At 37.1% G+C, this 57,671-nt stretch carries 49 protein-coding genes (2 of these 49 running past the window's edge); 37 read left to right on the forward strand and 12 right to left on the reverse strand.

All coding sequences use genetic code 11. The features are described 5' to 3' along the window. Both MP478_RS08690 and MP478_RS08695 read left to right on the forward strand, forming a co-directional pair. Window positions 1–699 carry the 3' portion of a ferredoxin--NADP reductase gene (locus MP478_RS08690; protein ID WP_230036718.1) on the forward strand. 426 nt of this gene lie to the left of the window's left edge, so only the last 699 of its 1,125 coding nucleotides appear in the window; the start codon falls outside the window, past its left edge; it ends in the stop codon at window positions 697–699. After that, entirely contained in the window at window positions 696–1,313 is a 618-nt protein-coding gene (locus tag MP478_RS08695) for a vancomycin high temperature exclusion protein (RefSeq protein WP_230036716.1), read from the forward strand. Before MP478_RS08690 ends, MP478_RS08695 begins: the two co-directional genes overlap by 4 nt. Here the strand turns inward: MP478_RS08695 and MP478_RS08700 are convergent. Continuing rightward, a complete protein-coding gene (locus MP478_RS08700; protein ID WP_257200216.1) occupies window positions 1,310–3,910 on the reverse strand; it encodes an outer membrane protein assembly factor in 2,601 nt (866 codons plus the stop codon). The two genes, MP478_RS08695 and MP478_RS08700, sit on opposite strands and share 4 nt — an antisense overlap. Here MP478_RS08700 and MP478_RS08705 point away from each other — a divergent pair. Then, window positions 3,896–4,621: an RNA methyltransferase gene (locus tag MP478_RS08705; RefSeq protein ID WP_257200217.1), complete on the forward strand. Its 726-nt coding sequence runs from the start codon at window positions 3,896–3,898 to the stop codon at window positions 4,619–4,621. The two genes, MP478_RS08700 and MP478_RS08705, sit on opposite strands and share 15 nt — an antisense overlap. Before the next feature lie 137 nt (window positions 4,622–4,758). Here MP478_RS08705 and MP478_RS08710 read toward each other — a convergent pair whose 3' ends face one another. The 5 genes from MP478_RS08710 to porQ all read right to left on the reverse strand — a co-directional run bounded on the left by MP478_RS08710 (window position 4,759) and on the right by porQ (window position 7,836). Continuing rightward, window positions 4,759–5,256, reverse strand: a complete 498-nt coding sequence (locus MP478_RS08710; protein ID WP_257200218.1) for a phosphoribosyl-ATP pyrophosphatase — start codon at window positions 5,254–5,256, stop codon at window positions 4,759–4,761. Between the two features lie 3 nt (window positions 5,257–5,259). After that, window positions 5,260–5,568 (reverse strand): phage holin family protein, encoded by a 309-nt coding sequence (locus MP478_RS08715; RefSeq protein WP_047496002.1) that lies wholly within the window; start codon window positions 5,566–5,568, stop codon window positions 5,260–5,262. An 80-nt stretch (window positions 5,569–5,648) separates the two neighbouring features. Continuing rightward, window positions 5,649–5,999 carry a YtxH domain-containing protein gene (locus MP478_RS08720; protein ID WP_047496001.1) on the reverse strand — a complete coding sequence of 117 codons (351 nt, stop codon included), beginning with the start codon at window positions 5,997–5,999 and terminating at the stop codon, window positions 5,649–5,651. Between the two features lie 96 nt (window positions 6,000–6,095). Next, entirely contained in the window at window positions 6,096–6,770 is a 675-nt protein-coding gene (gene cmk, locus MP478_RS08725) for a (d)CMP kinase (RefSeq protein WP_230036709.1), read from the reverse strand. Window positions 6,771–6,843: 73 nt separating this feature from the next. Next, entirely contained in the window at window positions 6,844–7,836 is a 993-nt protein-coding gene (gene porQ / locus MP478_RS08730) for a type IX secretion system protein PorQ (RefSeq protein ID WP_257200219.1), read from the reverse strand. A gap of 167 nt (window positions 7,837–8,003) precedes the next feature. On the opposite strand from porQ, the gene pyrH reads away from it, so the two are divergent. From pyrH to MP478_RS08745, 3 genes are all read left to right on the forward strand, one after another. Next, window positions 8,004–8,711, forward strand: a complete 708-nt coding sequence (pyrH, locus tag MP478_RS08735) for a UMP kinase (RefSeq protein WP_257191826.1) — start codon at window positions 8,004–8,006, stop codon at window positions 8,709–8,711. A 121-nt stretch (window positions 8,712–8,832) separates the two neighbouring features. Beyond that, complete coding sequence (gene frr / locus MP478_RS08740; protein ID WP_257200220.1) at window positions 8,833–9,387, forward strand: ribosome recycling factor; 555 nt, start codon at window positions 8,833–8,835, stop codon at window positions 9,385–9,387. Between the two features lie 232 nt (window positions 9,388–9,619). After that, window positions 9,620–10,678: a ketoacyl-ACP synthase III gene (locus MP478_RS08745; protein ID WP_257191827.1), complete on the forward strand. Its 1,059-nt coding sequence runs from the start codon at window positions 9,620–9,622 to the stop codon at window positions 10,676–10,678. Window positions 10,679–11,004: 326 nt separating this feature from the next. On the opposite strand, the gene MP478_RS08750 is transcribed toward MP478_RS08745, so the two are convergent. From MP478_RS08750 to MP478_RS08765, 4 genes are all read right to left on the reverse strand, one after another. Next, on the reverse strand, window positions 11,005–12,462 hold the full coding sequence (locus MP478_RS08750; RefSeq protein ID WP_230036702.1) for an LptF/LptG family permease: 1,458 nt from the start codon (window positions 12,460–12,462) through the stop codon (window positions 11,005–11,007). Window positions 12,463–12,571: 109 nt separating this feature from the next. After that, window positions 12,572–13,219, reverse strand: coding sequence for an outer membrane lipoprotein carrier protein LolA (locus MP478_RS08755; RefSeq protein WP_257200221.1), 648 nt, complete (start codon window positions 13,217–13,219; stop codon window positions 12,572–12,574). A gap of 220 nt (window positions 13,220–13,439) precedes the next feature. After that, window positions 13,440–13,901, reverse strand: a complete 462-nt coding sequence (locus MP478_RS08760; RefSeq protein WP_257191831.1) for a hypothetical protein — start codon at window positions 13,899–13,901, stop codon at window positions 13,440–13,442. Window positions 13,902–13,982: 81 nt separating this feature from the next. After that, on the reverse strand, window positions 13,983–16,550 hold the full coding sequence (locus MP478_RS08765; RefSeq protein WP_257200222.1) for a DNA translocase FtsK: 2,568 nt from the start codon (window positions 16,548–16,550) through the stop codon (window positions 13,983–13,985). Window positions 16,551–17,123: 573 nt separating this feature from the next. Between MP478_RS08765 and MP478_RS08770 the strand changes: the two genes are divergently transcribed. The 5 genes from MP478_RS08770 (at window position 17,124) to MP478_RS08790 (ending at window position 23,297) form a co-directional block, all read left to right on the forward strand. Next, window positions 17,124–17,684 carry a cysteine hydrolase family protein gene (locus tag MP478_RS08770; RefSeq protein WP_257200223.1) on the forward strand — a complete coding sequence of 187 codons (561 nt, stop codon included), beginning with the start codon at window positions 17,124–17,126 and terminating at the stop codon, window positions 17,682–17,684. Between the two features lie 70 nt (window positions 17,685–17,754). Next, window positions 17,755–18,336, forward strand: coding sequence for a Crp/Fnr family transcriptional regulator (locus MP478_RS08775; protein WP_257200224.1), 582 nt, complete (start codon window positions 17,755–17,757; stop codon window positions 18,334–18,336). A gap of 289 nt (window positions 18,337–18,625) precedes the next feature. Beyond that, window positions 18,626–21,901, forward strand: coding sequence for a cytochrome c biogenesis protein CcsA (gene ccsA, locus MP478_RS08780; protein WP_257200225.1), 3,276 nt, complete (start codon window positions 18,626–18,628; stop codon window positions 21,899–21,901). A 241-nt stretch (window positions 21,902–22,142) separates the two neighbouring features. Beyond that, complete coding sequence (locus MP478_RS08785; protein ID WP_230036687.1) at window positions 22,143–23,009, forward strand: SPFH domain-containing protein; 867 nt, start codon at window positions 22,143–22,145, stop codon at window positions 23,007–23,009. Window positions 23,010–23,108: 99 nt separating this feature from the next. Beyond that, window positions 23,109–23,297, forward strand: a complete 189-nt coding sequence (locus MP478_RS08790) for an Arc family DNA binding domain-containing protein (protein ID WP_230036685.1) — start codon at window positions 23,109–23,111, stop codon at window positions 23,295–23,297. Between the two features lie 93 nt (window positions 23,298–23,390). Here the strand turns inward: MP478_RS08790 and MP478_RS08795 are convergent, their stop codons facing one another. Then, window positions 23,391–23,588 carry a hypothetical protein gene (locus tag MP478_RS08795; protein WP_230036683.1) on the reverse strand — a complete coding sequence of 66 codons (198 nt, stop codon included), beginning with the start codon at window positions 23,586–23,588 and terminating at the stop codon, window positions 23,391–23,393. A 134-nt stretch (window positions 23,589–23,722) separates the two neighbouring features. Here MP478_RS08795 and MP478_RS08800 point away from each other — a divergent pair, with 134 nt between their 5' ends. From MP478_RS08800 to MP478_RS08880, 17 genes are all read left to right on the forward strand, one after another. Then, a complete protein-coding gene (locus tag MP478_RS08800; RefSeq protein WP_230036681.1) occupies window positions 23,723–25,273 on the forward strand; it encodes an aldehyde dehydrogenase family protein in 1,551 nt (516 codons plus the stop codon). A gap of 114 nt (window positions 25,274–25,387) precedes the next feature. After that, on the forward strand, window positions 25,388–26,713 hold the full coding sequence (lat, locus tag MP478_RS08805; RefSeq protein ID WP_257200226.1) for an L-lysine 6-transaminase: 1,326 nt from the start codon (window positions 25,388–25,390) through the stop codon (window positions 26,711–26,713). Window positions 26,714–26,774: 61 nt separating this feature from the next. After that, window positions 26,775–27,005, forward strand: coding sequence for a DUF2007 domain-containing protein (locus MP478_RS08810; protein ID WP_230036677.1), 231 nt, complete (start codon window positions 26,775–26,777; stop codon window positions 27,003–27,005). Window positions 27,006–27,261: 256 nt separating this feature from the next. Further along, on the forward strand, window positions 27,262–27,774 hold the full coding sequence (locus MP478_RS08815; protein ID WP_257191837.1) for a GNAT family N-acetyltransferase: 513 nt from the start codon (window positions 27,262–27,264) through the stop codon (window positions 27,772–27,774). A 116-nt stretch (window positions 27,775–27,890) separates the two neighbouring features. Then, the gene (locus MP478_RS08820; RefSeq protein WP_230036673.1) at window positions 27,891–28,346 is read left to right on the forward strand and encodes a transcriptional regulator; all 456 of its coding nucleotides are present in this window, start codon (window positions 27,891–27,893) and stop codon (window positions 28,344–28,346) included. 1 nt (window position 28,347) lies between these two features. Then, window positions 28,348–29,532, forward strand: coding sequence for an efflux RND transporter periplasmic adaptor subunit (locus MP478_RS08825; RefSeq protein ID WP_257191839.1), 1,185 nt, complete (start codon window positions 28,348–28,350; stop codon window positions 29,530–29,532). Further along, window positions 29,532–32,678: an efflux RND transporter permease subunit gene (locus MP478_RS08830; RefSeq protein ID WP_230036670.1), complete on the forward strand. Its 3,147-nt coding sequence runs from the start codon at window positions 29,532–29,534 to the stop codon at window positions 32,676–32,678. Before MP478_RS08825 ends, MP478_RS08830 begins: the two co-directional genes overlap by 1 nt. Before the next feature lie 92 nt (window positions 32,679–32,770). After that, window positions 32,771–34,186, forward strand: coding sequence for a TolC family protein (locus tag MP478_RS08835; protein WP_257191840.1), 1,416 nt, complete (start codon window positions 32,771–32,773; stop codon window positions 34,184–34,186). A 189-nt stretch (window positions 34,187–34,375) separates the two neighbouring features. Next, window positions 34,376–34,867 (forward strand): GNAT family N-acetyltransferase, encoded by a 492-nt coding sequence (locus MP478_RS08840; protein ID WP_257191841.1) that lies wholly within the window; start codon window positions 34,376–34,378, stop codon window positions 34,865–34,867. After that, a complete protein-coding gene (locus tag MP478_RS08845) occupies window positions 34,864–35,343 on the forward strand; it encodes a MarR family winged helix-turn-helix transcriptional regulator (RefSeq protein WP_257200227.1) in 480 nt (159 codons plus the stop codon). Before MP478_RS08840 ends, MP478_RS08845 begins: the two co-directional genes overlap by 4 nt. Window positions 35,344–35,509: 166 nt before the next feature. After that, window positions 35,510–35,680, forward strand: coding sequence for a hypothetical protein (locus MP478_RS08850; RefSeq protein WP_257200228.1), 171 nt, complete (start codon window positions 35,510–35,512; stop codon window positions 35,678–35,680). Window positions 35,681–36,121: 441 nt separating this feature from the next. Then, entirely contained in the window at window positions 36,122–38,254 is a 2,133-nt protein-coding gene (locus MP478_RS08855) for a type VI secretion system Vgr family protein (RefSeq protein ID WP_257200229.1), read from the forward strand. Between the two features lie 16 nt (window positions 38,255–38,270). Then, window positions 38,271–40,277, forward strand: coding sequence for a polymorphic toxin-type HINT domain-containing protein (locus tag MP478_RS08860; RefSeq protein ID WP_257200230.1), 2,007 nt, complete (start codon window positions 38,271–38,273; stop codon window positions 40,275–40,277). A 2-nt stretch (window positions 40,278–40,279) separates the two neighbouring features. Next, complete coding sequence (locus MP478_RS08865; RefSeq protein ID WP_257200231.1) at window positions 40,280–40,924, forward strand: Imm26 family immunity protein; 645 nt, start codon at window positions 40,280–40,282, stop codon at window positions 40,922–40,924. A gap of 3 nt (window positions 40,925–40,927) precedes the next feature. Then, window positions 40,928–41,149 carry a hypothetical protein gene (locus tag MP478_RS08870; protein ID WP_257200232.1) on the forward strand — a complete coding sequence of 74 codons (222 nt, stop codon included), beginning with the start codon at window positions 40,928–40,930 and terminating at the stop codon, window positions 41,147–41,149. Between the two features lie 35 nt (window positions 41,150–41,184). Further along, a complete protein-coding gene (locus MP478_RS08875; RefSeq protein WP_257191848.1) occupies window positions 41,185–41,664 on the forward strand; it encodes a DUF4259 domain-containing protein in 480 nt (159 codons plus the stop codon). A 57-nt stretch (window positions 41,665–41,721) separates the two neighbouring features. Further along, window positions 41,722–42,606: a hypothetical protein gene (locus tag MP478_RS08880; protein ID WP_257200233.1), complete on the forward strand. Its 885-nt coding sequence runs from the start codon at window positions 41,722–41,724 to the stop codon at window positions 42,604–42,606. 101 nt (window positions 42,607–42,707) lie between these two features. Here MP478_RS08880 and MP478_RS08885 read toward each other — a convergent pair whose 3' ends face one another. Continuing rightward, complete coding sequence (locus tag MP478_RS08885) at window positions 42,708–45,317, reverse strand: TonB-dependent receptor (RefSeq protein ID WP_230036648.1); 2,610 nt, start codon at window positions 45,315–45,317, stop codon at window positions 42,708–42,710. A 471-nt stretch (window positions 45,318–45,788) separates the two neighbouring features. Between MP478_RS08885 and MP478_RS08890 the strand changes: the two genes are divergently transcribed. From MP478_RS08890 to MP478_RS08930, 9 genes are all read left to right on the forward strand, one after another. Next, window positions 45,789–46,784 (forward strand): alpha/beta hydrolase, encoded by a 996-nt coding sequence (locus tag MP478_RS08890; protein ID WP_257200234.1) that lies wholly within the window; start codon window positions 45,789–45,791, stop codon window positions 46,782–46,784. A 167-nt stretch (window positions 46,785–46,951) separates the two neighbouring features. Continuing rightward, window positions 46,952–48,082 carry an alpha/beta hydrolase-fold protein gene (locus MP478_RS08895; RefSeq protein WP_257200235.1) on the forward strand — a complete coding sequence of 377 codons (1,131 nt, stop codon included), beginning with the start codon at window positions 46,952–46,954 and terminating at the stop codon, window positions 48,080–48,082. Window positions 48,083–48,144: 62 nt separating this feature from the next. Further along, window positions 48,145–49,020 carry a helix-turn-helix transcriptional regulator gene (locus MP478_RS08900; protein WP_257191852.1) on the forward strand — a complete coding sequence of 292 codons (876 nt, stop codon included), beginning with the start codon at window positions 48,145–48,147 and terminating at the stop codon, window positions 49,018–49,020. Window positions 49,021–49,249: 229 nt separating this feature from the next. Then, window positions 49,250–50,782: a long-chain fatty acid--CoA ligase gene (locus tag MP478_RS08905; RefSeq protein WP_257200236.1), complete on the forward strand. Its 1,533-nt coding sequence runs from the start codon at window positions 49,250–49,252 to the stop codon at window positions 50,780–50,782. Next, window positions 50,779–51,657, forward strand: a complete 879-nt coding sequence (locus MP478_RS08910; RefSeq protein ID WP_257200237.1) for a prolyl oligopeptidase family serine peptidase — start codon at window positions 50,779–50,781, stop codon at window positions 51,655–51,657. Before MP478_RS08905 ends, MP478_RS08910 begins: the two co-directional genes overlap by 4 nt. Window positions 51,658–51,669: 12 nt before the next feature. Continuing rightward, window positions 51,670–54,330 carry a TonB-dependent receptor domain-containing protein gene (locus MP478_RS08915; RefSeq protein WP_257200238.1) on the forward strand — a complete coding sequence of 887 codons (2,661 nt, stop codon included), beginning with the start codon at window positions 51,670–51,672 and terminating at the stop codon, window positions 54,328–54,330. Between the two features lie 4 nt (window positions 54,331–54,334). Then, window positions 54,335–55,516: an alpha/beta hydrolase gene (locus MP478_RS08920; protein ID WP_257200239.1), complete on the forward strand. Its 1,182-nt coding sequence runs from the start codon at window positions 54,335–54,337 to the stop codon at window positions 55,514–55,516. Window positions 55,517–55,769: 253 nt separating this feature from the next. Then, entirely contained in the window at window positions 55,770–56,333 is a 564-nt protein-coding gene (locus MP478_RS08925; RefSeq protein WP_230036632.1) for an AraC family transcriptional regulator, read from the forward strand. Between the two features lie 89 nt (window positions 56,334–56,422). After that, window positions 56,423–57,671 carry the 5' portion of a heavy metal translocating P-type ATPase gene (locus MP478_RS08930; RefSeq protein WP_257200240.1) on the forward strand. The gene runs 1,169 nt beyond the window's last position, so 1,249 of the gene's 2,418 nt are visible here — the first part of the coding sequence; the start codon lies at window positions 56,423–56,425; the stop codon falls past the right edge of the window.

The following is a 57,671-nucleotide window of genomic DNA, read 5'->3' on the forward strand; positions in this document are numbered from 1 at the left end:
ATCCTTCATAATGAACCGAGGACGAGACTTTTTTTGTTTTTTGGAAATAAGAGTTCTGAGGACCTGATTTTCAGAGATCAGCTGGATCATCTTGCAAGAACCTGTGGAGACAGACTTCAGATTTTCTATTTTTTCTCACAGGAAAAAACAGCTGACCGCTTTTTCTATGGCAGGCTGGATGAGAAAAAACTGAATTTGATCATCAACCAGATCCTGCATCTGGATGATACTGATGAAGAATCTACCATATGGGATGCTGTAGATGAAGTGCTGATCTGTGGGAAAGGAGAAATGATAAAAACGTTGGCTAATGCCTGTTATCGTCATGGAATTCCAAAAAAGAATATTCATTTTGAGCTTTTTGAGGAATATAATGATGATATTTACCCTGTAGAAAAGGAATTTCCGCTTATTGAAAATATTGAAGTGGAGTTTACGATGATGGGTAAAAAATATACAACAATACTTCCCGATAACAGAGATAAAATTTTGCAACAGCTTCTGATTCAGAAATTTCCTGTTCCTTACTCGTGTAAATCGGGAATCTGTGGAAGCTGTGAATGTTCTTTGGAAGAAGGAGAGGTGGAACTTCTTGAAAATGAGTACCTAACTGAAAAAGAGGAAGGGCAGGGGCATATATTGGCTTGCATGTCTATTGTGAAAAGTAAAAAAATAAAGCTTAACTTTGATCTTAGTTGAGAATTTTTAAAAACATATTTGGTCTCGGTGTCATATCAGTGGAATTAGGAATTTTACTGATATGTTTCTGTAATGTCTGGGTTTTCGGGCTTACGAATGGCCGTACCTATACCAAAATATCCAAGATCCCTCCAAGGGAAATTGCTCTGGTTTTGGGGACATCCCCCAAAATGAGATCCGGGTTGTCTAACCCCTATTTTACCAAAAGAATGGATGCCGCAGCACTTCTTTATCACCATGGGAAAATCAAAAAGATTATTGTAAGTGGGGAAAAAAGCAAAGGGTATAATGAACCTGCTGCTATGAAAAACTATCTGGTGAATCAGGAAGGTGTTCCGGGAGATATTATTGTAGAAGATCCGAAAGGCTTCAATACATATAAAAGTATATTACGGTGTAAAGATATTTACAAGAAGAAAAATGTAATTATCGTTTCGCAGGGATTTCATAATCTTCGTGCCTTATTTTTCGCAAGAAATAATGATATGAATGCGCTGGGTTTTGATGCACAAGATGTAACCAAACCTGAAAGTTTTTACAGAAATCAGGCGAGGGAAATCCTCGCCCGTGTGATTGCTGTAATTTACTTTATTTTAGGCGTTTCTCCGGATTAGAAAGGATATCCAAACGCAATATTAAGAGTCGGTTTAAAAGGTTGGATGTTTTTGATTCTCCATCGGTCTCCTTCCGCTTTATTAGGGTCGTAAATCTTATAAGCAAGGTCAATTCTTGCTGTGATGTAGGCAATATTTATTCTCAGTCCAAATCCACTACCAATACCCATTTGTCCCAGGAATTTATTCAGTTTAAATTCATCATTATATCCGTCATTATGATCACGCAGACTCCAGGTATTTCCAATATCTGTAAATAAGGCTCCTTCATACATACTGTTGAAAGGTATTCTGTATTCAATGTTTGTGGTAAGTTTTACATTATTGGTCATATAGGTACGTACCCTTTCATCAACCTGAGAATCTGCCGGACCTAATCCTCCAAATGCCACCCAGGCCCTGATATCGTTGGACCCTCCATTAAAATAAGACTTAATAATAGGCATATCCTGAGAGTTCCCGTAAGGAACACCCACTCCAATAAACTGACGGAGGACTAGTGTCTGATTTCCATTGAATTTGAAATATTTCCTTGCGTCGATATCAAATTTTATAAATTGAGCATAAGGAATTCCAAATATGGTTTTTTGAGGTGAGGTAACAACTCCGCCATCATTATCTTTTTTGTTGAATAAACTTAGAATATTACCTGCAAGCTCTACTTTACCGTTGAAATAAAAGGCATTAGGATAATCTTTCTTACCAATTTCACTATACACAAAATTATAGATCATAGAAGAAATCAGCACATCCTGGGTCTGTCTGTCTTTATTGACCAATGTTCCTCTAAAGGCTGTTAAAAGATCTGTTCCTTTTTGATCCAGATCATCACGGTATTCCTGATCCTGCAGAAGAAGTTTTGAAACGTCATCAATACTAAGCTTGTTATTCTTATAATCGATTCCAATCTGGGGTCTGTACGCAAAATAGCTGCCGAAAATATCGTCTTTTACCCTTTCATCATTAACAAAATAGCTGTAATAAGCATCTTTGTTTTTTGTTAAACTGATTTGGGTATTAAATAAAGTCAGCTTATGATAAATCTGATCATTCACATTAGCCTGATAGTTGAGCCCCGTATTGAAATTCAGTCTTCCCAGTCCGATATTGTTCTGTATAGATGCTCCCAACAAAATAGAGGAGGTAGGAGTATAACGTTTGGGGATAAACTTATAATAATTGAAAGGAAGTAAGAGCCTTGGGAAATTAAGGGAAGCCTGGGCAGAGATTTCGTATGCTGTGCTTCTTTTATCAATATCCTGTGTACTTCTGATAGATCCGAAAGTTCCGGAAATACTGGTGGATATATTTTCTGCACCCCTGAAAACATTACGGGTCGTAAGGTCTATTGAGGGCGAGATCCCCAAATTTAATAGCTGGGAATAGTTCACATCAGTTCCTACTTTAAGATCATATTTTGGAAGTGGTTTCAATACATACAAAACATCTACAATGCTGTCATTAGGTGAAGTTATCCCACCTCTTCTTAGGGAATCCCGGGCTTTTACAATACTAAAATTGTTCATGGCCATGAAGTTCCTTTTGGTGACATCCAGTTTCTTTTGGTCATAAGGCTGTTTGCTGTCTACAATAACAGCTCTCCATAATGAGGATGTTTTATATTTCTCATTCATTTTATGGAATCGTACCCTTCTTAAGCTGTCTTTAACTGTATTTTTTGGAAAATCTCCGGGTTCATCAACAATAGCGACATCTATATTTCCGAAAGTAGCTACTTTATAGGGACGGTCCAGAGAATCTTTATGGATTTCCAGGGTCAGAGGAACCTGTTTCTTACTCTTAATAGAATCTGCTATAAAATAAACTTCATCATTGGAACTATTGAATTTATAATATCCAAAATCTTTCATCAGATCTGTAATTCTCGTTACTTCTTTTTCAAGAACAGTCTGATCAAGAACTTGCCCTGCTCTTATAAGCGTTTTGTCTTTAAGATGAGAATAGATATTTTTTATACCCTGATCCGGAATATTATAATAATAATCTTTAATATAAGTGGGGTCATTATGTCTGATGAAATAATTGACAGCTGCTTTTTTAGCAGAAGAGTCCAGATCTTGTTTAAATTTTACATCTGCGTCCCAAAAACCTCTGTAGATAAGTCTTTTTTTGATAGATTCAGCACTTTTCTCACTTTTTGTCTGGTCTAAGATTACCGGTGGTGTTCCCCAGTTGTGCAATACACGGTCAAAAAAAAGACTTTTTCCTACACTGCTTTGCATATTGTACTTGATGAATAAAGAATCCCTTAGTTTTTGATTTCTCATCTCCCGGGGATAGGTCATGTATTCATTAAGTATCGTATCATATTTGGGGCTGGCCATATTGTAGAAAGCCAGCGTTAAAGGCATGAAAAGCAGCTGTTTTTTGTTAGGTTTCTGCTGAACGTAATCTTTCAGTTCTTCATCAAAGAATTCTTTCTTATCCTCAAATTTAAAGCTGTTTCTGGTAAGGAGATATTCACCATTCGGAACCTTTTTTGTCGTACTACAAGCATAAAGGAGACCAACAAATGTTGCAAATGATATAATTTTATAATACTTTTGAGGAGAATTCTTATAATGCTTACAGCTCATACAATAAAAATTTTACAGTCTTTAGATAAAAAGAAGTTCAGACAAAAATACAATTTGTTTTTGGTTGAAGGTAATAAAATCATTTGTGAACTTTCTAATTCTAATATTAAAGTTAAAGAAATATTTTCAACCGATCCGCAAAAATTGGACCGTACCGATATTCCTGTTTTCCATATCTCTGAAAATGAGCTAAAAAAAATTAGTTTCCTTAAAACTCCGAAAGATTCTGTGGCAGTATGTTATCTTGCCGAAGAAGAAAGAATGGAAGATAAAAACATTCAGCTTGTTTTGGATGGTATTCAGGATCCCGGAAATCTGGGTACTATTATCCGTCTTGCAGACTGGTTTGGAATAGAACAGATCATCTGCAGCGAAGATACTGTTGATTTCTATAATCCAAAAGTAATCCAGGCCAGTATGGGATCTTTTACCAGGGTAAATATAGTATATACAGATCTTGTGGACTATCTTTCAAAAACGGATAATGTAAATATCGGAACGGATATGGATGGTGAAAGTATTTATAGTTTTGAAAAACCGGAAAAGATAAATCTGATTTTAGGAAATGAAGGAAACGGCATGAGGCCGGAAACGGAAAAACTTCTTCAGAAGTGTGTTACTATCCCAAGATTTGGAAGTTCCCAGTCTACAGAAAGCCTGAATGTATCAATGGCGGCGGGAATTATTTTAGGACAGCTTTTTTCAAAATAGTTATCATATAAAAATATCAGATATCAGACAGGGAACTTAGACAGTAAGTTCTTAAATTATAAATAGCTACTATTTTAATTTAACAAACTGATCTAATGTATAAAGTTCGATATCTGATATCTGGCATCTATATCTTACTATATCAGCTGTTCCAAGCTTGAAACACTTTTATTTTTCTGGTAAACTTCCAGTTTTTTTCTGACGAATTTTAAGGCAATAGGGGCAAGGTATATTAAAGTAACACCTACAAGTTTATTCTTCCAGTTGGTACTTTTCATATTCTTTTTGGCATAGTTTCCTACTATGGCAGTAATGCCCAGTTTTATAAGGCCATCTGCAATATTTCCATTAAATGCAGAACTGGCAATACCTACAGCTGTATTTTTACTGATGAGAAGATCTTTCACTTCTGAGGTGAGCTGTCTTGCGATTACATCTTTTCTCAGGACTACTTTTTCATCTCCGTCTTCATCTACCTTTTCCTGAAGATACTGATCTGTTAACCCATTGGTAAAGGCACTTAAGCTTTCTTTTGTGTTCTTAAAGGTAAGAAGGTTCTCAAGATCATCGATTTCACTCTTAAGCAGTTTTTTCTTTCTTCTTAATTCTTCTATGCTTTCGTATTTTCTGCCCATAGTTTAATGATTTAAAAATTTAATAACCTGATCTGCAACAGTATTGACAATCTTATTTTTAAAAGCAATGACAAAAGCCATTACTAAGGCATAAAATGCAGCAACAATTAAGAATCCATAGGAATAATTATCCAGTGCTTTGCCAATGAGAAATGCAATTCCAAAATTGAAAAGAATAATAAAAAAAGCAAAAGCAACAAGCAGTACTACAAAGTAGGTAATGAGCCCGGCAGAGAGAGAAGACTTTTCAGTAGCTTCTATTTTCAGAAGATCAATTCTCTTCGAGGCGTATTCTTTAATAGTCTCTATCATTGTTTTTTTTTAAAGTTACAAAAAAAGGAACTTTTGTACAAAAGTTCCTTTCTGTAATTTACTTAAAAAAGATAAATTACTTATTTTTTTAGGTCATTCAATTCTGCTTCTACATCTTTCACTACGTCTGCAGTTTTAGAAACAATCTGATCCTTATACTTATCATATCCATCTTTCATGGTGTGCGCTACATTATTCGCTGTTTCTTTGAAAGTGGAAGAGATATTACCATACTGGTCTTTTACTTTTTCAGAAACTTCTCCATATTTATTTTTAGCCTGATCTTTTAAATCATTAGCCTTATTTTTGATTTTCTTTCTGGTTTCTTTTCCTTCTTCCGGTGCGTAAAGCATCCCTAAGATTACACCTGCAGCAGCACCTGCAAGAAGTCCCGCTAATATACCTGCTGTATTTTTTTCTTTTCTAGACATTTATAAGTTTTTTAATAGTTAATAATAGATTAGTTTTTACAGTAATAAAACTTACAATTTGTGTACCAAAGGAGGTTGTAAGCCTATTAAAAATTGTTAAATCTTTTGAATATAAGAAAGCATAAGCTGTATTGTTTCCTCTTTGCTCAGTGTGGAATTATCAATAACAATTGCATCGTCAGCCTGCTTCAGAGGAGCTATTTCGCGCTCACTGTCTATTTTGTCTCTTTCAATAAGATTTTGTTTTACCTGCTTTTTATCGGCTTCAATTCCGAGCCCTTTTAATTCAAGAAATCTTCTGTTTGTTCTTTCATCAATACTGGCAGTAAGAAAGAATTTATAGTCCGCTTTTGGCAGAACTACTGTCCCAATGTCACGTCCATCCATAATAACGCCTCCTTTTTCTGCCAAAGAACGCTGAGCCTGAAGTAAAAAGTCTCTTACTTCTTTTTGCTTGGCTACCACACTTACATGGTCTGAAACTTCATTCATACGGATTTCTTTAGAGATATCTGTATGATTAAGGAAAAGAACCAATGTTCCTTCGTTGTTTTTAAATTCGAGCTCTATTTGATCTAAAGAAGAGAATAATACATTCAGGTCAATGTTGCCGTCTTCATCCAAACAGTGCTGCAATGCATACCAGGTAACGCCTCTGTAAAGTGCACCGGTATCCATATGAATAAGTCCCAATTGATCAGCAATGACTTTAGAGATAGAGCTTTTTCCGGTAGACGAGTACCCATCGATCGCTATTACAGGTTTTTTCATACTGCAAATTTCAAGATTTTTTTTAGAAAATCAAGAAATAATAAGAAATTTTAAGAAGGATTACTATTTTTTTTTATTCTCCTCTATGGCTGGAAAGGTCCATTGATATTCCTATCTGATTGACGTTGGAAGAGTTGTGGTATCTTACATGAGCATAATCTATACGGAATCTTGATACTTTAACTCCAAATCCTGCAGAAAGCCCTGAAAAGTTTCTCTGATCTGCTACAGCGAGTTCATTTCCTCTTTTCACGTTATATCCCAGTCTTATGTTAAAGTTCTTTTCCGGGAATAATTCTGCTCCCAGGGAGAAGTGATCTGCAATCTTTCTGCCGGCATTCACTTTTTGTCCGTCAGTATTAAATTCTGAAGAAATATCAAACTGCTGAAGATCATGAGCCGTAATGGTAACCGCAAGAGGGAAGTTTTTTAATATTCTGGTATATCCCAAATCTACTCTGAAAGGAAGGTTTTCCTTTACTCCATTGAATGATTTTAGCTGGAACCCAAAATTTCTGAGTACAAGGGAAAGAACTTCTTTGTTCTTTTTGTTGTGATAGGTGACTCCTGCCGTTCCTGAAATGGCAGAAGAAGTATAATTATCAATTTTTGAAGTAACAAAATTAATTCCTCCCCCTATTGTCCAGTCTTCTTCAAACTGGTACGCATAGCCTGCTCCAATGGCAACATCTGAAGCTTTGAACTCTCCGTTTTCAAAACCACTTTCATCAGTCCTTGGAATACTTCCATAGCTCATATATCTGGCATTGATAGTGGCCATATGACCATTATCAAAATCTTTGGCATACGCTATGGTTCCGTATTTCGAGTCAGCCAGATAAGCGGTGGCATTAACGGAAAGCTGTTTGTCAGAGTCTTTATTTAACAGGGCTGGGTTTGCAATAGCAAAGGAAACATCATAATCTCTTATCGAAATTGCATCACCACCTAAGGCGGCTTGTCTTGCAGATACAGGTATATTTAAGAACGGATAAACATTTGTTCCTGTTTGTGCATAAGAAACAATTCCTGATAGAAATAATGAAAAAATGATAATTTTCTTCAATTCAATTTATAATTAATGCAAAAATAATCCTTTTTCGTACTTTTCAAAATATTTCTGACATTATTTCTAATTAAATATTTTTCTTTTATCAATATCTATAATGATTATATTTGCAAAATCAAATTTTGGAGAAATCAGCTCCGGTAAATCGTTATTAAAAATAAAAAATGAAATATAAAAGAATCCTTCTGAAACTAAGTGGAGAGGCTTTAATGGGTAACAGACAATACGGTATTGACACTGAAAGACTGCAGGAATATGCTGCAGAAATAAAAAAAGTAGTGGAAAAAGGTTGTGAAGTGGCGATTGTCATTGGAGGAGGAAACATTTTCCGAGGGGTTGCAGGAGCAGCAAAAGGAATGGATAGAGTACAGGGTGACTATATGGGAATGCTGGCAACAGTAATCAACGGTATGGCATTGCAGGGAGCATTGGAAGATGCAGGAATTAAAACAAGACTTCAGTCTGCTATCGAAATGGATAAAGTAGCTGAGCCTTTTATCAAAAGAAGAGCCGTAAGACACCTTGAGAAAGGAAGAGTGGTCATCTTTGGAGCTGGAACAGGAAATCCTTATTTTACAACAGATACAGCAGCTACTTTGAGAGCTATCGAAATTGGTGCTGATGTTATTTTAAAGGGAACAAGAGTAGACGGAATCTATGATAGTGATCCTGAAAAGAATGTGGACGCCGTAAAATACAACTCGCTATCTTTTGATGAAGTATTTGAAAAAAATCTTAAAGTAATGGACATGACAGCTTTTACTTTGAGTCATGAAAATAAATTACCTATTATTGTATTCGATATGAACAAAGATGGTAATTTAGAAAAAATTGTTGAAGGAGAAAATGTTGGTACTTTAGTTAATTTGTAATCTGGTAACCATAATAAGTAGGAGATAAGGAAATTTAAAATTCTTCATTACTTATTACCCATCAATTATTAATTATCAATTAGAACAATTAATGTGCAATTTATCAAACTATAATATAATAATGGAAGAATTAGATCTTATATTAGAATCTGTAAAGCAGGATATGGAGGCAGCTGTAAAGCACCTGGATCATGCATTTCAAAGAATCAGAGCAGGACGTGCTTCTACGGCAATGGTTCAGGATGTAATGGTTGAATATTATGGTGCTCCCACTCCGATTAACCAGGTAGCTAATGTTTCTGTGCCGGATGCGATGACCATCTCTATCCAGCCTTGGGACAGAACGGCAATCAATGCCATTGAAAAAGCTATTATTAATTCTAATTTAGGTTTTGCGCCTTCTAACAATGGTGAGAATATTATCCTTAATGTTCCGCCTTTAACGGAAGAGAGAAGAAAAGAACTGGCAAAACAGGCTAAAGTAGAAGCTGAAAACACTAAAGTAACGATAAGAAATGCAAGACAGGATGGCTTGAAGGAACTTAAAAAGTTAGAGGGTGTTTCTGAAGATGTTGTAAAAGGAGTAGAAGAAGAAATTCAGGGATTCACAGACAAATATGTAAAGCTTTGCGATGATCATCTTAAGACAAAAGAAGCAGAAATTATGAAAGTATAATTTTTAGTTTTTTAAATATTAATAAGAGGTTTCCGGTAGGAAACCTCTTTTATTTTCTGTATATCAGAACTTTAATTTTAATTTTGATGAACTTTATGTATTTAATTATATAAAATTTTGAAGTAATACGCTTCCTTACTATAATATTTTGATAGATATTAGCGTTAAATCATTATATTTATAAAATTATTCCTGAAACACCTTAAATAAAGACAGGAAACAAAACATTATAGTGATGACGAGAATTATTGGTGTAGGGAACTACATTCCATCTGAAACGATAACCAATCTATTTTTTGATAAGCATATTTTTCTCAATAAAGAAGGAGTGTTATTAAAAGAAAACAATGCATCGATTACGGATAAATTAAAAAAAATTACGGGCATTGAAGAGAGGAGGTATGCAAGCAGCACACAGGTTACTTCAGATTTGGGACTTATTGCAGCTCAGGCTGCCATTGAAAATGCAGGAATAGATCCTGAAACTTTAGACTACATTATCTTTGCCCATAATTTTGGGGATGTACGCTTCGGGACAGTTCAGTCTGATACGGTTCCCAGTCTTGCAGCAAGGGTGAAGCATTTATTAGGAATCAAAAACAACTTTTGCGTTGCTTATGATGTTCTCTTCGGATGCCCCGGCTGGATTGAAGGTATGATACAGGCTAATGCTTTTATCAAAGCAGGAATTGCAAAGCGCTGCCTGGTAATTGGGGCTGAAACCCTTTCCCGTGTAGTGGATATCCATGACAGGGACAGTATGATTTATGCTGACGGAGCCGGAGCCGCTATTTTAGAAAAGAGTAATGATGACTCCGGAATAAAATCTCACCTTTCTGCTTCCTATACATTGACAGAAAAAGACTATCTGTATTTTGGAAAATCTTACAATAATGAAAAATGTCCGGATACAAAATACATCAAAATGGATGGGCGGAAAATCTATGAATTTGCGCTTGTAAATGTTCCTGATGCTATGAAGAAATGCCTTGATAATAGCGGATATACCATTGATCAGCTCGATAAGATTATTATTCATCAGGCTAACGAAAAAATGGATGAAGCTATTGTTAACAGGTTTTACCAGCTGTATAATACTCCGCTTCCCGAGAATATCATGCCTATGGTAATTCATAAGTTAGGAAACAGCAGTGTGGCAACTATTCCAACTTTGCTTACGATGATTCTTAACGGTGAATTGGAGCAACATGAGATCAAGAAAAATGATATCGTCCTGTTTGCTTCTGTAGGAGCAGGAATGAATATTAACGCATTTGTGTACAAGTTTTAACTGGCATCAATGTTTGACATACAAAAAGAGGTTTCCGCGGTCGGAAGCCTCTTTTGTTTATATCTGTTGTTTGATTTCTCCTTCCGGCCCTGTATTTTTTTAGAGATTGATCATTGATGAGGAAGGATTTGATTTCTTTTCAGGAGAAAAGGTTCCGGTAGCAAAATAGTGTGTACCGTAGAAGATCACATCACTTAAACAGGCTGTTATTGAGCCATATCATTTTATACTTTAAAAAGTAGAAAACTTTAACATTCTATTTTCAGAAATAAAAAAGACCCGGAATTTCCGGGTCTGTACTGTGTTGAATATTCAATTTCAGGTATCTATTGATATCTTTGATGCTCTTTGTTTTTTGAGAACCTCTTAGTAATAGGCTTAAATAATGCCTTATATTTCTCTGCATCGAATAGCTGTGAGTCTGTAAGTGCTTTATACGTCATCCAGATTCCAAAAGGAAGAAGAATGAAATTAGGGAGCCATGCTGCCAGATACGGATTCATTTTTCCGCTCCAGGATAAATTTTCCACTCCTACATTCATTACATAAAAAATGATGAAAATAACAATAGCTATGATAACGGGAAGCCCCATACCTCCTTTCCGGATGATAGATCCCAAACTGGCTCCAATCAGGAAAAAGATAATACAGGTTACAGAATAGGAGACTATTCTTTGCTGGTAAATAACCACCTTACTGAAATATTTTACATTCGTACTGAACTCACTTTTTTTGCTTTCCAGAGAAGTTTTCAGATTATCCAGTCTGTTGTAAGAGTTATAGAGGATTTCCAGCTTTTTGTCACTTTTTACAGTGTCCAGTTTTACCTGTGGTTTGGGAGTTGCTTTATGAGTGTTGCCTCTATCCATGTAGGCAACTACAGAATTGGTCTGCCCCAGGACATCAGCTCCGATATTATCGAAAAACAGTTTATTTTCTTTTTTACTTTTAGCAATGGTTGCATTCAGCTGTCCGTAGGTTTGGAAACGGTAGTCATCTGTAATCTGTTCTTTTTCGATAGCCTGGTTGATAATTTCACTGATATCAAAGTGAGAGGTCAGTGTATCAAATTTAATAGCCTGATCGGGTTGCTTCATTCTTACATTTTCTCCCTTTCCGGCAAAATTGTCCTCAAATACATATCCGTTATGCAGCACCAGTTTTAAGAAGTTCCTGTTGGCTGCCGGAACAAATTTTCCTTTTTCAGCAACAATAGACTGTTGGTTTTCGTAGGTGTTTGCTTTTCTGTGAACAAAAACGCCTTCAATATTTTCACCGTTTTCTCCATAAATTTTATCAAATTTCACCATATAGCCGGGAATCTGATCGATAAACTGTCCGGGAGTGAAGTTAAGCGCCGGTTTAGTCTGTGCAATGTTGAAAAGCATGTTTTTCGCCTTCTTCTGGAAATCGGGAATGATATTATTTGAAAAGAAGAAAAGCATAACCGCCAATATGGTGGCCACCCCCAGGAGAGGCATCATAACTCTCGTCAGAGAAATTCCTGCGGCCTTCATTGCTGCCAGCTCATATCTTTCACCAAATTCTCCAAAGGACATAATACTGGCCAGAAGGATAGTAAGAGGAAGCACCATACTGATAACGCTTACTCCAAGATAAAAAAGAAGTTTAAGGATCTGCCAGTAGCTTAATCCTTTTCCCATAAATTGCCCTAATTGAACCCAGATAATGTTTACAATAAAGATGAAAAACAATACGCTGAATATAAAGAAAAACGGTCCAAAGAAGGTTTTTATGATATATCGGTCTAGTATTTTTAACATGCGCCAAAATTAATCAAAAAGCCGCAAATTTTACTTGCGGCTTTTATATTTTGTTATTTTTTTAACTTAAAAACAGAATTGCGTATTTACAGCCCTGTTTTCTTGCTTTTTAAAGTTCAGTGATTACGTAGTTTTTAAATTTATTCTTATCAAAAACAAACATATTCGGATCCAGATCCTGATTTTCTTTATATTCTTTGATCGCAATTACAGCAACATCCTTATTGTTTCCGTGCTGTTCAAGCTTTACCATTTGTTTTTTTACAGAATCTACAAAAAGATACACATACTTTATTCCGTTTGATTTTACGGGAGTTAGTTTGATAAAATCAGCATTCACACCGTTGACTATTTTCTTTCCGTTATAGGTTACATTATAGTCATTTCTATACGTATTAAGATAATTGATAGGGGAGAAGAGGGTGCTGTTTCCATTAGGTTTTGCAATGGTTACTTCCATATCGTCAATACTGATATTGTAAATTTTGCTTCCATCAAAGATCTGTTCAGTATCCATGATTTTCAACTTGTATTTATCTCCTGCCGAATAATAAATTCCAGGTTCTGTTTTAGTTACCTGATCATTAAGACCGCTTCCAAAAGAAAATTTGAAGTAAGAATTCTTTTTAGATTTGTAATTGGCTGTAATATCATCCAATATCTTTTTGGCTTTAGCATCTATTTTCTGAGCACTGGTCATACCAACTGCACCTACAACAAAACTTCCTAATATAACTTTTGAAATAATATTTTTCATTTTTTTATTTAATAATCTTTAGACATTTTCTAACTCTTAAGGGTAAAGCCATTCGCTTTTTTCCCCTTAATTACGCAAATCTTCCAAAAACTGTTCCAAAAAAAGTTCACTATTTTTAATACTCAAGTAAAAAAATATAAATTGTTTTTTTTACCCTTTTTAATTTTTAAGGACCTGTTCCCTTGAATAAAGCGTGTCGATAATGATAATGTTTTGTAAATTATCTTGTCTCGGGTCTTTCAATATATGTATCAAAGTTTTCAGGAAGAATATTGGTTACTGTTAATTTATTAGAAGTGATGGTAGGCTCAATTTTAATAACTTTAGTGCCTGCATTAATTTCAACCGGATGTTTACTTCTCATATTCACCATATCTATATGAAGAGCAGTGAATTCATGTTTTCCATTTTCTAGATTAACAATAACATATTCTTTAGGTCTGATCTGTCCCAGAGATTTACCATCAAGTCCAATATTTAATCTTGCTGTATTATCCATTTTGTGGAGAACTCCAGCACCGTTATAAATGAGTACTTTGCCATTTCCCAGAGTATTATTGTCTATGACATCCAGTTTTACAGAAGAATAGTCACTGGGAACAGATCTTAATGCACAAGAAGATAATGTAAGTACAGATGCAAAAATCCCCAGTTTAAAGGTTTGTTTTATTGTAATTTTCATGATATTAGCTGAATTGAATATTGTTTATATTTCCTGGGTTATGTTGTTGCATACCCAGGATTAATTACTTTGTGTGATGAATTAGCTTCTTAAATCTTCCAGAAACTGTTCTAAAGAATGAAGATCACTGATGATCACCTCTCTTGCTTTAGCTCCGTTAAAGCCTCCTACAATACCACTTGCTTCCAGTTGGTCCATAATTCTTCCCGCTCTGTTATAGCCCAGTTTCAACTGACGCTGAAGCATAGAAGTGGAGCCTTGCTGGGTAGATACGATGATTCTTGCGGCATCTTCAAATAATGCATCTTTTTCATTAGGATCAAAAGCCCCTACAGAACTTGTAGAATCTTCAGAAACATATTCCGGAAGTAAGAATGCCGAGGCATATCCTTTTTGTTCCCCAATATATTCTGCAAGCCTTTCAACCTCCGGAGTATCCACGAAAGCACACTGAAGTCTTAAAATTTCATTACCGTTGAAATAAAGCATATCACCTTTACCAATCAGCTGATCTGCACCCGGAGAATCAAGAATAGTTCTTGAATCCACACTGGAGATCACTCTGAATGCTGCTCTTGCAGGGAAGTTGGCTTTAATCATACCGGTAATTACATTTACAGAAGGTCTTTGTGTTGCCACAATAAGGTGGATACCTACGGCTCTTGCAAGCTGTGCCAGTCTGGCAATAGGTAATTCTACCTCTTTTCCTGCGGTCATGATCAAATCGGCAAACTCATCTACTACCAGAACGATATAGGGTAAAAAACGGTGTCCGTTTTCAGGATTTAATTTTCTTTCTGCAAACTTTTTGTTGTATTCTTTTAGGTTTTTACAGAACGCATTTTTAAGAAGGTCATACCTAGTATCCATCTCCACACAAAGAGAGTTGAGGGTATTGATTACTTTATTGGTGTCTGTGATAATAGCTTCATCCACATCCGGAAGTTTAGCCAGATAATGTCTTTCTATTTTTGAGTATAATGAAAGCTCCACTTTTTTAGGATCCACCATTACAAATTTCAGTTCACTCGGGTGCTTTTTATAAAGAAGAGATGTAAGAATAGCATTAATTCCTACAGATTTACCCTGTCCCGTTGCTCCGGCCATCAATAAGTGAGGCATCTTTGCAAGGTCAGCCATGAAAACTTCGTTGGAAATTGTTTTTCCGAAAACTACAGGAAGATCCATATCTGTATTTTGGAATTTTTGAGAAGCAATAACAGAGCGCATAGAAACCATGGTAGGATTCTTTCTTGGCACTTCAATACCGATAGTTCCTTTTCCCGGCATTGGCGCAATAATCCTGATCCCTAAAGCTGAAAGATTCAAAGCAATATCATCCTGCAGTTTTTTAATGGCTGCCACCCTGATGCCGGCTTCCGGAACAATTTCGTATAAAGTAACCGTTGGCCCGATGGTCGCCTTGATCTCGGCAATACCTACATTAAAGTTCTTTAAAAGACCAACAATTTTATTTTTATTTTCTTCAAGCTCTTCTTTATTGATAGAAATTTCTTCATTCCCGTAATCTTTTAATAAATCTACCGGAGGCATCTGGAAATTGGCAAGATCTAATTTATGATCATACAAGCCATGCCTTTCTACCAGTTCCTGAGACTTTTTATCCGAATCATCCAGTATATCAATTACAGGGGCGATTTCTACTTTAAATTTAATGTCTTCCTGAACAGGTGCGGAAGTAGAGACAGAAGATGGAGTAGAGGGTCTGATATCAAAAGCTTCCTCAGGCGTAGACATCGGAACAGCCGGTTTTGGATTAAGGTTTAAGTTCACCGGTTGTGTGATGTCTTTTTGACCATTTTCAAAAGAAGTATGATTCGGAGTAACAATAGTTTCTATATCAGTAGTAAGAGGAACTTCCTGAACCGGTTTTGAAATAGGTACAGCTTCCTGTTCTTTTATTTTATTGATAGGATTGGCAGGGGGCTGCTGGCTAAGGTCACTTACTGTAACACGAGATGCCGCTTCTTCAGCCTCTTCCTTCATTTCCTCATCTGCTTCAAAATCTTCATTGGAATCCGGCATCATAGCTTTTACCTTTCCAATGGTATTTTCATTGATCTTATTCAGCTTGGCTTTGATAGAGCTTGGACGAAGATTGAATTCCAGGATAAAATATAAAAGGATGCTTGCAGCCAATACCGTCCACAACCCTACAGCTCCGATGATGGAATTAAGATAATCCATGATCTGGTAACCATAGACTCCTCCTAAAACTCCTTGTCCTTTGGTAAGTGCTCCCATAAAAATAGGAAGCCAGCAAATAAAAAACAGGGAATGGCCAATGGTTTTCCATGGCTTGAACATTTTCTTTTTAAGAATCATTGTTCCTACCACCAGGAATAAAAATGCAATAATAAATGAGGCAATACCAATACTTTCAAATATGAAAAAATTTCCAAACCAGTCTCCTAATTTTCCAAAAATGTTTGAAGATTTTATACCCTTATCAAGCATGGTTCCTGCCTGGCTTTGGTCTGCTTTCCAGTTCATTAAATAGGAAATGAATGAGAATGCTAGAACAATAGAGAAAAGGATAAAAGTAAGCCCAAAGAATATACGCGGCTTAGATAAAATTCGGCCTGCTTCCGGCGATTCAGTCTGTTTTTTTTGTGTCTTTTTGTCCATAATATCAATATCGCAAATTTAATGTTTTTCCAACATTAAAACCTTTTTTGTAAAAAAAATCATTTTAATTTCAACAATAACAATTCCAAAAATAAAAGATATAATTATTTTTCATTTCAAATGGTTGGTATTGTTATTATTTTAATTCTAAAATTTTAAATAATTTGATTTAAAATATTCTTTATCTGATGAAGAGTATATAAAATAATAATATTTTTTTTGTTTTATTTAGTTTAAAATAAAAAAACATAATAATGGAAATTAATCTAATTATGGATTGTTTTGATTTATTGTAGCCATATAAGATGACGATGTTCTTATTTTTTTTGAAAGGCCGCTTTGTGTGTTTGTCTGATCATCTGTTACCATTTTCCCGGAACTCACCTATTTAAAACCTGTTTTTTATGAACATCATTTTTTGAACTAGTTCAAATGTCAGGAACTCTTTCCGTCATAATTTTGTCCTATTAATTTTATAACAGAAAAATAATGAAAGACACTTTTAAAAGTATTCTGACTTTATGTTTGGTTTTAATTTCATTCGTATGTATAAACGCGCAACAAAAAAGAAAAATGGAAAACACTGCACTATTAATTATTGACGTACAAAACGACTATTTTCCTGGAGGGAAGATGACACTGGAAGGCGCTGAAAAAGCTGGGAGAAACGCTAAAGATATTTTGAATTATTTTAGGAAAAACAATCTTCCTGTGGTCCATATTATGCATATCTCCGCCAATGAAGGAGCCACTTTTTTTCTTCCGGATACTCCCGGAATGGAGATCAGTTCATGGGTGAGCCCGAAATCTGATGAGAAAGTTATTGTAAAACATTTTCCGAACAGCTTCAGGGAAACTGATCTGCGGCAGTATCTTCAGTTGAAAAAAATCAAAAATCTGGTGATTACAGGTATGATGACTGATGTATGTGTAGAATCAACTACAAGAGCTGCATTTGACTTTGGCTTTACCAATACCATTATTGGAGATGCTACTGCAACACGAGACCGGGAATTGAACGGGCAGGTCATAAAAGCGGCAGAAGTACAAAGGTCATTTTTAGCGGGGATCTCCGCATTAGGAAATCTTTATGCCAGAATTGTCAGTACAAATGATTTCTTACATGGAAAATAAGTAATGAACAATGGGTAATGAATAAAGGTATCAACAATAATTGGTATCTTTATTTTGCTTAAACAGAATAATGCTTGACTTACTTTATCAAAACATCAGCCGGTATATAGACTTATCCGAAGAGGAATTCACTCGGTTTGCTTCTCCATTTGAATATAAAGTCTTTAAAAAGAAGGAAGTGATTCTTAAAGAAGGGGATTACTGTTCTTTTGAAGGGTTTGTTGTCAGTGGATGCTGTAAAGTATATTATCTCAATGAAAACGGTTTTGAACAGACACTCTATTTTGCTGTCAAAGGTTGGTGGATAACGGACATCGACAGTCTGATTAATCATGTTCCCAGTATTCTGAATATAGAAGCTCTTGAGGATAGCGAGGTTCTTATGATCTCCAAAAAGAATAAAGAACTTCTGTATGAAACAATGCCCCAGGTAGAAAAGCTTTTTAGAATGATGAACCAGCAGTCATCAGTGGGATTACAGAGAAGAATTCTTTCTTTGACAGGTAAAACAGCTGATAAAAGATATGTGGAATTTTTGCAAAAATACCCGGAACTTGAACAAAAGCTTACCCAGCAACAAATTGCTTCCTATTTGGGGATTACCCATGAATTCTTGAGCAAAATCAGGAAAAAGATATTTCTTGGAAAATAAATTCTCTGTCCATCTAATTTCTTATAAAACCGATTTTAATTTAAATAACTTTAAATCAGTTGTTTCTGTTTTGTTGAGTTGTTTTTGAATAGAAGATTTCAATCACGGCTATAGGTATAATGAATCCTGATTTGCCTGGTTTTAAAAATTGTTTTTTCCTTAGTGTTTTTTAAGTTATTAAGAATGATTCAAAATAAGCGAAACGGGCTTTAAAATGACAAAAAACAGCTTTTTTTAATCTCTTTGTAGTTTATCATGCTTATTTTTGCATGTCAAGTATAATTAAATCATGAAGAAGCTCCAAGATATTCTTATCTCAACCAGGACAATGGCTGTTTTGTTACTGGTGTATGCATTTGCAATGGCTTATGCAACGTTCCTGGAAAACGACTATGGAACGCCTACAGCAAAAGCATTAATTTATGAGGCCAAATGGTTTGAACTGATCATGGTCCTGCTTATTCTCAACTTCATAGGAAATATCGGCAGATATAGACTTTGGAAAAAAGAGAAATGGCCGGTTCTTGTTTTTCACCTGGCTTTTATATTCATTTTTATCGGTGGTGCCATCACAAGATACATCAGTTTCGAGGGAACCATGCACATTAGAGAAGGAGAAACATCCAACGAAATCGTAACGGATAAAAACTTCCTTAAGATTCAGATTGAGGAAAAAGGTGATGTCCTTAATTATAAAGATATTCCTTACCTGATGTCTCCACTCCACAAAGATCTGAATGCCACCTATGATTTCCACGGAAAAGAAGTAAAGATTTTTGCCAAGGAATATATTCAGAGAAAAAAAGACAGCCTGGTTGCTGAACCCAACGGTGCAGAATACCTTCACCTGGTGTCTACAGGAAGTACCGGAAGACAGAATGTTTACATCAAACCGGGAGAAACCAAATCAATTAACGGAACTTTGGTAACATTCAACAGAGCTATTGAAGGGGCAGTGGAATTTAAAAATGAAGGAGGAAAATTATTCATCAAAACTCCTGTTGATGCAAGCTATATGACGATGGCCACTCAGGCTACCGGAAGTACAGTAAAGGATGAATTCCAACCGTTGGCATTGAGAAGTTTATATACGATCAATGAATTAAAACTTGTAGTTCCTGAAGGACTGAAAAAAGGAAGATTGATCGCTATTGAAGGAGATAGAAAGAAGGATGCTAACGTTCCAGACATGCTTCAGATAGAACTGCAGGGTCCAAAAACAAAACGTCTGGTTGATCTTTCTGTGGAAAGAGGAAATCCAAATGCCTATAAGCAGGTGACTATGGATGGGCTAAATATCATGGTTGGATTCGGGCCTAAGGTTTACAATACCCCTTTTGCCCTGAAGTTAGAAGATTTCGTAATGGAAACTTATCCTGGAAGTTCTTCTCCAAGTGCTTACGAAAGCCATGTGAAAATTGTTGATGAAGGTAAAGAAACTCCTTATAAAATCTATATGAACCACGTTCTTAACCATAAAGGATACCGTCTCTTCCAGTCGAGCTTTGACCCGGACAGAATGGGGACCGTACTTTCTGTAAACCATGATTTCTGGGGAACACTGATTTCATACATAGGATACGGATTATTATTCTTAGGAATGTTTGTGATCTTCTTCTGGAAAGGAACTCACTTTTGGAAATTAAATAAAATGTTGGCTGACGCCAGCAAGAAAAAAGCAAAAACAGCAGCTGTTCTTTTATTGTTTTTAAGTATAGGGGGTAATGCCCAGAAAATTGAAACACATGGAACTACCGACGGAAGCAGAGAGCATGTACATGTAGAAGGTGACGGGCATACTCATGCTCCGGCTCCATCTGCCCAACCGCTTGATGGTGCTGCTCCAAAGCAGAATTCTCTGGCAACGCCAATGAGTAAGATGAGATCTATCTCTCCGGATGAAATCATTGCAAGAAACAGAATCAGTGAGGAGCATGCTGATAAATTCGGATATCTTCTGGTGCAAAGTTTTGAAGGAAGAATTGTTCCTATCAATACAGAAGCATTGGATGTTTTAAGAAAACTATACAAGAAAGATAAATTCAAAGGAACTGACGGGAAATACCTTACTGCTAACCAGTGGTTCTTATCCGTAAATACAGATACCCCAAGCTGGACAATGGTTCCAATGATTAAAGTGGGGCCGAAAGGAGGAGACGAATTAAAGAATAAGACAAAGGCTGATGATGAAGGTTATACTTCTTTAATGAACCTTTTCCCTGCAGATGCTAACGGTAATTTAACATACATCCTTGAGCATGATTATAACACTGCTTTCCGTAAAAAGCCGGCAGATCAGACCAATTATGATAAAGAAGTAATTGCTGTAAACGAAAGAGTTCAGATTTTTAACGAGTTTTTCAGTGGTCAGTTTATGAGAATTGTACCGGTAAAAAATGATGCTAACCATACATGGCATTCATGGCTTGACCAGAAATTTGAACCGGATATGGAATCTCAGCAGGTAATGGGGCCTTATTTTGCAGAAGTTCTTACCGCTCAGAAATCAGGAAACTGGAGTAAAGCAGATTCGGAACTTGCTAAACTTTCAGAATATCAGCAGAAATGGGGTAAAAGCGTTGTTCCTGCCCAATCTAAAGTAGATCTTGAAGTTTTCATGAATAAAGCAGATATTAATTTCAAATTATTAATATTCTACACCATCATAGGAGGACTTCTTTTGATCTTAGGTTTTGTTGAATTATTCAAGTCAAGCAAACTACTAAATAAAATAATCAAGGTCATTATTGCGATAGGTTTAATAGGGTATTTATGCCACTTCTTAGGCCTTGTTGCAAGATGGTATATTTCAGGGCACGCCCCTTGGAGTAACGGATATGAAGCTATTATCTTTATTTCGTGGGTAGGAATTACAGCAGGGCTTGTTCTTTACAGAAATTCCAATGCATTGATTCCTGCAGCCGGATTTATGGTAGCGGTAATTATGATGGGATTTGCGCATGGAGGTTCAGCGCTTGATCCGCAGATTACACCATTGGTTCCTGTACTGAAATCTTACTGGTTAATTGTTCACGTAGCGATTATTACCTCCAGCTATGGTTTCTTTGCCCTATCGATGATCATTGCCGTGATCTCTCTGGTATTTTATATTATTTCAAACAAAGAGACCTATAAAATTCATCATGATACCACATTGAAAGAATTGGTAGTGGTTTCTGAAATGTCTCTTACCATTGGTCTTTTCGCTTTAACGGTTGGAAACTTCTTAGGAGGAATCTGGGCCAACGAATCGTGGGGTAGATACTGGAGCTGGGACCCGAAAGAAACATGGGCTTTCATCTCGATTATGGTGTACGCTTTTGTACTGCACATGAGATTAGTGCCCGGATTGAGAAGCAGATGGGCGTTCCACGTAGCAACAATGTTTGCGTTCTGCTCAATGGTAATGACTTATTTTGGGGTAAATTACTACTTAAGCGGACTTCACTCTTATGCAGCAGGAGATCCGGTACCGGTACCGGCCTGGGTATACATCGGAATTGCAACAATGATTACTTTATCAGCAGTTTCTTATTTCAAGTTTAAAAAATTAACGAAGAAGTAAAAGCAGCAGACCTATACAATCAAAATCCTGGAATTTATTTTCCGGGATTTTTTTGTGCGGTACAGATACCGGATGATGTGTGATACGGTACGTAGAGAACCTTCTGAGATAGCCAGACCTACATAGCAATCCTGCTATTGCTTATTCCACACCCCACAAAAAACTTATTATTTAGATCTGGCATTCAAAAATTGATGCTATCTTTATGATATCAAAATAATATCAAATTAAAAATTCAGTTATGGAAAAAACATTAAAACCCATGTCGGGTTATATTACTTTAGTAATCTGTCTGGCTTTATTTGCTGCTTCGGTTTATTTCTTTATTTCCGGAGTTGATCAGAGTATTGCCTATGTGATTATTGCGATGCTTTGCTTTTTACTTTCATGCTTCTTCCTGAAAGGATTAATGATTATTCAGCCTAATCACTCACGAGTGTTAAACTTTTTTGGAAAATATGTAGGCTCGGTAAAAGAGAACGGATTATTCTTTATCAATCCTTTGTATTCGTCACAGAAAATGTCTTTGCGTTCCGAGAATTTACAAGGACAGACCTTGAAAGTGAATGATAAAATGGGAAACCCAATTGAAATTGCAGTAGTAATCGTATGGAAAGTGGGAGATACTTATAAAGCAGCTTTTGATGTTGAACGGTATTCAGATTTTGTAAAAATGCAGAGTGAAGCAGCAGTGCGGCATTTGGCCATGAGTTTTCCTTATGATAATCTGGAGGATGACCATGCACCCATTACGTTGAGAGAAGGTGGAGAAAAAATCAATTCTATTTTGGAACAGGAGCTCACAGACCGTCTTTCAAAAGCCGGAATTGTTATTCAGGAAGCAAGAATCTCCCATTTGGCCTATGCATCAGAAATAGCAGGAGCGATGCTTCAAAGACAGCAGGCTACTGCCATTGTTGCAGCGAGAACCAAAATTGTAGAAGGAGCTGTAGGTATGGTTGATCTTGCCTTGAAAAAGCTTTCCGAAGGCAATATCGTTGAACTTGATGACGAAAGAAAGGCAGCAATGGTAAGCAATTTAATGGTGGTTTTATGTGGTGAAAAAGCAGCAACCCCTATATTAAATGCAGGAACATTATATAACTAAAATATGAATAATTTCCAGGGATTGGGGAGTTGTTATCCGCCTGTAAACAATGAATCTGGAAAATAAATCTTCACGCATCTTGCGTTAAAAACAAGAAAAATGAAATCAGAAAAAGTACAAAATTCTTCCGAAAGCAAAGGTAAAAAATCCTTTGTCATAAGGATAGATGAGTCTACTTATAAACTCCTGGAAAAATGGGCAAATGATGAATTCAGAAGTGTAAACGGACAGATTGAATACTTGCTGCATCAGAACCTGGTTGATTCGGGGAGGAAGAAGAAAGAGTAGTTTACGTTTAGAATAACTATTCAATTACCTTAATTATAAAAAGAAAGCTGAGAAAAAATTCTCAGCTTTCTTTTTATATCATTGTCTGTTGTCTTACCCGAATATCGTTGAAAAATATTTGGTAATGATATTCCAGAAATTCTTTCCAAGAAAATAAATTAAAGTCGAGGTAATGATCCCCTTTACGGTAAAAAATATAATTCCCCCGACACCAAAACGCTTAATCCACTGCTTCCACTTTGAATTATCTTTTTGTTTTGAAAAATCTTCTTTTGATGTATTATTCTCCATTTCTGAATGTCAAAATTTTACCCTACAAAGATACATATGTTTATAATTAGTCCAAATAAAAAACAGCTTAAAAATTAAAGTTTTGAGGTTCGCATAATATTTTTATCTTTAGAGAGAACGAAAAGTAAGATTTTATGTCAAAAAAAGTAAAGGATTTCGGAATCGAAACAACACTCAGAAACCTTGGTATTAAAGAAGAAAATAAAGGGACTTCAGTGGGCGGAAAATATTTCGCTTCAGGAAAGACGATAGAAAGTATCTCTCCTGTAGACGGTAAATTAATCGCTAAAGTAAAGACTTCCGGAGAAAGTGATTATGACAAAGTAATTGAGACTGCTCAAAAGGCATTTCAGGAATTCAGAATGATCCCTGCTCCCAAAAGAGGAGAAATTGTAAGACAGCTGGGTCTGAAGTTGAGAGAATATAAAGATGATCTTGGAAAACTGGTTTCCTATGAAATGGGTAAATCATTGCAGGAAGGTCTTGGAGAAGTACAGGAAATGATTGATATCTGTGATTTTGCTGTAGGGCTTTCCAGACAGCTTCAGGGATACACGATGCACTCAGAAAGACCGGGACACAGAATGTACGAGCAATACCATCCGCTAGGTGTGGTTGGAATCATCACAGCATTCAACTTTCCCGTGGCTGTATGGTCATGGAATACTGCATTAGCATGGATCTGTGGTAACGTTACCATTTGGAAGCCATCTGAAAAAACACCACTTTGTGCAATTGCATGTCAGAATATCATGAATGAAGTTGTAAAGGAAAATAATCTTCCTGAAGGAGTTTCAAGTGTATTGGTATCAGACCATGAGATCGGACAGAAGCTGGTAGATGATAAAAGAGTAGCTTTAGTATCTTTCACAGGTTCTACAAGAGTAGGAAGAATGGTTTCTTCTAAAGTAGCAGAAAGATTCGGGAAATCTATCCTTGAATTAGGAGGTAACAATGCAATTATCATTACGAAAGAAGCAGATATAGATATGTCTATCATCGGAGCCGTTTTCGGAGCCGTAGGAACAGCTGGTCAGAGATGTACTTCCACGAGAAGACTGATCATCCACGAGAGTGTGTATAATGAAGTGAAAACAAGATTGACAAAAGCTTATGGCCAGTTGAAGATCGGAAACCCGTTGGATGAGAAAAACCATGTAGGTCCTTTAATTGATACTGATGCAGTGAATCAATATGAAGAAGCTATCAAAAAGTGTAAAAAAGAAGGCGGTAAATTTGTTGTTGAAGGCGGTGTATTAACCGGGAAAGAATACGAATCAGGATGCTACGTAAAACCTTGCGTTGCCGAAGTGAAAAATTCTTATGAGATCGTGCAGCATGAAACTTTTGCCCCGATTTTATATTTGATTAAATACAAAACCCTGGAAGAAGCAATTGCTATTCAAAATGATGTTCCTCAGGGATTATCTTCTGCAATTATGACCCAAAACCTGAGAGAAGCAGAATTATTCCTTTCTTATGCAGGTTCAGACTGTGGTATTGCCAACGTTAATATTGGAACTTCAGGTGCTGAAATCGGAGGTGCTTTCGGTGGAGAAAAAGAAACCGGAGGAGGAAGAGAATCAGGATCTGATGCTTGGAAGTACTATATGAGAAGACAAACCAATACTATAAATTATACCGCGCAACTTCCTTTAGCACAAGGTATTAAATTTGATTTATAAAAGCTTTACTTAAAGCACAAAAAACAAAAACAAAAATTAATAACCTGAATGATTAAGAGCTCATTCCTGTGAGTTTTTAATCATTCACTTATTAAATCACACATCAATTTTATTATGGAACAAATATTAGATATAAAAGCAAATAAAGTAAAAGAAACAGTAGGAAAGCACGTTTTGGCAGATGGGTTTGACTTCGTGATGGACATTGAAAAATCTCACGGATCATGGCTTTACGATAAACTTACAGACAGGGAATATCTGGATATGTTCTCTATGTTTGCCTCAGCTTCTGTTGGATACAATCACCCGTATCTTGTAGAAAGATCAGAATGGTTAGGTAGAATGGCTGTCAACAAACCAACTTTAGCAGATGTTTACTCAGAAGAATATGCTCATTTCTTAGAAGTGTTTGAAAGAGTAGTTATTCCTGAAGAATTACAATATGCTTTCTTTATCGAAGGCGGAACTTTAGGGGTTGAAAATGCTTTAAAGGCTTGTTTCGACTGGAAGACCCGTAAAAACTTTGCAAAAGGACTTCAGACTGAAGCCGGAATCTGTATCCATTTCAGACAGGCTTTCCACGGAAGAAGCGGTTATACGTTAAGCTTAACCAACACTTCAGATCCCAGAAAATACCAATATTTTCCTTTATTTGACTGGCCAAGAATCTTAAATCCGAAATTATCATTCCCGATTACGGAAGAAAATCTGGAAGAAACCATCAAAAATGAAAAGCTTGCTTTATTACAGATTGAAGAAGCTATTTTGATGAATCCGGATAAAGTGGCTTGTATCATCATAGAACCAATCCAGGCAGAAGGAGGTGATAACCATTTCAGAGATGAATTCTTATTAGGGTTAAGACAGCTTTGTGATCAAAATGAAATCTTACTTATCTTTGATGAAGTTCAGACCGGTATTGCCATTACGGGAAAAATGTGGGCTTTTCAGCACTTTACTGCAAAACCGGATATCATTTCTTTCGGTAAAAAAGCACAGGTTTGCGGAGTTTTAGCCAATAAAGAGAAATTTGATGAAGTTCCTGATAATGTATTCAGAGAAAGCTCAAGAATCAACTCTACTTTCGGAGGAAACTTTATCGATATGCTTCGTTTCCAATTGGTAATGGAGGTTATTGAAAAAGAAAATCTTGTTGAAAATGCCAGAGTGGTAGGAGACTTTTTGCTGGATAGCCTGAAAGCGCTTGCTGAGAAATATCCTGAGAAAATTTCCAATGCAAGAGGAAGAGGATTGATGTGCGCCATTGATCTTCCATCAGCGGGAGACAGAAATAAAATTATGAATGAACTCTTCAATGACGGACTGATCATTCTTCCATGTGGAGACCAGTCTTTACGTTTCAGACCTCACCTTAATGTTACCAAAGAAGAAATTCAGCTGGCGTTAGATAAAATAGAAAACAATATTAACAAAATTTAAAACCAGGATTTGTAATTTTCAAAAAATCATTGTATATTTAGATACTCAAACAATATAGAATATGGAAAGAAGTACGAGAGTATCGGTTTTTGAAAGTGATAACCCTTCAGAAATTCAGTTGGTTAAGTCTAAATTGGATGATGGACAAATTACAAACACGGTTGAAAATAATTATCTTACATTTACCACAACTCCCACGGCTACGTCGTTAAAAGTAATGGTAGATCTGGAAGATGAAAAAAGAGCATTTGAAATTGTAGATGCTTACCTTCAACAAAGTGAAAATCAATAAAACAATTTCATAATTTTAAATTTTACTACTTCGAACCGAAAATTAATTTTAATTAGTTTTCGGTTTTTTAATTAGCAACTCATTATTAAAATAAACAAGAATACTAAAGGATGTAAGTGTCAGGCTTCTGAAAAACAGGCTTTATTAGTATACATTATTTATAGTCATCTGGTTTTGCCATCCTCCGGAAAGATAGGAGTAAATAATACGACAGAACTTCTGATTGCCCTAATCCTTTAATCAAAATCAAAGAACAATGAATCCAGAAATTACACTGAGAAAAGCGGAAATTGAAGAAAGAGAAATTATTTGGGGAATCATCCAGCAGTCTATAGAAAGAAGAAGGCTGGATGGCAGTACACAATGGCAAAACGGATATCCTAATCTGGGAACGGTAGAAAGCGATATTGCAAAAGGTTTTGGATATGTTCTTACAGTAGATGGAGAAATTGCTGTTTTCGCTGCTTTGATTTTAAATGATGAACCTGCTTACAGTACCATTGAAGGTGCATGGCTGAGTGATGGGGAGTTTGTAGTCGTACACAGAATTGCAGTAGATGAAAAATTTGCAGGCCAGGGAATGGTGAAAAAACTTTTCGACCATATCGAAGATTTTACAAGATCTCATGGAATTCAGAGTGTAAAAGTAGACACGAATTACGATAATATTGCCATGCTGAAAATTCTGGAAAGTAAAGGATATTCCTATTGTGGAGAGGTTCTTTTGAAAGACGGAATGAGAAAAGCTTTTGAGAAGATTATAATTTAAGCCAAAAGTTAAATCCACTTTCATTGAATTTTTAAAAGAAACTGTATTTATAATCTCTATCATCTTTGTTCGTTTAGTTCTGAACTAATTTCTACTTTTGTTTACATTTTTATAATATGCACAAAAGTATAGAAATTGATGAAAGAATATTTCAGGATGCCGTAAAGTTTTATGGCTTTCTTTTCAACATACCCCCATTAGCCTCAAAAATCTATTCCTACCTTCTTTTCGATTATGAGAAAGTAGGAATTACTTTTGACGAGTTTGTTGAAGTGCTTTCTGCGAGTAAAAGCTCCGTGTCCACAAGTATTTCATTACTTCTCAATATGCAGCTTATCGTAGACCACAACAAAATGGATGAGAGGAAAAGGTATTTTTTCACCAATGATGAATATAAGAAAATCCGATTCGAACAAGTTGTCCAAAAGATGAAGGACGAATTGAGGTTATTAGATGATTTAAACAATTTTAAAAAAAATAAAGACAATGACTACAACAAAAGAATAGAAGCTTACAAAGCGCTACTAAATAAAAATATAGAAAATATTCAGGAATCTCTTAATAAACTTTAAAATGAATAATAAGCTAGTTATACTTTCCATTGCAGCGTTTTCACTAACCGCCTGCAAAAAAGAAGCTCCGAAACAGGATGGTGCCAAGCCCTATCCTGTTATTTCTGTGGAGGCAAAAAATATAGTGGGTTATCAGACGTTTCCGGCTACCATTCAGGGTAGGGTAAACAATGATGTACGTGCAAAAATACAGGGTTATATCACCCAGCTATTGGTAGATGAAGGACAATATGTTACTAAAGGACAGCCTTTATTTCGTCTGGAAACCAATATCCTTACTGAAAATGCAGCAGCATCCAAAGCAGGAATTGGTGCCGCAGAATCTACTATTGCCGCAGCTCAGGCTTCAGTAAATGCGGCTCAGCTTGAAGTCAACAAGCTAAAGCCTCTGGTTCAGAAAAATATCATCAGTAACATCCAGCTACAGACGGCTCAGGCCAATCTGGCCCAGGCTCAGGCACAACTGCAGCAGGCCAATGCGGCAAAAAGACAGGCTGTGGCTAATTACAAAGGAGTAGAAGCCAACATCGATTATTCTATCATCCGTGCACCTATTTCAGGGGTTATCGGTAAACTTCCACTGAAAGTAGGTAGTTTGGTAGGACCTTCTGACCAGATTCCCTTGACCACTATTTCTGATACATCACAGATTTTTGCCTACTTTTCAATGAATGAGAAAGCGTACTTTGATTTCCTTGAAAAATCTCCGGGTGCATCAATGCCTGAGAAAATAAAAAACCTTCCGATGGTTGAGCTTCAGCTAGCCAATGGCAGTCTTTATCCTGAAAAAGGAAAAATTGAAGCCATTACCGGTCAGATTGATCCTACAACAGGAACTATTCAATTCAGGGTAGCTTTTTCTAATGCCCAAAAGCTTTTAAGTAATGGTAACAGTGGAACCATCAGGTTCCCACAACGTTATGATAATGTATTGGTGGTTCCTGAAAGTGCTACCTATGAACAGCAAGGTATTGTTTACGTATATAAAGTAGAAAAAGATACCGCTAAAAATGTTGTGATTAATGTTATTGACAGAATCGACAATATGGCTCTTATAAAATCGGGGGTAAATAAAGGGGAAACTGTTGTAGCAGCAGGAATCGGAGGTCTGAAACCGGGAACTGCCGTGAAGCCGAAACCAATCAAAATGGATAGTCTTGTTCAATCAATAAAACCGAAATTCTAATGATAAAAAACTTTATTAACAGACCGGTTTTATCTACCGTAATCTCAATTTTGATTGTGATTCTCGGTATTTTAGGGCTTGTCTCGTTACCGGTTACACAGTATCCGGATATTGCGCCGCCTACAGTGAGTGTTTCTGCCAACTATACCGGAGCCAATGCTGAGACGGTGATGAAAAGTGTAGTGGTACCTCTGGAAGAACAGATCAATGGGGTGGAAGGTATGGATTATATCACTTCCAGTGCTGGAAACGACGGTTCTGCCCAGATCCAGGTTTTCTTCAAACAAGGAATAGACCCGGATATTGCCGCAGTAAACGTACAGAATCGTGTGGCCAGAGCGACGCCTTTATTACCTTCTGAAGTAACACGTTCAGGGGTTGTAACACAAAAGCAGCAAACCAGTGCACTGATGTATATGTCTTTCTATTCCGAAAATAAGGATCTGGATGATGTATACCTTCAGAACTTCATGAATATCAACATTATTCCCAATTTAAAAAGGGTTAATGGTGTAGGAGATGCCAACGTTTTCGGGGGTAAAAACTACTCGATGAGAATCTGGTTGGATCCGGCAAAAATGGCTGCCTACAGTGTAACACCTACAGATGTTACCAATGCTATCAATGAGCAGAGTAGAGAAGCGGCAGCGGGTTCCATTGGCCAGAACAGCGGCAGCTCTTTTGAATATATCATTAAGTATGTAGGTAAATTCAACGATAAAGAACAGTATGATAATATCATCATAAAATCTCTTGCAAACGGACAAAACCTGATGCTAAAAGATGTTGCTAAAGTAGAGCTGGCAGGCCAGTCTTACACAGGAATCGGGGAGAATGGGAATTCACCTTCCATCAGTATGGGGATCTTCCAGACGCCAGGTTCCAATGCCCAGGAAATTATTAAAAATATCAAAACATATCTGAAGTCAGCAGAAAGTACTTTTCCAAAGGGAATTAAATATACCTTCAACTTTGATACCAATGAATTTCTTGAGGCTTCTATTGAAAAGGTAGTACATACCCTGATTGAAGCTTTCATCCTGGTATTTATTGTAGTATATATTTTCCTTCAGGATTTCAGATCTACGCTGATTCCGGCCATCGCGGTTCCGGTATCTATTGTAGGGGCATTTTTCTTCCTGAATCTATTTGGATATTCATTAAACCTGTTAACATTATTCGCCTTAGTTCTCGCGATTGGTATTGTCGTCGATGATGCCATTGTGGTCGTTGAAGCCGTACATGCGAAGATGGAACATGGTATTTCTGATGCGAAAAAGGCGACGGTAGAAGCGATGGATGAGATTACAGGGGCTATTATTTCTATTACTTTGGTAATGGCTGCGGTATTTATTCCGGTAACGTTTATTACGGGTCCTACAGGAGTATTCTATCAACAGTTTGGTATTACGCTTATTATAGCGATTATCATTTCTGCTGTTAATGCATTAACGTTGAGCCCGGTTTTATGTTCATTATTCTTAAAACCTCACGAAGAGCATCATAAGGAGTATAAGAACTTAAATCTGTTACAGAAGTTTTTCTATAAATTCAATATTGCTTTTAAAACAACTACTGAACGTTACGGAAGAGGATTTGTATTTCTATTAAGACATAAATGGGTAACCCTGATTATTTTTGCTGTTACAGGAGGTATCTTATTCTGGGCAAGCAGCAGTATGAAGAAAGGGTTTGTACCTACAGAAGACAGAGGGATTATCTTTACAGATGTCCAGCTTCCTCCGGGAGCTTCTATGGAAAGAACTTACAACACCCTGAAAACACTTCAGGCCAAAGCATTGAAAGTTCCGGGAGTACAGAATGTAACAATTTCTACAGGGCGGGGATTCTTATCCGGAAACGGAAGTAACAATGGTCTTGCCTTTGTTAAGCTAAAACCATTCGAAGAAAGAAAAAAAGACGGACAGACTTCTGAAGATATTACCAAAAAACTATTTGGAATTGTAGGATCTGTTCCTGATGCCAAAGTTGTATTCTTTCAGCCGCCAAGTGTACCTGGATTTGGTAACAGTGCAGGTTTTGAAATGGTATTGCTGGACAAATCAGGTGGAGAATATGCTGATCTGGATGATAAAACCAATGAATTTATCGGAAAACTGATGCAGAGACCGGAAATTCAATTTGCTCAGACTTCATTCAATACAAAATATCCTCAGTATCAAATGGATATCAATGTTCCGTTAGCAAAACAACTTGGGGTTTCCGTAAGTGATATCCTTGCTACCATGCAAGGATATATAGGGGGAGTCTATACTGCTGACTTTACCAAATACGGAAAACAGTTCAGAGTAATGGTGCAGGCCCTTCCGGATAATAGAAAAAGTATTGATAACCTGAACGAGCTGTATGTAAAAACAGGTTCAGGAGTAATGTCTCCGATCTCCCAGTTTGTAACTCTTACTAAAGCATACGGGCCGCAATCTGTAAGCCGTTATAACCTGTTTACCTCAGTGAAGGTAACGGGAGCAAACTCTGAAGGATACAGTTCCGGGGATGCCATTACCGCTGTACAGCAGGTGGCCAATGAAACCCTGAATCAAAACTATGCAGTAGAATTTACTGGATTGACCAGAGAAGAATTGAATTCAGGATCTCAGACGCTTCTTATTTTTGGGCTTAGCTTGATTTTCGTTTACTTTATCCTTTCTGCACAGTATGAAAGCTATATCCTTCCTCTGATCGTTATTATTTCTCTTCCTCTTGGGGTAATGGGAGCTTATTTCGGACAGAAGATTATGGGCTTGGAAAATAATATTTATTTCCAGATTGCCCTGATCATGCTTGTTGGTTTATTAGCTAAGAATGCGATCCTTATTGTGGAATTTGCTGTTCAGAGAAGGCATCATGGTGAAACGATTGTAATGTCAGCCATCAATGCAGCTAAAGCCAGAGTAAGACCCATTCTAATGACATCTTTCGCATTTATCTTCGGTTTATTGCCGTTAGTTTTAGCAAGTGGAATTGGAGCAGTGGGTAACAGATCAATTGCAACAGGAGCCGCTATTGGACTATTGATAGGAACAATTTTAGGATTATTTGTAATTCCTGTTCTGTATGTGATCTTTGAAACACTGCAGGAAAAAATTAAACCTCTCAAAAAAGAAGATATCAATTTAGCAGAATAAAAAATAATGATTTGGAAAAGAGAAGTTAGACACTGGCTATCCGGTTAAAAACTAACTTCTCATTTCTGGATTCTAACTTCTAATTTTAAATAATGAAGAGTTTATTAAACATCATAAAAGGAATCACTTTTTCAGTTTTCATACTGGGAGCCATTACATCCTGTATGGCCAGAAAAGAGTATGAAAGGCCGAAAAACGTTGTAGACGAAAAGCTTTTCCGTACAGATATGCTTCCTACTGACAGTACCAATATTGCAGATATTTCATGGAAAGAAATCTTTACAGACCCTGTACTTCAAGGCCATATTTCAAAAGCTTTAGAAAATAACCTGGATATCAGAATTGCTTTACAAAGCATCAGTTCTGCGGAAGCTTATCTGAAACAAAGTAAAGCAGCTTATCAGCCTACCGTTTCTATTGGCCCTAACTATACTTTCCAGACTCAGTCTATCAACACTCAGTTTGGGCAGATCATTGGAAACCGAAGCTATGTGAATCAGTTTGATATTACAGCAAGTATTGGCTGGGAAGCGGATATCTGGGGTAAGCTGAAAGCACAGGAAAAAGCACAGCTGGCCACCTATTTAGGCACAGTTGCTGCACATAAAGCGGTAAAAAGCAGCCTTGTTGCTTCTATTGCTTCTGCCTACTACCAGCTGTTGACTTTCGATGCTCAGAAAAAGATCATTACGGAAACCATTGCAGTACGTGAGAAGAATTTAGAAACAACAAAAGCTTTGAAAATTTCAGGAACCGTTACAGAAGTGGCGGTACAGCAAAGTGAAGCCCTTGTTTTTAATGCAAGATCTCTATTGATTGATATTGATACGCAGATACAGTCACTTGAAAATACAATGAGTCTTCTGATGGGGGAACCTTCCCACACTATTGAAAGGTCTACGCTGGAAAACCAGAATCTGCCTATTGACTTAAAATTAGGATATCCTACTCAGCTACTGGCTAACCGTCCGGATGTCATGAGAGCAGAATATAGCCTGATGAATGCTTTTGAATTAACCAATTCAGCTAAAGCCCAGTTTTATCCTACTTTAAAAATCACCGGAAGCGGAGGACTTCAGTCTGTAGATATCGACCACTTATTCAGTGTCAACTCATTGTTTGCCAATGTAGTGACAGGGTTGGCTCAGCCTATTTTAAATAAGAGACAGATCAAGACGAACTATGATGTGAGCCTTGCCAATCAGGAAACAGCTTATTTAAATTTTAGGAAAACAGTGCTTACCGCTGGAAAAGAAGTATCCGATGCCATCAGAGTATATTCTGTACAGGATTCTTTTATTGAATTGAAACAAAAAGAATTGGATGCCTACAAAAAATCAGTTGACTATTCCCAGGAATTGGTAAACTACGGTATGGCCAACTATCTCGAAGTTTTAAATGCAAGTGTGAATTCATTAAATGCAGAGCTTAATATCTCCAATGCACGATACAATAAAATGAAAGCCGGTGTAGAGCTTTATCAGGCTTTAGGCGGAGGCTGGAAATAAAAGATATTTTACGCTTACCTATATAAACGTATGTCATCACTGACATACGTTTTTTTGTTCCTTTTTTTTAAGAACTGTTAAAATCATTATAAAAATAAAATTATGTTTGTATATACGTAGTAAACTACGTAGTTTCGTTTTTGTGAATATCACACAATATTAAAATGATTGTTTAAATAAAAGAATACGATGAAACCACTGATAAAGCCTATAGGCAATTCATACTCAGATCAGGCTATAGACCTCATTCTTACGATTCAGCAAAAAGAGTTTAACGTTCCGCTGACAATCCATGACCAGCCGGACCTTTTTGAGATTGAAAGCTTTTATACCGAAGCTGGAGGAAACTTTTGGGGAGCTTTTATAGATGGGGAACTGGTGGGAACCATTGCTTTGGTCAAATTTGATGAAAGGGCAGGAGCGATCCGGAAAATGTTTGTAAAAAAAGAATTCCGGGGAAAAGAACTGAATATTGCACAGGAATTATTGGAAGTTTTACTCTCTTTCTGTCATGAAAATGGAATAGATGATTTATATTTGGGAACCATCACGGTATTGAAGGCTGCCCAGCGGTTCTATGAACGGAATGATTTTGAAAAGATTGAGAAAGAAGAACTTCCGGCTCAATTTCCATTGATGGGTTCCGATGATGTTTTTTATCATTTAAATAGGACTCTATGAACGTTATCAACGAAGCAGGGATTCTTGCTATTTCAACCCGGTTACACCGCCTGAGCGAACAGTTAAGAAAAGATGGAGCTATGATCTACAAAGCATTTGGGATAGATTTTGAACTCAAATGGTTTCCGGTCATCTTTACCATATACAAAAAAGAAACTGCAAGTGTGGTGGAAATTGCGAATGAAATTGGGTATACCCATCCTTCTACCATAACGCTGCTCAAAGAACTTGAAAAGCTTAAACTCTTAGCATGGAAAAAAGATAAGAGTGATGAACGTAAAAGATTATTTCTGTTGACTCCCAAAGGTACTGAGCTGGTTGAAAAAATGAAACCGGTATGGGAATTGGTAGCCACTGTATTGAGTGAAATTGCAGATAATGAAAATAATCTCCTGAAAGCGATTGATGAAGCTGAAGAAAAAATTGCCAATCAGTCTTTTTATCAACGGGCAATGCAGCTTAAGAATTCAAAGTAAATATCTGTTATTGGATAGAAAAAAGATGTAGTAAATAATTAAATAATTATAATGATTAGGAAAGCTGTTCATGGTGATGTACTTCAGGCTGCTCAGGCGCTTGAAGAAGTAAAAGCACATATGCTGATCACGGTATTGATCAATGGGATCAGGAATATCAAGTAAAATGATTCGGTATGCCGAAGAATTTGCCAGGCGAAATCAATATCCGTCGATTCGGTTTAATGCTTTTTCCATGAATGATACTGCGAATGCTGTTTATACTAAAAAAGTATACGACCTTGTAGGAACAGTTCGCTTCCGAAAAGGATATTTAACTGCTATGAAAAAGTTTTGAAATAAAAACAAATCATACTATTTGTAAATTAACGTCCATGTTGCTGATTATCTGATCATAACATGGATGTTTTATTTAGCAGTGACACGAAAAGCTCCGTAGAAAGGTTTTTTAAAAATTCATTGTCGTAGTTCTACTACAATTTTTGAAATAATAGATAGTTCATTTTGACGTGAATATTTAAGGTTATATATTGCATTACCAAAATCACCGAAAAAACTTATGAAAAAATACAATAATCAATCCAGTAAAAAGTACTGTCTGGTACTTAAAGTGGAATTGCACTTCTGAAAATTCCGACTGCAACTATCTCAGATCAATCATAAAAAAGCTTGTTCAAGAGGCCGTTGCAAGCTGCCGATTGGTTCTTTAAGTTAAAGGGTCTCACCTGTAAAGGTTGAATATCTAATTAAGTCATACACCAAAAAAAAAATTGACGTCATGTTTCAGGAACAGAATAATCTTCCCAAACCGGAAATAGATTCAGACAAGACAGGTTTTGTAAACAAAATCCAGGAAAATAAAAAAATCAAAGAAGTAAAGAAAGTTACTTCAAAAGTGAATAATGCAGTGAATGCAGTGAATACAGGAAAACAATTCCTGAATCAGCCTTTGCTGCCGAATGAACCTTCCATTACTAAAGGAAAATTATGGGCAAAGCAGCCTACATCAAGAATATTTAATGCAGACAGTATTCCGGAAAGCGCCATTGCAGGCATTAACCGCGTAGTAAAACTTGATATTCATGTGGAAGGCAAGCCGATAAAATATTTCAAACACTTTAAACTCACCCAAAGCACTACCAAACATCATGAGTTTGAACTCATTCTGGCGCATGATACTTTAGGAAGTGCAGAAAATCATAATCTTGAAGAAGTACAGAATTTTCTTGGAAAAAGGATTACGGTTGTTTTCAAGTATAAAGATGTGGAAGGTGGTGCAGAACGAAATTTTGTCGGAGTCATCACAGAAGTCGGATTCAGTCAGGAAAAGGGAAGTCTGGGAAATCTTATATTATCAGGATTAAGTCCAACCATCCTTTTGGATGCAGCCCCTCATATTCAAAGTTTTGGTGGAGCACAGCCTATGAGTTTGAACAGTATCGCTAATGAAGTTATTAAAGAAGGGCTGGGGCAGGGAAAATATGATTTCAGGGTAGACGCCCGTCAGGGAAATGTATCTTACAGTTGTCAATACGAAGAAACTCATTATAATTATCTGGCGAGAATAGCAGAAGCTTACGGGGAGCAATTCTTTTATGACGGGGAAGTGCTGCATTTCGGACAGCTGCCTCCACAGGAAAAACCTGTGATGCTGACTTATGGCAGTAATCTCACTGACGTTAAAATTAAAATGAAAGCTCAGCATGTGAATCCATCATTTTATGGATACAACAGCAGCAAAAATGAAAAATTCAAAGGTGGAAGTTCAAAAATTAACCATACCTCAGAGATCGCCAAGCGTGCCTATGAAATTTCAGAAAAGACTTTTCAGACGCCGTCTTTACGTGTTGCACCTATCAAGGCTGTTTCCTTTATGGATATTGATGCCTCACAGAAAGGTGCTGCGGGAAGCAAGGCTTCAGAAGTTTTTGTTACTTCAGGGAATACAACTGTACCATTCCTTTATCCAGGCTGTATTGCAGATATAGAAATGCGTAAGTCAGATACTAACGATACCGGATATTTTACCAAGCTTATGCTGATAGAGGTAACTCATGAAGTAGATGCCCGTGGATATTATGATGGATCTTTTCAGGCAATAGCTGCTGATACCGGATTTATTCCAAGACCGGAATTTACAGTTCCGGTGGCAGAACCCCAGTTTGGAAAAGTAATTTCCAACACCGATCCTGAAAATCAGGGCCGTGTACAGGTTCAGCTTGATTGGCAGAGTGGACAGGATACCACTGAATTTATCCGTGTAATGACACCAGATGCCGGAAGCAGTGAAAAAGTAGGCAAGAACCGCGGATTTATGTCTATTCCCGAAGTTGGGGATCAGGTGATTGTTAACTTTGTACATCTTCATCCGGACCGCCCTTTTGTCATGGGGGGAATGTTCCATGGCGGAATAGGAGCTGGTGGCGGTACCGGAAATAATATCATGAGTTTCAGTGGCCGAAGCGGTGCAGAATTGAAATATGATAATGGTGCCGGATCCATGAATCTTAAAGATCAGGGTGGTGCCAATATGAATTTTGACGGAACCGGAAATGCAACCACCAACGCCAATAGCAATCATACCGTAAATGCAGGAAGTACCAATGTAATCAACGTTGGGGGTAAGAAAGATGCTCCACCACAATCCTTATTAAAAATGGATGCTGGAGGAAATATTACTCTTGACGGAAAAACAAGTATCACTCTGAAGGTAGGAGATAATTCTATTACCATATCTGAAGCAGGAATTACGGCATCAGCAGGAAAAGGAATCATTGATATTACTGCACTTACCGGTGCACTCGGACTTTCAAGTAAAGGAGGAGCGATGAATATTAGCACAGATTCTCCACTTACAATTACCGGAGGGCCAAGCGCTGTGATGTCTTCCGGAGATACCAATATTATGTAATTCTAAAACAGAAATCATGGATGAGTTAGAATACATAACCCTCAATGCCCTGATGATGTGTGATCAGGGAGCTGCCCCGGATTTCTTTAAACCTACATTCAATACAAAGGTGAAGATCCATGGTTGTTTGGTGGCCACCAATCAAGATGCCGCTCCTCTGATTAATATTCCATCCTTTAAGGTGTGCAAAATCAGTGGTGGTCCCTGTACTCCCGCAACTGTTCCTATGACCTGGCAGGATACCTGGCAGGTAAAAATCAACGGAATCAGATCTTTGATAGGAAAAAGTACCTGTCAATGTCCTGTGGGTGGAAAGATAGAATTTATGACGAGCGGACAGGTTCCTCTTCCGGACGATGCCGCTCAGGAAGTAAAAGATATGCAGGATCAGGCACAGCGTGAACTAGATGACAGCGGACATGGAGACAGTGTGGGAGAAGCAGGTCTTGTGGAAGGGATGATCCCAGTTTGGGGAAGCGGCCGTGATCTTATCAATGATATACAGACCGGTGATGGCTGGGGAGCAGCCATGAATGCCGGATTTTTAATCTGGGATGTGGCTTCTATTGCGGTAGGAGTGGTTTCTTTTGGAACCGGAACAGTAGCCATGCAGGGTGCAAAAGCCGGTGTGAAAGGTGCCATAAAAGCTGGTGCAAAAGCTATCTCTAAAGAAGCTCTTCAGCAGATGGGAAAAGCCGCATTGAAAAAACTGAGTAAAGAAGCCTTAAAGAAAAGTGTAGATGATGTTGCCAAAAAGCTTCTTAAAACCTGTGTTTTTGCTTGTTTTCCGGCTGGAACACCTGTTCATACTGAACATGGAATTAAAAATATTGAAGACATCCGCATCGGAGATCTGGTCTGGGCTTATGATGAAGATACAGATACCGTAGCCCTTCAGCCGGTGATTGATTTAATCACTAATGAAAGTGACCATACGATTAGTATTTATACAGAAGCTGAAGTCATTGAAACAACGGCTACACACCCTTTTTATACCAATGGTGAATGGACGGATGCTTCAGAATTGAAAGAAGGAGATAAAATTCTTTTGCGTGACCAGCAAGAAGGTATTATACAAAAAACAGAATTCAATTATACGCCTCAGAAAGTCTATAATTTTGAGGTAGACCACTGGCATAATTATTTTGTAGGGAATTCAGGGGTTCTGGTGCATAACAGTGGAAAATGCTTAAGTAAAATGGCTGATGAAGCCGCTGAGCTTGTAGCAAAAACTTGGGATGACCTCGCGAAACTTAAACATTGTTTTCCGGCCGGAACTTTAGTGAAAATTGATGAAAATAATGGTTATGCAGCTATTGAAACAATTTCAGTAGGAGATTATGTTACAGCTTTTGATCAGGATAAACACACGGAAGTCTTAAAACAGGTTACCGGAGTGTATGTAAATCATACTGAAAGTCTTTGCAGGCTATATATTGGGGATGAAATCATTGAAAGTACATCAGCCCACAGGTTCTGGTCGGTAACGCATTCTGACTGGATTAATGCAGAAGATATTGAAAGCGGAAATCTGTTGATGGATGCCACCGGAAAATCTATTATTGTAGAAAAGACCGAAAAAATTGTTGGAAATTTCAAAACCTATAATCTTGAAGTTGACGAAGTACATAATTATTTTGTGTCTTCACTTGATATTCTGGTGCATAATGGAAAGTCTTATCCAAATTCAGTTTTTCATGATCTCACTCCTAAGCCATCAGAAATTTATGGGATTTGGGATAAGAAAACAAAACAATATGTTTATGTTGGAAAAACAATACAAGAAGATGGGAAAAGATTTACTCAGCATGTCTTAGAGAAAGGACTCGATCCTAGAAGATATGTTAGTAGAACATTAGAGTCTGGAACTTGGAATGCATTTCAAACAGCAGCTCGTGAACAATATCATATAATGCAAAATGGAACTAAAACTTTAAAAGCAGGAGCGGAAATTAGAAATAAGATTAATGCGCTAAGCAAAAGGAAATTTAATTATTTTAGTAAACTTATAAAATGTCCATAAAAATGATAAAAAAATTAGAGGTTGGAGATATTTTCAATTTAAAATTAGAAAACAAAAATCTTTTTATTTTTGGTAGGGTCTTATTTGATGTAGACAGCCAGCTAAAAAAATCAAAGGCAAACGATGAAAACTATTTTACAACTTATGCAGGATGCCATCTAATAGAAATTTACAAAGGTATATATGATTCTCCCAATCTTCCAGATAGTATGGAAGTATTAATTCCTAGAGTTTTTGTATTTAAAATAGATTCAAAAGCAAATAGTTTAAAATGGGAAGTTGCTGGACATCATAAAGTTGATGTTAAGAATATAGAATTTCCGGAAGTTGTAGGAAATGCATATAATGAAGTTCGGTTAATGAGGGGAGAACTTTATTTCAAAACAGCTATTAAGGATCCGATTCAATATCCTGGAGTTCTTCCTGCTCCGGAATACCCTGTTGTGATTTTAGATGCTAGTTTAGGGTTACAAGGAAGAGAGGATTTAATAGACGGAGATTATTATGATGAAAGCCTTACAGATTTAGATCTTTTATATCATCCCGATGAAAGAAAACAAATTTATTCAGATTTAAATTTAGATCCAGATAAAAGCTATTATGAATTATCTAAGGAAATGGGATTTGATTTAGAGCGGTTTTATTAAGAAATGAGTAAGAAATTAAATCAAGGAGATCTATTTTATTTACAACTTGAAGGGTTGGATAAGTTTATTTTCGGGCAAATGGTTTCTGGAGAGCATTATAGCGATAGTTTTAAGGAAATGGATTTAAGAAATTTTCCTGAATTAAGAGAGAAAGTTTATAGAGATTTGAATTTAGATCCAAATATAAGTTATTATGAATTATCTAAGGAAATGGGATTGATTTAGCCAGATTCTATGAATATTAATTTTAAAATATAATTATGGGGGCTTGGGGATACAAGAACTTTGAAAATGATACTGCTGCAGATTGGTTTGCAGAACTGGAGGAATCTCCGGATAAAGAATTAGTGATTCCTTATCTCACCAAAATTTTGGATGAAGATGATTTTATAGATGATGAAGAGAGCTTTATTACGTTAGCAATACTTGAAGCACTGAGTGGTCGTTTGAAACTGATTTCCACAGACTACATTTTGCCACAGTTGGAATCCGTAGATACGATTCTATTAGCTCAAATGGTTATAAAAGCCGCCAAAAAGATCCTTTTCTTTAAAGAGCATTCAGAAGTAAGAGAATTATGGAAAGAATCTGATGAATATCACCAATGGTTTAATTATCAGGTTTCTTTAATTATGAAGCTCGATAATTTTTATAGCAACTATAATTTTGTTGATGAAGAAAATAATGATCCGGAAATTGAGGAAGAGTGGACGAAATATATAAAAACCAATTTTTCATAATAAATAAAATATCTTTAGAAGAGATCATTTAAACTGTACAGGAGTCAAAATAAAGTAATGAGTATTTCAAATTTCTTTTTTGGGGAAAATATTCCTCTTCTTCAACTTGAAAAATTCTCGCAGGAATATACCCTGAATGTGGAGAATATCTTTCTGATGGGTAAGGAAAATTCCCCAATTTCTTTAAAAACCTCATCTGAACTTCTTCTTGACCAGCAGAAAGAATCAGATCTTATTTACAATAGGATAAATCTTCTTGAAATTACAGGAAATACGGAAGATCATACAATGAAATCCTTTTTACAACAAAGTCTTGCCCTTGCTGATATTTCACGTAATCTTTATATCAAACGAAATGCAAACGGAAAGATACTTTCTGTTGAGAATACAGAGGAGCTGTGGAAGAGCTGGGAAGAATGGAAAGAAAATAAAATGGTTACTGTTTTTCCGGAAGAAAAAGATCAGATTAAATTGGTTGCCAATTATGAAAAAGGATTGAAAAGCTTTGAGGGAGAACTGAAGAAAAACCTACAGTATATTCTTCTGTTACCGGAAGTTTATAGTCTGATATTTCCACCTAATGAGTACTACAGTTTTTTATCCAGTCCGTTGAGTATTCGTTCCAGATTGATGCAGGGAGTAGAGTATAGCTATCAGCTAAAACTGGTGAAGCTTGAAGAAGAAAATAATACTCTTTTTGTAGAATTTCATTCCGTACTGAACAACCGTGCTGAACTCATTAAAAGTCATATCAAAAAGCTTTACGAAAATGAGAAGGAATTCTCTATTGATCAGTTTGAATTCAGTGTCAAAACAAAATATAATTTTGAAAAATCAACCGGTAAGATCATGAATGCTGAGCTTCATTTCACAGAAAAAATGCATGAACATCTTGCTTATAGGATTGATATGGATTTAAAGATTAAATCGATTGAGAATTAATGATATTGATTATGGGATGAAGAGAAGATAACAACATCTTTTAAAAGAAAAGAACCCGTCACTTTTGACGGGTTCAATTGATTGATATTCAGATGGTATAATTAGAATCTGAAAGTTGCTGCAACAGACCAGGTTCTTCCAAATCCAAGGAATCCTGTATTGCCGTCAGCTACGCCCTGATAAACCCTTCCAGCTTCCTGGTATGTTTTTCCGGCATCCGGACCATTGGCAATTTTATCACCTGCAAAAATATTGGAGCTTAGCTCAGAAATATAGTACTTATTGAATAAGTTGTATACATTAGCTCTTAATGTCAATGATTTTTTCTGATCAATGATGAATTTATAAGTAGCCCCTACATCAAATAAATGATAGCTTGGTAATTTTACAATCCCTTTTTCTCTTGCTGCTTCAGTAAGGAAGTTGATAGGATTGAATTGTGCATATAGCTTGTCATAATATTCCCAGTTAGCATCAATGCTGAAAGCTTTGGTAATATTATAATCAGCCCCGATGCTTGCTGTTGTTTGGGCAGCATCTCCTACCTTCAGATCTTTGATGTTGATGATTCCTGTTGCTCCGGTGACTTCCTGGTTGCTCTGAACATCCATGATGTTGAAATTTGCATTCCCTTTGTACTTCCAGTTACCTAACGATAGCATCCCTCTAAGCCTAAGGTTAGAAAGAGGTCTTGCTTTCGCTTCCAGTTCAACTCCCTGGTGTACTTGTCCAACATTCAGGGCGTTGTAGAAATAAGCATTTCCAAGTTTTAACTGAGAGAAATTGGCAACATCAGCGGCACCGGCATTAAATGTTCTTGAGATGAATCTGTCATCCCACTGTGTTCTGTAAGCGTTAATATTAACATCCACATAACGGGATTTGAACCCATATCCCAATTCTACAGAAAAGATTCTTTCATTCTTCGCATCGTTGTATATGTTTTGGTTTGATGGGAATAAAGCATTGAATAGCGGTTGTCTCGAAATAACTCCCGTATTGAAAAATACATTATGATGCTGGTCTATATTATAGTTGGCACCTCCTTTTACAATATATCCCGTTTTATGATACCACTTGGTTTCCTGATTTCCGGGAGTATACAGCATATAGTCTATTCTCTTGTAATATTGTTCAGAAACTGAAGCCTGAACAGATGCACTTAGCTTTTCTGAACTGTACTCAACCATTCCATATAAACCTGCCCATTTTACCAACCCTTCGTTGTATATAGATACTTTCTGAGCATTATTAAGCTTGGTAAGAGGTTCCGGTTTTACGGTTTGGTCTACATAAGATCCTTTTGGAGCATTCACCGTATTAGGAATATATAATGCATCAGAGCCCAGCATATCAGTAACGATATCATAAAGCGCTCCTTTGTAAGTTTTAAGGTCAATCCCTCCGTTAAAGGTCCAGTTATTCTTTTTGTAATTAAGATCTGCGATGGCTCCATACCAGTCATGAGAATTAATGCTCTGCTTTCTAACAATACCGGAAGTCCCGTTTAAAGTAGCTACATATTGTCCATTATAATCAGCCGGAGATCCTGCAGGAGCAGTAAAGGTTGGTTTCTGGAAGGAGTTTCCATTATAATCAGTGACCATACCTCCTCTGTTGTAACGGTAAATCATATCCCAGTTGATAGTGCCGTCTCCGCCCTGGCCATAATTCATGAAATTCATAGTTTGCCCGTTAGCATTTTTAATAGAACCATTAAGCCCGGTACCACCGCCACCACGTCCCCAGGAACCATAAACAACTGTAGAAAGCTTCAGGGCATCATTAATATTCCAGTCCCAGTTAAGTGATGCAATAGGTTTGTGATAGAAGTTGGGCGCCAAGTTGAATGAAGAACCATTCAGCATTCCTGTTTGTGGATTATATCTTCTTCCATAGGTTTCAAACTGTCGTAAAGTGGCTACATTCGCTCCGGTTGCAGAAGATCTTCTTGTGTCGTGTACCTGTGGTGCACCTGTAGCAATTAAATTGAATGCATGCTTTTCATTAGGCTTAAATCCTGTAGAGAAAAACCATGAATAGCCTTCTCCTTTGGTTCCGTTGATATAACCGTCACCTTGCCAACGGGAGAGTAGAACAGTTGTTCCCCACTTATTTTTTAACCCGGAAGAATACATGGCTGATACTCTGGAGTAGTTGTCATTACCTGCTTCTGCCTTTATCATTGCTTTTTGCTCAGAATCAGTAGCTTTGGTTACAATATTTATCGTTCCCCCTACAGACGGAACTACAAATTTAGAAGCTCCCAACCCTCTCTGAATCTGAATATTGCTTGCAATATCTGCCAATCCGGTCCAGTTGGACCAATATACAGTACCTCCCTGCATATCATTAACAGGCTGTCCGTTGATGATCACCGCAATGTTGGCACCATCAAAACCCCTCATGTTAATTCTGCTGTCTCCAAATCCGCCGCCTACTTTAGTAACGTACACGGATGGGGTAGATTTCATAATTTCGGGAAATTCCCTGTTTCCTAATTTTTCCTGAATTTCAGCTGCCTTAATGGTAGAAACTGCAACAGGGGTTTTTCTTTCTTTGGCTGTTTGGGAAAGGTTTCTTCCCACTAACATCACCTCATCAATAGATTTAGATTTTTCTAAAGAATCCTTCGTACTCTGTGCATAATATATGCCGGCCGTTGGTAATACAAGCGCTATAAGTAGTCGCTTTTTAAAAATAATGCTCATGAAATAAACTAGCGTTTTTGAGTTTAAGGCTGCAAATATGGATATTTATTTTTTAATAGAGTATTAAATCTTTATTACGTGATTTCATAAAGAAGCTAATATGGGGATTATGGCTGTTTTTTGCGAATAAATAAAACAGTTTCATTGATTTCATTTACAGGTTGTTAGGGTGAAATTCTGTGATTTATTAAGTATGATTATATTTATTATTAAAAATTTTAATCATATGATCTTTAATCTATGAAAATGATATTTCAATGCATGATCTGTTGAAAAGAGATTATATTCACCCATAATCTAATATAATGCTGAGAAAGATTAAGCTCGGTCCAAGCCATTTATCCATGCTTTATAGTAGTGTTTTATGGTCATAAAAATTTCTTTTCCGTATCACAAAATTTCCTTTTCGTGTCATCCGATGGTTAGCATAATGTTACTTTTGAAAGAATACAATCCTCTATTGCTATGATTATGAAAAACTCCCTGTTACTCTTAATGCCTTTCCTGCTCCCGGGCTTATCATTGGCGCAACAATATCATCCGCTCACTGCCCGGGAAGCAGAAAAAAGATTACTGCCCCAGTTCCAGGTAATGAATAATACTCCTATTCAGGATATGACGTTTGAAGAAGTGAAAAGAGATCGCAAAATTCAGGCAGAAATGCCTTGGCCGGAACTGAAAAACAAAGACAGTATTGAAGTGACACGGTCTAAAATTCCGGGACTGAACGCAAAAGACCCCGAAATCCCGGTAACGGTTTATAAACCCAAAAATTCGAAAAACCTTCCCATATTTCTTTGGTTTCATGGGGGTGGTTTTGTATATGGAACTCCCAAATGGGATCACCAGAGGTGTGCAGATTATGCATTGAAAGGAAATGCTGTGGTTATCAATATAGACTACCGTTTCGCTCCGGAAAATCCTTTTCCGGCAGCCCTCCATGATGCCTATGCCTCGTTATTATGGGCCCATAAAAATGCAGGAAATATAGGTGGAAATCCAAAACTGATCGCTGTAGGAGGTTCCAGTGCAGGAGCTGGTATATCCGGAGGCCTGGCACAATATACAAGAGATAAGAAAGGCCCAAAAATAAGTTTACAGGTTCTGGAAATTCCGCCTGGAGATTTCAGGATGGATTATCCATCAGTTATTGAATTTAAAAGAATCCGGGGTCTTAAAAGTGATGACTTTCCGGTTTTAAAAGATTTCTATATAGGAAAAAACGGCAATTCAGAAGAAAAATATGTGCTGCCCGGAAATGATAAAGATCTTTCCAACCTTCCGCCAACTGTCATTTTTGTTGCCGGAACAGATCCCTTGCGGGACAGCGGATTGGCTTATGCTGACCGTCTGATGAAAGCAGGTGTTTTTACAGAACTACATGTTTTTGCAGGCTATGCCCACGGAATGCAACTCCCGGAAAGTATGGAGATCACGGTAAGAATGATGAAGCAGTTTCTTAAATAATCAGCATAAAAACAGGGCAGGAAGTATGTAATTTTTGACAGCAGAAGAAAAAACAATATTCCATAGATTTTGATAAAGAAAAATATTTTCCTTACTATTGATTTAAATAACGCAGTACCATATTGTAATCTCTGACTGCGAATTTCTTACATTTTAAAATTAAAATAATGCAGTACTCACAAAAAATATCTTTACTTCTCGTCTTATTTTCTTCCATTGTGTTTTCCCAAACGTATAAAACTTCTTCAACAGTTTTACCGGGAAAAGAATTCCCGAAAATGGACGCAGAGAGAAAAGCAGAATTTCGGGTCTATTTTCCTGATGCAAAATCAGTAATTTTAGATGGCGGCGACGGAATGAAAAGTATAAAATCCTCTGCTTCCAAAGATAAAAATGGATTTTGGAACATCTCTACTACCCCCATGGAAAAAGGGTTTCATTATTACTGGTTCAACGTAGATGGGCAGCGTACAAATGATCCCAATACACAGCTGTATTTTGGATACAGCCAGCCTACCAGTGGAATTGAAGTCCCTTCCGGGGAAGATTTTTTCCTGGAGAAAAATGTAAAGCATGGAAAAATTGTTAACGACAGTCTGAATTCAGAAATAACCCATGGCGCACGGAACTTTAAAGTATATCTTCCTCCCAATTACGGATCTGAAAAACTCCCCGTTTTATATCTGTACCACGGTACCGGAGAAGATATTACAGGCTGGGAAAAACAAGGCTATATCCTTCATATCCTTGATAATCTTTTCGCAGAAAAAAAGGCTAAGAAAATGATAGTGGTAATGGATTATGGAGTTGCATTGACTTCCGAACAGGAAAAAATGCCGGACAACTATCCCAGAACGGTACTTTCTTCTAAAAATCTTGGCAAAATACTTACCAAGGAGCTAATTCCCTATATTGAAAAAAAATATAAAACTTCTGGTAAGAAAGCTATTGCGGGACTTTCCCGTGGCAGTTATCAGGCTATGCTGATTGGGGTTTCCCATCCGGAGTTATTCTCGGCAATCGGGGCTTTTAGTCCTGTAATTTACGAAGGAACCGAAACCGAACCTTTTAGAGAACTCCCTATCGGAAATTTGTTGACATCTAAGAAAAAGCCTTATTTCTTTATTGGAATCGGGGGAAAAGAAGATGCGATCTTTTTTAAATTTAATCAGATATTAACAACTTATTTAAGTAAAAATAATTATCCTTATGTCCAATATAACTCTCCGGAAACCCGTCATGAATGGCTTACCTGGAGGAGGTCACTCTATCAATTCTCACAACATATCTTCAGATAAATACATGATATTTGTCATGTTTTATAATTTTATTAACTTACAGTCCAATAAATTACCGTTTTATGGAATTACTCCTTCCTTACCTGGAGCCGGATGGTTTTAAACAAGGTCTGATTCAGGATTACAGATTTTGTGACAAAGATTTCCTGAACTCTACTGTTCTGGAGATGCCCGAGGATTTGGGAAGCGGGAAGCTCATTCTTTTCAGCAAGAGAAATTTTCACTTTTTCCGGGGGAAATGGAATTTTCATGAAGAAACTATTTTCCACTCTCCACATAAAGTCGGCGACAACGGAATGATGGATTTCCGGATCAACAAAGAAGGGAAAATCAGCAGCAATTTTATTAATGATGAAAAAAAGTTTGAACACAATACCACCGATATTGATGGCGTGAGAATTTTTGTTCCGAAAAACCTTTTTTCAAAAGATAACGGACTGTTGAAAGAAAAGCTGGAAAATGCACAACGCAATTATCTGAGCCAGGAAAAACTGAAAACTATTTTCGATACTCCGTTTGATGATGCATCCTGCAGCATTATTCTTGAAAGCAGAATGCTGGAATTCTTAAGCTACTGGATTCATTATCTTCTTTCTGATGAGAAGACTTTTGAACACAAAAAAGCATTTGAAGACAAAATAAAGCTCGCGAAAGATTTTGTGGACACCAATGCATTCCAAAGTCTGGCCATCAGGGAAATCAGCCGTTACTGCGGGCTCAACAGCAGTGATCTTAAAAAAGGATTTAAAGATTATACCCAGCTGCCTATCCATCAATACATCATTAAAACCAGAATGGAAACAGCCCGATCTATGCTTCTGGAAACCGAAAAGTCGGTAGGAGAGATCAGTGATTTTATTGGGTATAATAATCGTGGGCATTTTTCTCAGCTTTATCTCCGTCATTTCGGAAAACTTCCTTCCGAAGAACGTCAGTAAAACTTAAACACTTTCCGGATGGATGTTGTAAATGTTGTCTATTTCGGCGTTTACAAGAGGTTGTATTTTTATACACTTCGAAAAAATTTCTTTTCCGTATCACAGAATTTCCTTTTCGTATCACCACGTGTTCAGCATATCATTAATTTGGAGTTAAGATTAGTTCATATGAAATATCCTTTAGCTAAGGCCCTTTTCATATCAACATTAACTTAATATGAACAAAACTATGCTGAACTTATCAATTTTAGTGGAAGAAAGTGCAAGAAGTAACCCCAAAAGACCAGCCCTAAGCCTTGGAGACACTACCATCAATTATAGAATCTTTCATGAGAAAGTCTGTCAGGCAGCCAATGCATTTACAAAAGCAGGAATAGGTTATGGTGACAAGATCGCTTTGCTTTGCCCCAATATTCCTCAATTTCCGATTATTTTTTTTGCCATATTAAAAACCGGAGCAACAGTTGTACCCTTTAGTATTTTTCTTAAACCTGAAGAGATTGCTTATCAGCTTTCCGATTCCGACAGTAAACTGTTTTTGTGTTTTGCCGGAACTCCGGAAATGCCTGTAGGGAAATTCGGAAAAGAAGGCTTTGGCCAATGCGAAACTTGCAAAGATTTTATCAGCATAGGGCATTTGGCAGAAGATATCGGGAATTTTGATGATTTCATTAAAGATGAAGAAACCTATTTTGAATCTTACATTACCTCAGCAGAAGATACAGCAGTTATCATTTATACTTCGGGAACTACAGGAAAGCCCAAAGGAGCAGAGCTTTCACATATTAACCTTTTTACCAATGCAGAAGCCAGTACCACCATAGTTGCGGCGGCTGAATTTGAAACGCAGCTTGTTGTTTTGCCATTATTTCACATCTTTGGCTTAACGGTGATGATGCTTGCAGGAATCCGGAAGTCACTTCATCTTATTCTGCTTCCAAAATTTAATGCCCAGACAGTTTACCAGCTCATTACCCGCTTTGATATCGGAATTTTTGCGGGCGTGCCTTCCATGTATTGGGCGCTTCTGAATGAAGAGAATACTGAAGAGAATACCAATAGTATTAAAAAACTGAGAATCTGCATTTCCGGGGGAGCTTCTCTTCCTGTAAAAATTATTGATGAATTTGAAACCCGTTTCGGAGTTCCCATTATTGAAGGCTATGGAATGTCCGAAGGTTCTCCTGTGGTGACATTCAACCAGCTGACTGTGGGAAGAAAACCCGGTTCTATCGGAACTCCTATTTGGGGAGTTGAGGTAAAGATTGTAGATGACCAGTGCAATGAACTTCCGGTTGGGGAAAAAGGAGAGTTGATCTATCGTGGTCCCAACGTGATGAAAGCCTATTATAAAAGACGTGAAGAAACTGACGAAGTTCTGAAAAACGGATGGATGTTTTCCGGAGATATTGCTGTAAAGGATGAAGACGGCTTTTTCTTCATTGTTGACCGTAAAAAGGAAATGATTATCCGGGGAGGAATGAATGTTTATCCCCGTGAAGTGGAGGAAGTGATGATGAGAAATCCTGATATTTCTATGGTCGCCATTATCGGTATTGATGATGAAAAACTGGGTGAAGAAATTAAAGCTTTTGTGGTGAAAACAAAAGAAAGCAACGCTTCAGAAGAAGATATCAGGCTATGGATAAGAGAAAGGATTGCCAAGTATAAATACCCGAGAATTATAGAATTTATAGACGAAATGCCATTAAGTGGCACAGGAAAAATACTTAAAAAGAATTTAAAAAAACAACTGAAATGAATTATTTTAAAATCGCTGCTCTGTCCATTGGATTATTGACAGTAAGCTGCTCAACACAAAACGTAAAAAGTGCCAAAACTGCTTCTGTAAACCAAAAAGAAGAAAAGCTTACCGACATACAATATGGAACACACGAAAAGAACATAATGGATGTTTATCTTCCTGCCGATAGAAGCCCTAACACAGCATTTCTCATTAGCATCCACGGTGGTGCCTGGACAATGGGTGACCGAAAAGACGATGTTAAATTTGTAGAATATCTTCTTTCACAGGGGATCGCTGTTGCCAATATCAATTATCGGTACGTCAATCTTACAGACACACATCTTCCTGAAATTCTGGATGATATTGACCATGCTGTAAAATACCTTTCTTCACATGCCCGGGAATGGAATACCAGGAAAAACGGGTTTTCAATTTCCGGAGGAAGCTCCGGTGCCCATGTTTCCCTGATGTATGCCTACACAAAAAATACTCAGATCAAAACCATCATAGAGATGTGTGGGCCTGTAGATTTTACAGATGTTCAGACGTTACAGTACGTGAAAGCCGCTAACCTTTTGGGGGTTCTGGATAAAATGTCTGGAAATAAGGTGGTCTGGAATCCTGGTGATGCTATCCCGGATGCTTATACTAAAACAAGCCCTGTAAAATTTATAAACCAGATTCCCACATTGATTATTCATGGGGATAAAGATGAGGTAGTTCCCATCCAGCAAGGTTATATTCTGGAAAATGCGCTTAAAGCAAAAGGCGTTCAGTATAAAATGGTAGTCGTTCCCGGAGCTGGCCATCTTATTACAAAATTACCGGAAAATGAGCAGATTGTATTCGCCAACGTGGCTGAATGGCTTAAAAAAAATGGCACAAATTAACGATTAAAGTATATGAAGACTCAATTTTTACATACAAAAATTACGGTAGCCATACTTTTTCTGACAGCATCTTCTAGTATGATGGCCCAGAAAAAAGAAGCTGATACCCTAAAAACAAAAGATATTGATGAGGTGATCATGACTGGGGTATTTGATAAAAGAACAAGAATGAATGCCCCCATTGCGATCTCTGTTTTGAAAAGTGATGTCATTGATAAACAGGTTCCGGTGAGTGCTGCAGATCTGCTGAAAAATGTTCCCGGAGTATATGTTAATTCGTCATTGGGAGAGATCAGAAACAATGTAAGCTCAAGAGGGATCAGCGCGGGCTCCTCAGATGGTACGTTTGCTTATGAATATATATCTATGCAGGAAGATGGTTTGCCGGTAACCAATACCACCTATTATAATTATGGACCGGACTTTTTTCTAAGAGCTGATGCCACTATTTCTCAGATTGATGCCGTGAGAGGAGGCCCTGCTTCTATTACTGCTGCCAATGCGCCAGGTGGAATTTTCAATTATATATCAAAAACGGGCGGAAGTAAATTTGGAGGAGAAATCCGTGCCAAATATGGTGTTCAGGGAGCAGATAATTCAGGGTATCATAGACTTGACATCAACTTTGGAGGACCTTTGGGAAAGAACTGGTTCTTTAATATTGGTGGATTTTACCGGTATGATTTGGGTGCCAGATATGCCGGATATCCATTTAATAATGGGGGGCAGGTAAAGGCGAATATTGTAAAAAAATACAATAAAGGAAGTTTGAAAGTATTTGTAAAGTATCTTGACGACAAAAATGGCTATGCACAATTGGTTCCTACAAGAAATTATACGAGCCCTGAGCCGGCAGAAGGGTTCAGCAGCAGTTCATCCCTGCTGATTCCGAAGTTACAGTATAATTCTCCGGATTTTATTCATGGAGGGAATATAGATTATAATTCAGGCCGCCTGGTCAACAGCAAATACAGGTCTGTAGGATTAAACTGGGATCATAACCTGGGAAATGACTGGAAATTGTTCTTGGCAGGCAAGTATTCTGATAATGACGTGGTACAGAACAGCGTAGGGAATTCTTTTCTTACATCGCTGGATGATATGACCTCGTATTTTTTGGTCGGCGGACTGGGAGTGGGAACCTATTCTTTTAAAGATGCCCTCACAGGACAGGAGCTTGCCAGTGTTAATTCTACGCTGGGAGCTGGAGGATTACCTGTTTATCAGATCACGAAGAATCAATTGCCGGGTCAGTCTATTCAGAATAATTCATTTGTAATGTCATCGCTTAATTTTTATGAAAATAAGGTAAAGGAATCTATGAATCAGCTGACCATCAATAAAAAATGGAATACCATGAATTTCTCATTTGGCGGCTATTATGGTTACTCGGATGTATGGCGTTTTTCCGGAATCAATGGAATAGGACTTACGACTTTAGAGAATCGACCAAGAATGATAACCTTAAGTTTAACGGGAGTTACCACGTTAGATTTTACAAAACCCGGTGTTTATCAACTGACGAATAATGAAGGTTTTGCACAGGCGGCCGGGAGCACGGGAGATTTGTTGGAACTCAAAGCTAAACAGCAGCAGGGAGCTGTATTTTTCGGGCATACCTGGGATATTACAGATCACCTGACATTGGATTGGGGAGTACGGTATGAAAAGGTATGGATCAAAGGGGATAACACCCGGACGTATCTGTTTTCGGACAAAAACGGAGGTACGGATGGCAACATTTATACCGTATACAATAATAACGTCCTGACAAAGCTTACCAATGTTGTCTACAGCAGACAGCTGGAAAACTTTTCCTATTCAGCAGCACTGAACTATAAATTCAATAATAATGTTGCCGTATATGCAAGATATTCTAAAGGCAGCAAGTCTCCGGATCTCGATATATTCTTTGCGGCCAACAGACCGGAAACCATTGGCTTACTTGATCCGCAATCGAGAAAAACACAACAGGTGGAAATGGGATTTAAGACTAAAACAACCTATTTTGATGCTTTTATAACTCCATTTTACAGTTTGCTGAGCAATGTGCCTTACAGCTTTATGGCCGATGACGGAAAAGGCGGGTTCTATACAACTCCATCATTATACAATAAAAATGAAACATTTGGAATTGAACTGGAAACCAATATCAGGCCATCCGACAATTTCAGTATCAGGGCGGTGCTTACAGTACAGGATCCGAAAGTGAAGCAAGGGTATTTATGGAATTTAGGAAGTGCACCCGGCCCATCAGATGATACTGTATTTTCATATTCAGGAACTACAATTGCGTATACTCCAAAAATTATGGCCAATATAAGTCCTAATTTGAAAATTGGTAAAGCATTTGGATTTGTAACCTGGAATTATATGGGAAAAAGAGAGGGTAGCAATACCAATGTCTATAAATTACCGGGATTTTCACAGTTTGATCTGGGAATAGGATATAACGTAAATGAGCATCTCAGCATGCTGGTTAATGTGAACAATGTATTTAACAAATATGGCGTGATGAGCTACCAAAGACCGGGAACTCTTCAGCAGCAGCTTGCCGGCTTTGAAAACTTCACCCAGGCTGAATATGCTTCTGCAGTTGCCGGCAATACTCCTTATTTCACGATTGCAATTCCACCGACTTCCGGATATCTTACAGTAACCTATAAATTTTAATACAATGAAAAAGTTTTTAAATATATTCTTTGCAGTTTTACTCTTCATCATTCTGTTATTGTTGGTTATTCCCATGATTTCGGTGTACCTGAAGGCACCCATGCTTCTGAGCGGGTATAGCAGTTCGTTCACCATACAGTTCAATTCACAGTTTGTTATTTTGAGTCTGGTATTCCTGTGTATCTCTTTCCTTTTTTATAGATATGGAAAATACTGGCGAAACTTATTGAAAATTAATCTGGTTCTTTCAGTACTGTTTTTTGCGGCTCAGATTTACTTCACCATAGTTATGTTTTCTACGGCTAAAAAATACAATACCCAGGTTTCATTTTCTCAGGGATTGAAAAGTTCTGAAGAACCGGTAAAACCTACGGAAACTTATTCTTATCTTAGTATTTATAATGAAGAACAGCATATAGATGTTTTCCGCCCTGACACAAAATCTTCTACACCTGCCATTCCGGTTATTTTGGTGCATGGTGGTGCTTTTATCGAAGGAAACAGAACCCAGGTTGGGTATGCTGCCAATTGGTTTAAAGACCATGGATACACGGTTTTCTCCATAGATTATCCTTTAGGAAAGAACGATCGGCACAATTGGGAATCTGCGGTTAATTCAGTCGTGACTTCGATGGGGTTTGTTATGAAAAATTCAAAAAAATTCAATGTTGATCCGAACAAAATAGTTTTGGTAGGCGGTTCTGCGGGAGCAGCTTTGGTAATGCAGGCAGATTTAGGAGTAAGGAAAGGTTTTGCTCAATCTTATGATTCACCTCAGCCTCCGCTTCCGGCGGCTGTTATTGCTATTTATCCACCAGTTAGCCTATCGGAACTCTGGCAGAAAATAGATGAGAAAAAAAATATCGACCTGAAAGATGCAGCCAGAAAATACCTTGGAGGATCACCCACTGAATTTCCACAGCGGTATGCCCAGCTGAACTTAATAGACCAGCTTTCCGAAGGGATTTCACCCACATTTATTATTGCCGGTGAGATCGATCATGTCGTCAATGTAGAAGCGACAAGAAAATTTGTGAAAAAAGCAGAAGATCTGAAACTTCCTGTTTCCTATGTTGAAATTCCTTACGGTGAACACGTCTTTGACGCAAATTCCAATGCTATTGCCGGACAGATTGAATGGAATAAAATAGGGGAGTTTTTAAAGAAGAATCACCTCAAAAACTGATGAGATTATGCTATCTCATTAGAAGTTTATTTGGGTGTTGGAAATGGATGATTTCCATGTGATGAAAAAATCCTGTAATTCCTGAAAATTACAGGATTTAATTGTTTTTCAAGCATTTTTAATGAGCCTGTTGATCTTAACAGGAATACCGTATATAAATTAATTAATGAACGCCAAAAGCTCTTTATTTTAATCGTAGATTTGTTTATTAGATTTATTGTGAATTTATTTTATACATGAACAGAGAATAAATATGAACATACTATTTATCAAAAATATGGTCTGCAACCGTTGTATTATAGTCGTGCAGAATGAAATGAAGAAACTTGGATTAAAGTTGGAAAATATTAAACTGGGTGAAGTTACTCTTGAAAAAGAGCTGTCTTCCAGTGAAAAAGATGCTTTGGAAAGTGCTTTGGTACCTTTAGGTTTTCAAGTGATCGATGATAAAAAAGGTAGGATAATAGAGCAAATAAAGAATGTAATTATTGATCTGGTACATTATAAAGATAATGATACAAAAGCCAATCTATCTGATATATTAAGTAAAAAACTAAACCATGACTACAATTACCTTTCCAATCTGTTTTCAGAGGTCGAAAGTACTACAATAGAGAAATATTTTATTGCTCAAAAGGTTGAAAAAGTAAAAGAACTTCTGGTTTATGATGAGCTGTCTTTAAGCGAAATTGCATACCGGTTAAACTATTCTAGTGTGGCCTATTTAAGCAACCAGTTCAAAAAAGTAACCGGACTTACCCCCAGCTATTTCAAACAAATCAAGGAAGAAAAGAGAAAACCGTTGGACAAGGTGTAAGTAAATATTACAAATCAATTCTATAATTCCACAATAACTGTTCTCCATATTGTCGCCAATTTTGTATTGTAAATAAATCAATCGAAATTATGGCTACAAATAACAATAGAGAAACGGTTTACATTCCATTAGAAGACGTAGAAAGTGAACATTGTGCGTTAATTGTTGAAAAAGGATTAGCACAGGTAAATGGTGTAGAAAGTCACAAAGTGGAAATAAATAACCGCAGAGCGGGCATTACTGTTACAGATAATGAAACAGTTGGTAAAGCCGTTACAGCTATTAAAAACTTGGGTTACGGTGTTCCAACGGTAAAAAACACCTTTCCGGTTTTGGGAATGACCTGTGCTTCTTGTGCCGGAAGTGCAGAAAGTATCGTAAAGTATGAGCCAGGTGTGATCGGCGCTTCTGTCAACTATGCAACCGGAAATCTTACCGTAGAGTATCTTCCCAATATGACAGATGCTTCCAAACTGCAAAAAGCGGTACAAGGTGTTGGTTATGACTTGCTTATCGTTGAAGAAACAAAGCAGCAGGAATCCCTGGAGACCATCCACGCAGAGAAATTCAAAAAATTAAAATACAAAACTATTTGGGCTGTTATCCTCTCCATACCTGTAGTAACAATTGGTATGTTTTTTATGGATATGCCTTACGGTAACGAAATTATGTGGCTCTTTTCCACTCCTGTGGTCCTTTGGCTGGGTAAAGATTTTTTTATCAATGCATGGAAACAGGCCAGACACCGTTCTGCCAATATGGATACTTTAGTAGCATTGAGTACAGGTATTGCTTACATTTTTAGTGTATTTAATATGCTTTTTATGGATTTCTGGCATCAGAGAGGTTTACATGCACATGTATATTTTGAAGCTGCTGCAGTTGTTATTGCCTTTATTCTTTTAGGAAAATTATTAGAAGAAAAAGCCAAAGGAAACACCTCTACTGCCATTAAAAAACTGATGGGCCTGCAACCAAAAACTGTGATGGTAATAACACAGGACGGAACCGAAAAACTAACTGCCATTGAAGACGTACATGAAGGTGATGTACTATTGGTAAAGCCAGGCGAAAAAATTGCAGTGGATGGAATGGTTACTTCTGGTAATTCGTATGTAGATGAGAGTATGCTGAGCGGAGAGCCTGTACCTGTACTGAAACAAGACGGTGAAAAAGTTTTTGCCGGAACAATAAACCAGAAAGGAAGCTTTCGGTTCAAGGCGGTGAAAGTTGGCAAAGAAACCATGCTGGCCCAAATCATTAAAATGGTGCAAGATGCACAAGGTAGTAAAGCTCCCGTTCAAAAATTGGTTGATAAAATTGCAGGCATCTTCGTTC

It is taken from the genome of Chryseobacterium sp. WG14 (genome assembly GCF_024586945.1).
Classification (GTDB): Bacteria; Bacteroidota; Bacteroidia; order Flavobacteriales; family Weeksellaceae; genus Chryseobacterium.

Bases quoted from the DNA above. Each gene is read 5' to 3' on its own strand.
- MP478_RS08880 (WP_257200233.1), top strand. From the start codon at position 41,722: ATGAGTATTTCAAATTTCTTTTTTGGGGAAAATATTCCTCTTCTTCAA.
- MP478_RS08835 (WP_257191840.1), top strand. From the start codon at position 32,771: ATGAAGAGTTTATTAAACATCATAAAAGGAATCACTTTTTCAGTTTTC.
- ccsA (WP_257200225.1), top strand. From the start codon at position 18,626: ATGAAGAAGCTCCAAGATATTCTTATCTCAACCAGGACAATGGCTGTT.
- MP478_RS08765 (WP_257200222.1), bottom strand. From the start codon at position 16,550: ATGGACAAAAAGACACAAAAAAAACAGACTGAATCGCCGGAAGCAGGC.
- MP478_RS08720 (WP_047496001.1), bottom strand. From the start codon at position 5,999: ATGTCTAGAAAAGAAAAAAATACAGCAGGTATATTAGCGGGACTTCTT.
- MP478_RS08885 (WP_230036648.1), bottom strand. From the start codon at position 45,317: ATGAGCATTATTTTTAAAAAGCGACTACTTATAGCGCTTGTATTACCA.
- MP478_RS08870 (WP_257200232.1), top strand. From the start codon at position 40,928: ATGAGTAAGAAATTAAATCAAGGAGATCTATTTTATTTACAACTTGAA.
- MP478_RS08790 (WP_230036685.1), top strand. From the start codon at position 23,109: ATGAAATCAGAAAAAGTACAAAATTCTTCCGAAAGCAAAGGTAAAAAA.
- MP478_RS08855 (WP_257200229.1), top strand. From the start codon at position 36,122: ATGTTTCAGGAACAGAATAATCTTCCCAAACCGGAAATAGATTCAGAC.
- frr (WP_257200220.1), top strand. From the start codon at position 8,833: ATGGAAGAATTAGATCTTATATTAGAATCTGTAAAGCAGGATATGGAG.
- MP478_RS08700 (WP_257200216.1), bottom strand. From the start codon at position 3,910: ATGAGCTGTAAGCATTATAAGAATTCTCCTCAAAAGTATTATAAAATT.
- MP478_RS08900 (WP_257191852.1), top strand. From the start codon at position 48,145: ATGGAATTACTCCTTCCTTACCTGGAGCCGGATGGTTTTAAACAAGGT.
- MP478_RS08920 (WP_257200239.1), top strand. From the start codon at position 54,335: ATGAAAAAGTTTTTAAATATATTCTTTGCAGTTTTACTCTTCATCATT.
- MP478_RS08840 (WP_257191841.1), top strand. From the start codon at position 34,376: ATGAAACCACTGATAAAGCCTATAGGCAATTCATACTCAGATCAGGCT.
- MP478_RS08875 (WP_257191848.1), top strand. From the start codon at position 41,185: ATGGGGGCTTGGGGATACAAGAACTTTGAAAATGATACTGCTGCAGAT.
- MP478_RS08825 (WP_257191839.1), top strand. From the start codon at position 28,348: ATGAATAATAAGCTAGTTATACTTTCCATTGCAGCGTTTTCACTAACC.
- MP478_RS08925 (WP_230036632.1), top strand. From the start codon at position 55,770: ATGAACATACTATTTATCAAAAATATGGTCTGCAACCGTTGTATTATA.
- MP478_RS08785 (WP_230036687.1), top strand. From the start codon at position 22,143: ATGGAAAAAACATTAAAACCCATGTCGGGTTATATTACTTTAGTAATC.
- MP478_RS08860 (WP_257200230.1), top strand. From the start codon at position 38,271: ATGGATGAGTTAGAATACATAACCCTCAATGCCCTGATGATGTGTGAT.
- MP478_RS08710 (WP_257200218.1), bottom strand. From the start codon at position 5,256: ATGGGCAGAAAATACGAAAGCATAGAAGAATTAAGAAGAAAGAAAAAA.
- MP478_RS08795 (WP_230036683.1), bottom strand. From the start codon at position 23,588: ATGGAGAATAATACATCAAAAGAAGATTTTTCAAAACAAAAAGATAAT.
- MP478_RS08865 (WP_257200231.1), top strand. From the start codon at position 40,280: ATGATAAAAAAATTAGAGGTTGGAGATATTTTCAATTTAAAATTAGAA.
- MP478_RS08895 (WP_257200235.1), top strand. From the start codon at position 46,952: ATGCAGTACTCACAAAAAATATCTTTACTTCTCGTCTTATTTTCTTCC.
- MP478_RS08910 (WP_257200237.1), top strand. From the start codon at position 50,779: ATGAATTATTTTAAAATCGCTGCTCTGTCCATTGGATTATTGACAGTA.
- MP478_RS08850 (WP_257200228.1), top strand. From the start codon at position 35,510: ATGATTCGGTATGCCGAAGAATTTGCCAGGCGAAATCAATATCCGTCG.
- pyrH (WP_257191826.1), top strand. From the start codon at position 8,004: ATGAAATATAAAAGAATCCTTCTGAAACTAAGTGGAGAGGCTTTAATG.
- MP478_RS08820 (WP_230036673.1), top strand. From the start codon at position 27,891: ATGCACAAAAGTATAGAAATTGATGAAAGAATATTTCAGGATGCCGTA.
- MP478_RS08775 (WP_257200224.1), top strand. From the start codon at position 17,755: ATGCTTGACTTACTTTATCAAAACATCAGCCGGTATATAGACTTATCC.
- lat (WP_257200226.1), top strand. From the start codon at position 25,388: ATGGAACAAATATTAGATATAAAAGCAAATAAAGTAAAAGAAACAGTA.
- MP478_RS08830 (WP_230036670.1), top strand. From the start codon at position 29,532: ATGATAAAAAACTTTATTAACAGACCGGTTTTATCTACCGTAATCTCA.
- MP478_RS08890 (WP_257200234.1), top strand. From the start codon at position 45,789: ATGAAAAACTCCCTGTTACTCTTAATGCCTTTCCTGCTCCCGGGCTTA.
- MP478_RS08915 (WP_257200238.1), top strand. From the start codon at position 51,670: ATGAAGACTCAATTTTTACATACAAAAATTACGGTAGCCATACTTTTT.
- MP478_RS08715 (WP_047496002.1), bottom strand. From the start codon at position 5,568: ATGATAGAGACTATTAAAGAATACGCCTCGAAGAGAATTGATCTTCTG.
- MP478_RS08760 (WP_257191831.1), bottom strand. From the start codon at position 13,901: ATGAAAATTACAATAAAACAAACCTTTAAACTGGGGATTTTTGCATCT.
- MP478_RS08755 (WP_257200221.1), bottom strand. From the start codon at position 13,219: ATGAAAAATATTATTTCAAAAGTTATATTAGGAAGTTTTGTTGTAGGT.
- MP478_RS08815 (WP_257191837.1), top strand. From the start codon at position 27,262: ATGAATCCAGAAATTACACTGAGAAAAGCGGAAATTGAAGAAAGAGAA.
- MP478_RS08770 (WP_257200223.1), top strand. From the start codon at position 17,124: ATGGAAAACACTGCACTATTAATTATTGACGTACAAAACGACTATTTT.
- MP478_RS08800 (WP_230036681.1), top strand. From the start codon at position 23,723: ATGTCAAAAAAAGTAAAGGATTTCGGAATCGAAACAACACTCAGAAAC.
- MP478_RS08905 (WP_257200236.1), top strand. From the start codon at position 49,250: ATGCTGAACTTATCAATTTTAGTGGAAGAAAGTGCAAGAAGTAACCCC.
- MP478_RS08705 (WP_257200217.1), top strand. From the start codon at position 3,896: ATGCTTACAGCTCATACAATAAAAATTTTACAGTCTTTAGATAAAAAG.
- MP478_RS08750 (WP_230036702.1), bottom strand. From the start codon at position 12,462: ATGTTAAAAATACTAGACCGATATATCATAAAAACCTTCTTTGGACCG.
- MP478_RS08845 (WP_257200227.1), top strand. From the start codon at position 34,864: ATGAACGTTATCAACGAAGCAGGGATTCTTGCTATTTCAACCCGGTTA.
- MP478_RS08810 (WP_230036677.1), top strand. From the start codon at position 26,775: ATGGAAAGAAGTACGAGAGTATCGGTTTTTGAAAGTGATAACCCTTCA.
- cmk (WP_230036709.1), bottom strand. From the start codon at position 6,770: ATGAAAAAACCTGTAATAGCGATCGATGGGTACTCGTCTACCGGAAAA.